48 protein-coding genes (2 of these 48 cut by a window edge) are annotated in these 57,465 nt (G+C 63.0%); 20 read left to right on the forward strand and 28 right to left on the reverse strand.

Features of this window, described 5'->3' with window-relative positions:
* On the forward strand, positions 1-1,220 hold the 3' portion of the coding sequence (locus tag K1X12_RS09800) for an efflux transporter outer membrane subunit (RefSeq protein ID WP_220987418.1). 184 nt of this gene lie to the left of the window's left edge; only the last 1,220 of its 1,404 coding nucleotides appear in the window; its start codon lies beyond the left edge, outside the window; the stop codon is at positions 1,218-1,220.
* Positions 1,221-1,674: 454 nt separating this feature from the next.
* Positions 1,675-2,040, forward strand: coding sequence for a hypothetical protein (locus tag K1X12_RS09805; RefSeq protein WP_220987419.1), 366 nt, complete (start codon positions 1,675-1,677; stop codon positions 2,038-2,040).
* A gap of 74 nt (positions 2,041-2,114) precedes the next feature.
* Here the strand turns inward: K1X12_RS09805 and ccoS are convergent, their stop codons facing one another.
* Genes ccoS through ccoN form a run of 8 tightly spaced genes read right to left on the reverse strand, consistent with a single transcriptional unit; the run spans position 2,115 to position 10,004 of the window.
* Positions 2,115-2,288, reverse strand: coding sequence for a cbb3-type cytochrome oxidase assembly protein CcoS (ccoS, locus tag K1X12_RS09810; RefSeq protein ID WP_220987420.1), 174 nt, complete (start codon positions 2,286-2,288; stop codon positions 2,115-2,117).
* Positions 2,285-4,504: a heavy metal translocating P-type ATPase gene (locus tag K1X12_RS09815; protein ID WP_220987421.1), complete on the reverse strand. Its 2,220-nt coding sequence runs from the start codon at positions 4,502-4,504 to the stop codon at positions 2,285-2,287. Before K1X12_RS09815 ends, ccoS begins: the two co-directional genes overlap by 4 nt.
* Positions 4,501-5,019: a FixH family protein gene (locus tag K1X12_RS09820; protein ID WP_220987422.1), complete on the reverse strand. Its 519-nt coding sequence runs from the start codon at positions 5,017-5,019 to the stop codon at positions 4,501-4,503. The genes K1X12_RS09815 and K1X12_RS09820 overlap by 4 nt, the downstream gene beginning before the upstream one ends.
* A complete protein-coding gene (gene ccoG / locus K1X12_RS09825; protein WP_439649724.1) occupies positions 5,019-6,491 on the reverse strand; it encodes a cytochrome c oxidase accessory protein CcoG in 1,473 nt (490 codons plus the stop codon). Before ccoG ends, K1X12_RS09820 begins: the two co-directional genes overlap by 1 nt.
* The gene (ccoP, locus tag K1X12_RS09830; RefSeq protein WP_220987423.1) at positions 6,488-7,378 is read right to left on the reverse strand and encodes a cytochrome-c oxidase, cbb3-type subunit III; all 891 of its coding nucleotides are present in this window, start codon (positions 7,376-7,378) and stop codon (positions 6,488-6,490) included. Before ccoP ends, ccoG begins: the two co-directional genes overlap by 4 nt.
* Positions 7,371-7,532: a cbb3-type cytochrome c oxidase subunit 3 gene (locus tag K1X12_RS09835; RefSeq protein WP_220987424.1), complete on the reverse strand. Its 162-nt coding sequence runs from the start codon at positions 7,530-7,532 to the stop codon at positions 7,371-7,373. The genes ccoP and K1X12_RS09835 overlap by 8 nt, the downstream gene beginning before the upstream one ends.
* A 12-nt stretch (positions 7,533-7,544) precedes the next feature.
* Positions 7,545-8,312 carry a cytochrome-c oxidase, cbb3-type subunit II gene (gene ccoO / locus K1X12_RS09840; protein ID WP_220987425.1) on the reverse strand — a complete coding sequence of 256 codons (768 nt, stop codon included), beginning with the start codon at positions 8,310-8,312 and terminating at the stop codon, positions 7,545-7,547.
* Between the two features lie 12 nt (positions 8,313-8,324).
* Positions 8,325-10,004: a cytochrome-c oxidase, cbb3-type subunit I gene (gene ccoN / locus K1X12_RS09845; RefSeq protein WP_220987426.1), complete on the reverse strand. Its 1,680-nt coding sequence runs from the start codon at positions 10,002-10,004 to the stop codon at positions 8,325-8,327.
* 148 nt (positions 10,005-10,152) lie between these two features.
* Here ccoN and K1X12_RS09850 point away from each other — a divergent pair, with 148 nt between their 5' ends.
* The 4 genes from K1X12_RS09850 (at position 10,153) to K1X12_RS09865 (ending at position 12,777) form a co-directional block, all read left to right on the forward strand.
* The gene (locus tag K1X12_RS09850; protein ID WP_220987427.1) at positions 10,153-10,440 is read left to right on the forward strand and encodes a hypothetical protein; all 288 of its coding nucleotides are present in this window, start codon (positions 10,153-10,155) and stop codon (positions 10,438-10,440) included.
* A gap of 65 nt (positions 10,441-10,505) precedes the next feature.
* Entirely contained in the window at positions 10,506-11,690 is a 1,185-nt protein-coding gene (locus K1X12_RS09855; protein ID WP_225907931.1) for a PAS domain-containing sensor histidine kinase, read from the forward strand.
* Positions 11,687-12,304, forward strand: coding sequence for a response regulator transcription factor (locus K1X12_RS09860; RefSeq protein WP_220987428.1), 618 nt, complete (start codon positions 11,687-11,689; stop codon positions 12,302-12,304). Before K1X12_RS09855 ends, K1X12_RS09860 begins: the two co-directional genes overlap by 4 nt.
* A gap of 83 nt (positions 12,305-12,387) precedes the next feature.
* Entirely contained in the window at positions 12,388-12,777 is a 390-nt protein-coding gene (locus K1X12_RS09865) for a response regulator (RefSeq protein WP_220987429.1), read from the forward strand.
* Here K1X12_RS09865 and K1X12_RS09870 read toward each other — a convergent pair.
* On the reverse strand, positions 12,774-14,213 hold the full coding sequence (locus K1X12_RS09870; protein ID WP_220987430.1) for a helix-turn-helix domain-containing protein: 1,440 nt from the start codon (positions 14,211-14,213) through the stop codon (positions 12,774-12,776). The genes K1X12_RS09865 and K1X12_RS09870 overlap by 4 nt on opposite strands.
* Before the next feature lie 157 nt (positions 14,214-14,370).
* Between K1X12_RS09870 and aceB the strand changes: the two genes are divergently transcribed.
* On the forward strand, positions 14,371-16,008 hold the full coding sequence (gene aceB / locus K1X12_RS09875) for a malate synthase A (RefSeq protein WP_220987431.1): 1,638 nt from the start codon (positions 14,371-14,373) through the stop codon (positions 16,006-16,008).
* A gap of 44 nt (positions 16,009-16,052) precedes the next feature.
* The gene (locus K1X12_RS09880) at positions 16,053-17,672 is read left to right on the forward strand and encodes an isocitrate lyase (RefSeq protein WP_220987432.1); all 1,620 of its coding nucleotides are present in this window, start codon (positions 16,053-16,055) and stop codon (positions 17,670-17,672) included.
* Between the two features lie 70 nt (positions 17,673-17,742).
* Here the strand turns inward: K1X12_RS09880 and K1X12_RS09885 are convergent, their stop codons facing one another.
* Positions 17,743-18,534, reverse strand: coding sequence for a DUF4198 domain-containing protein (locus K1X12_RS09885; RefSeq protein ID WP_220987433.1), 792 nt, complete (start codon positions 18,532-18,534; stop codon positions 17,743-17,745).
* Positions 18,531-19,601, reverse strand: coding sequence for a DUF6607 family protein (locus K1X12_RS09890; RefSeq protein ID WP_220987434.1), 1,071 nt, complete (start codon positions 19,599-19,601; stop codon positions 18,531-18,533). The genes K1X12_RS09885 and K1X12_RS09890 overlap by 4 nt, the downstream gene beginning before the upstream one ends.
* Before the next feature lie 138 nt (positions 19,602-19,739).
* Here K1X12_RS09890 and K1X12_RS09895 point away from each other — a divergent pair, with 138 nt between their 5' ends.
* Positions 19,740-21,908 carry a TonB-dependent hemoglobin/transferrin/lactoferrin family receptor gene (locus K1X12_RS09895; protein ID WP_220987435.1) on the forward strand — a complete coding sequence of 723 codons (2,169 nt, stop codon included), beginning with the start codon at positions 19,740-19,742 and terminating at the stop codon, positions 21,906-21,908.
* A 12-nt stretch (positions 21,909-21,920) separates the two neighbouring features.
* Entirely contained in the window at positions 21,921-22,118 is a 198-nt protein-coding gene (locus tag K1X12_RS09900; protein ID WP_220987436.1) for a hypothetical protein, read from the forward strand.
* Between the two features lie 26 nt (positions 22,119-22,144).
* Here the strand turns inward: K1X12_RS09900 and K1X12_RS09905 are convergent, their stop codons facing one another.
* Positions 22,145-22,708, reverse strand: coding sequence for an LOG family protein (locus tag K1X12_RS09905; RefSeq protein ID WP_220987437.1), 564 nt, complete (start codon positions 22,706-22,708; stop codon positions 22,145-22,147).
* A gap of 154 nt (positions 22,709-22,862) precedes the next feature.
* Here K1X12_RS09905 and K1X12_RS09910 point away from each other — a divergent pair, with 154 nt between their 5' ends.
* From K1X12_RS09910 to K1X12_RS09920, 3 genes are all read left to right on the forward strand, one after another.
* The gene (locus K1X12_RS09910) at positions 22,863-24,710 is read left to right on the forward strand and encodes an ABCB family ABC transporter ATP-binding protein/permease (protein WP_220987438.1); all 1,848 of its coding nucleotides are present in this window, start codon (positions 22,863-22,865) and stop codon (positions 24,708-24,710) included.
* A gap of 26 nt (positions 24,711-24,736) precedes the next feature.
* Positions 24,737-25,669 (forward strand): phosphatidylserine decarboxylase, encoded by a 933-nt coding sequence (locus K1X12_RS09915; protein WP_220987439.1) that lies wholly within the window; start codon positions 24,737-24,739, stop codon positions 25,667-25,669.
* A 292-nt stretch (positions 25,670-25,961) separates the two neighbouring features.
* Complete coding sequence (locus K1X12_RS09920) at positions 25,962-26,648, forward strand: hypothetical protein (protein WP_220987440.1); 687 nt, start codon at positions 25,962-25,964, stop codon at positions 26,646-26,648.
* A gap of 209 nt (positions 26,649-26,857) precedes the next feature.
* On the opposite strand, the gene K1X12_RS09925 is transcribed toward K1X12_RS09920, so the two are convergent.
* Genes K1X12_RS09925 through K1X12_RS09935 form a run of 3 tightly spaced genes read right to left on the reverse strand, consistent with a single transcriptional unit; the run spans position 26,858 to position 29,037 of the window.
* Complete coding sequence (locus K1X12_RS09925) at positions 26,858-27,262, reverse strand: hypothetical protein (protein ID WP_220987441.1); 405 nt, start codon at positions 27,260-27,262, stop codon at positions 26,858-26,860.
* A gap of 18 nt (positions 27,263-27,280) precedes the next feature.
* Positions 27,281-28,060, reverse strand: coding sequence for a hypothetical protein (locus K1X12_RS09930; protein WP_220987442.1), 780 nt, complete (start codon positions 28,058-28,060; stop codon positions 27,281-27,283).
* Positions 28,061-28,077: 17 nt separating this feature from the next.
* The gene (locus tag K1X12_RS09935) at positions 28,078-29,037 is read right to left on the reverse strand and encodes a hypothetical protein (RefSeq protein ID WP_220987443.1); all 960 of its coding nucleotides are present in this window, start codon (positions 29,035-29,037) and stop codon (positions 28,078-28,080) included.
* 187 nt (positions 29,038-29,224) lie between these two features.
* Here K1X12_RS09935 and K1X12_RS09940 point away from each other — a divergent pair, with 187 nt between their 5' ends.
* Entirely contained in the window at positions 29,225-31,957 is a 2,733-nt protein-coding gene (locus tag K1X12_RS09940) for a protein kinase domain-containing protein (RefSeq protein WP_220987444.1), read from the forward strand.
* A gap of 74 nt (positions 31,958-32,031) precedes the next feature.
* On the opposite strand, the gene K1X12_RS09945 is transcribed toward K1X12_RS09940, so the two are convergent.
* On the reverse strand, positions 32,032-33,309 hold the full coding sequence (locus K1X12_RS09945; protein WP_220987445.1) for an adenosylmethionine--8-amino-7-oxononanoate transaminase: 1,278 nt from the start codon (positions 33,307-33,309) through the stop codon (positions 32,032-32,034).
* 108 nt (positions 33,310-33,417) lie between these two features.
* On the opposite strand from K1X12_RS09945, the gene K1X12_RS09950 reads away from it, so the two are divergent.
* From K1X12_RS09950 to K1X12_RS09960, 3 genes are all read left to right on the forward strand, one after another.
* Positions 33,418-34,557, forward strand: a complete 1,140-nt coding sequence (locus tag K1X12_RS09950; protein ID WP_220987446.1) for an aminotransferase class I/II-fold pyridoxal phosphate-dependent enzyme — start codon at positions 33,418-33,420, stop codon at positions 34,555-34,557.
* Positions 34,539-35,219: a dethiobiotin synthase gene (bioD, locus tag K1X12_RS09955; protein ID WP_220987447.1), complete on the forward strand. Its 681-nt coding sequence runs from the start codon at positions 34,539-34,541 to the stop codon at positions 35,217-35,219. The genes K1X12_RS09950 and bioD overlap by 19 nt, the downstream gene beginning before the upstream one ends.
* Before the next feature lie 188 nt (positions 35,220-35,407).
* Entirely contained in the window at positions 35,408-35,968 is a 561-nt protein-coding gene (locus tag K1X12_RS09960; RefSeq protein ID WP_220987448.1) for a TetR/AcrR family transcriptional regulator, read from the forward strand.
* 41 nt (positions 35,969-36,009) lie between these two features.
* Here the strand turns inward: K1X12_RS09960 and K1X12_RS09965 are convergent, their stop codons facing one another.
* The 9 genes from K1X12_RS09965 to K1X12_RS10005 all read right to left on the reverse strand — a co-directional run bounded on the left by K1X12_RS09965 (position 36,010) and on the right by K1X12_RS10005 (position 47,457).
* Positions 36,010-37,374, reverse strand: a complete 1,365-nt coding sequence (locus K1X12_RS09965) for a M20 family metallopeptidase (protein WP_220987449.1) — start codon at positions 37,372-37,374, stop codon at positions 36,010-36,012.
* 41 nt (positions 37,375-37,415) lie between these two features.
* Positions 37,416-38,489: an LLM class flavin-dependent oxidoreductase gene (locus tag K1X12_RS09970; RefSeq protein ID WP_225907933.1), complete on the reverse strand. Its 1,074-nt coding sequence runs from the start codon at positions 38,487-38,489 to the stop codon at positions 37,416-37,418.
* A gap of 25 nt (positions 38,490-38,514) precedes the next feature.
* The gene (locus K1X12_RS09975) at positions 38,515-39,891 is read right to left on the reverse strand and encodes an MFS transporter (protein ID WP_220987450.1); all 1,377 of its coding nucleotides are present in this window, start codon (positions 39,889-39,891) and stop codon (positions 38,515-38,517) included.
* 166 nt (positions 39,892-40,057) lie between these two features.
* Positions 40,058-41,311: an MFS transporter gene (locus K1X12_RS09980; RefSeq protein WP_220987451.1), complete on the reverse strand. Its 1,254-nt coding sequence runs from the start codon at positions 41,309-41,311 to the stop codon at positions 40,058-40,060.
* On the reverse strand, positions 41,308-41,820 hold the full coding sequence (locus tag K1X12_RS09985) for a flavin reductase family protein (RefSeq protein ID WP_220987452.1): 513 nt from the start codon (positions 41,818-41,820) through the stop codon (positions 41,308-41,310). Before K1X12_RS09985 ends, K1X12_RS09980 begins: the two co-directional genes overlap by 4 nt.
* 17 nt (positions 41,821-41,837) lie before the next feature.
* Entirely contained in the window at positions 41,838-43,211 is a 1,374-nt protein-coding gene (locus K1X12_RS09990; protein WP_225907934.1) for a zinc-binding metallopeptidase family protein, read from the reverse strand.
* 18 nt (positions 43,212-43,229) lie between these two features.
* On the reverse strand, positions 43,230-43,874 hold the full coding sequence (locus tag K1X12_RS09995) for a cysteine hydrolase family protein (RefSeq protein WP_220987453.1): 645 nt from the start codon (positions 43,872-43,874) through the stop codon (positions 43,230-43,232).
* Positions 43,875-44,008: 134 nt separating this feature from the next.
* Positions 44,009-46,411: a TonB-dependent siderophore receptor gene (locus K1X12_RS10000; RefSeq protein ID WP_220987454.1), complete on the reverse strand. Its 2,403-nt coding sequence runs from the start codon at positions 46,409-46,411 to the stop codon at positions 44,009-44,011.
* Positions 46,412-46,779: 368 nt separating this feature from the next.
* Positions 46,780-47,457 carry a GntR family transcriptional regulator gene (locus K1X12_RS10005; protein WP_225907935.1) on the reverse strand — a complete coding sequence of 226 codons (678 nt, stop codon included), beginning with the start codon at positions 47,455-47,457 and terminating at the stop codon, positions 46,780-46,782.
* Positions 47,458-47,758: 301 nt separating this feature from the next.
* Between K1X12_RS10005 and K1X12_RS10010 the strand changes: the two genes are divergently transcribed.
* Positions 47,759-49,456, forward strand: a complete 1,698-nt coding sequence (locus tag K1X12_RS10010; protein WP_220987456.1) for an alkaline phosphatase D family protein — start codon at positions 47,759-47,761, stop codon at positions 49,454-49,456.
* A gap of 88 nt (positions 49,457-49,544) precedes the next feature.
* Here K1X12_RS10010 and K1X12_RS10015 read toward each other — a convergent pair whose 3' ends face one another.
* On the reverse strand, positions 49,545-52,076 hold the full coding sequence (locus K1X12_RS10015) for a TonB-dependent receptor (protein ID WP_220987457.1): 2,532 nt from the start codon (positions 52,074-52,076) through the stop codon (positions 49,545-49,547).
* Between the two features lie 253 nt (positions 52,077-52,329).
* On the reverse strand, positions 52,330-52,905 hold the full coding sequence (locus K1X12_RS10020) for a hypothetical protein (protein ID WP_220987458.1): 576 nt from the start codon (positions 52,903-52,905) through the stop codon (positions 52,330-52,332).
* A gap of 170 nt (positions 52,906-53,075) precedes the next feature.
* Here K1X12_RS10020 and K1X12_RS10025 point away from each other — a divergent pair, with 170 nt between their 5' ends.
* Complete coding sequence (locus K1X12_RS10025) at positions 53,076-54,950, forward strand: sensor histidine kinase (protein ID WP_225907936.1); 1,875 nt, start codon at positions 53,076-53,078, stop codon at positions 54,948-54,950.
* A gap of 5 nt (positions 54,951-54,955) precedes the next feature.
* Here the strand turns inward: K1X12_RS10025 and K1X12_RS10030 are convergent, their stop codons facing one another.
* Complete coding sequence (locus K1X12_RS10030; protein WP_220988854.1) at positions 54,956-55,597, reverse strand: LuxR C-terminal-related transcriptional regulator; 642 nt, start codon at positions 55,595-55,597, stop codon at positions 54,956-54,958.
* A 485-nt stretch (positions 55,598-56,082) separates the two neighbouring features.
* Between K1X12_RS10030 and K1X12_RS10035 the strand changes: the two genes are divergently transcribed.
* A protein-coding gene (locus K1X12_RS10035) for a flavin-containing monooxygenase (RefSeq protein ID WP_220987460.1) crosses the window boundary here: on the forward strand, positions 56,083-57,465 show its 5' portion. The gene runs 120 nt beyond the window's last position; the window shows 1,383 of its 1,503 coding nt (coding positions 1-1,383); the start codon lies at positions 56,083-56,085; the stop codon falls past the right edge of the window.

Here is a 57,465-nt window from a genome sequence, read left to right on the forward strand (position 1 = left end):
GCCCGGATCTCGACGCCCTTGTCGAGACGGCGCTGTCCAACAACCGCAGCCTCGCCGGGGCCGCGGCCAATCTGGAACAGGTCCGCGCCGGGCTGACGGAGGCGCGCGCCGCGCTCCTGCCGTCCACGACGGCGACGGCGGGCGGCCAATATGTCCGTGATCCGAGCTTTGCGCCGGGCGACGTGGAAACCGATGTCTATTCCCTCGGCTTTGAAACAGCCTATGAGGTGGACATCTTCGGCCGCGTCAGTTCCTCCGTCGAAGCGGCCCGCCAGGATGCCGCCGCCGCAGAAGCGGCCTACCAGTCGGCCTCGCTCATGGTTGCGGGTGAAACCGCCCGCGCCTGGATCGATTATTGCGCCGGCAATATCCAGCTCGAAACCGCCCAGTCGAACTACAAGCTTCAGGAAGATACCCTTGGCCTGACGCGCACCCTGTTCGATGCGGGCCGCGGCATCCGTCTGGATGTCGTGCAGGCCGAGGCCGCGCTCCGCCGCGCCGAAGCCGACATTCCGTCCGTGCGCGCCGCCCGTGACGCCGCCTTGTTCCGCCTGGCCCGCCTGACTGGCCAGACCCCGAAAGAGATGAGTCAAGCGGTCCCCGCATGTGAGAGCATGCCGCAGCTCGTCTCGCTCCTCCCAGCCGGGGAAAGCGCAAGTCTGATTGCGCGCCGTCCGGATGTGCGCCAGGCGGAACGTCAACTTGCCGGGGCGGCCGCCCGGGTCGGGATTGCCACCGCCAACCTTTATCCTTCGGTTCGCATCGGTGGCTCTGTCAGCACCGCCTCGCTGGGCGGTACGCAGGACATGTTCAGCAATGATGGCGTCAGCTTCGGCATCGGCCCGCTCATCAGCTGGAACTTCCCGAACATCACGGCTTCGCGCGCGCAGCTGAAAGCTGCCGAAGCCGGCGTTGACGTTGCCCTGGCGAACTTCGACGAAACCTTCCTCACGGCATTGGAAGAAGCTGAAGTCGCCCTCACCAACTATGCGGCAGAGAAAGAGCGTTACGCCGCGCTCGAAGCCTCCCTGCGCGCCGCCGAGGAAGCTGCCGAGCTTGCCAGAACGCGCTACCGTATCGGTACGGACAACTTCCTCTCCGTCCTCGATGCCGAGCGTACCCTGATCGAGACGCGCACCTCGCTCGCCCAGTCTGAGGCGGCCAAGGCCAGCGCCGAGATCAACCTCTTCATGGCGATGGGCGGCGGCTGGGCTGAATAGCTCTGGTTGCCCTCACCAGAGCCACCCACGGCGCGGAACAGTCACCCCCCTGTTCCGCGCCGTACTTTTTTGTCCCCAAAGTGATCCAATCCGTCCCCGAAAAGTCCCAAAAAGTCACTGTCTGACACGGTTTGTACCCACAACGACGCCCCCAGACACAACCCGCCCCTTCTCCCTCCGGGAGAGGGCCGGGGTGAGGGCCTCCCACCCTCTCAGCCCGTCATCCCGGTTTCGCTGCAAGCGAAGACCGGGACCCAGCCTTCCCCCCCTGGATCCCGGACATTCGCTCCGCAAATTCCGGGAAGACGCCCAAAAAGCGACGCCCCAACGAAGCTCATCCTGAGCGAAGTCGAAGGATAGAGCGGGCACCCCTATCCACCCCCCATCGCCCGTCCCCACACCACAACCCGCAATCGTATCCACCCCCTCCGCAGGCTGACTTATACTGCAAGGGATGACACCCCAGATCGCCCGCCTCTACGCCCACGTATTGCCAGTCTTCTGGCCATATCTCTGGCTGCAACTGCGCGCGATCTTCAAACGGCAGGATGTGGAGCTTCGCACGCTTCTCATCGCCGTCACCAAATGGGGCCGCATCCACATCGTCAGCGTCGGCGACCACTGGCGCGCTTATAAAAAGCCTGCGCTCGTCAAAGCCCATTGGAACGATCCTGTCTGGGAATCCGATCTCCCGACGAACCTCGCCCAAGCCCCGATGGCGTTTTCCTGTCGTTTTTGGGACGCCTCAAACACCCCACCTCCCGAAGCTCATCCTGAGCGAAGTCGAAGGATCAGCGGGTACGCCCCCGACACGTCCTGAAACTCCACCAAACCGAAGCGCGCACCCCGCCGGCCACGCCCCAAAGCGTGCGTTCCGGACGCTGCTGCTGCCCGCTACTCCTGCGCGGTCTTGCGGTCCGGCAGGGGCTGGTCCGGTGAGATCAGGATGCGCTGCGCCGCCCCATCGGGATCGTCGAACTGTCCGCTGCGGACGGCCCAGAGAAAGGCCACCAGCCCAAGGCCGCCCATGAACAAAGCGATAGGGATCAGGAAGAGAAGTCCGCTCATGCTTGTTTCTCCGTATTCAGATTGATCCGAAGGGCGTTGAGGCAAACGACCAGCGAAGAGCCGGACATCGCAATCGCCGCCACCAGCGGTGTTGCATGGCCAAGGATCGCGATCGGAACCGCCACTAGATTATACGCCGCTGCAAAGCCGAAATTCTGCAACATCACGGCCTTTGCCGTCCGCGCCGTTTTTACCAGCCGGGGCAGGGGCGCCAGGCCGCCGGAATAAACGGCATCGGAGGCTGACTGGCTCACATCCAGCGCGCCGCCCGGCGCGGCTGAGGCATGGGCCAGCGCCAGCGCGCCTGCATCATTGAGGCCATCGCCGATCATCAGCACCTTGCGGCCTGCGCCCTGCAATTCTTCCAGCCGGCGCACCTTGTCCTGCGGCTTTGCGCCGGCTGTCCACTGGGTAATGCCCAGCTTCTGCGCCACATCGCTGACGGCTTCTGCGCGGTCGCCGGAGACGATTTCCATCGTCATGCCCATCGCGCTGAGCTTCCCGATCACGCCGGAGGCGTCGCCCTGGATGTCGTCCTCGAAGCGCAGCTCCACTGGCGCTTCATCGCCGCGCGCAAAGAAGAGCGAGGCGCCCGAATGTCCGCCTGCGACGGCGCCCGTCCATTCTGCCGAGCCAAGTCGGCAGGGCGCGCCGTTTACTTCGCCCTCCAGGCCGAGGCCGGGATGTTCCTTCACGTCCTTGGCCAGCGGCCCGGCGCCAGCGGCTGCCGTCAGCGCGCGGGAAAGCGGATGCCGGCTGGCGCGGGCCAGCTGCGCGGCGTCATTCAGGAGGTCTGCCGGAATGCCCGTCGAAACAAAGCGCGGCGTGCCCAGTGTCAGCGTGCCGGTCTTGTCGAAGATGATATGATCGCAAGCTGCAATCCGCTCCAGCGCGTCGCCGGATTTGAGATACGCCCCGCCTTTGAACAGGCGCCCGGCCGCGACCACCTGAACCACCGGCGCCGCCAGTGCCAGCGCGCAGGGGCAGGTGATGATCAGCGTGGAGACGGCAATCAGGATGGATTCCCGCAGGCCCAGCCCGCCGATGAGCCACCAGCCAAGGAAGGTCAGCAGCGCCGTCGAATGCACCAGCGGCACATAGAGCGAAACGGCCTTGTCCGCGATCTGACGATAGGTCGAGCGTTTCTGCTCGCCCGCCGACAACATCTGGCTGATTTCCGAGAGCAGCGAGTCTGCCGCCGCCGCCGTGGCCCGGCCTGTCAGCGGTTGGGAAAGGTTGATCGCCCCCGCCATCAGCTTCATGCCCGCGCCGCTCCAGCGCGGCAGGCTTTCGCCGGTTACAAGGCTCTCGTCCACTTCCGACTCGCCTTGCTCGATCACCATGTCGACCACGGCCCGCTCGCCCGGTGCCAGCAGGATGCGGTCGCCGGGGCGGATCTCTTCGGAGCGCACCGATTGCGGCGTGCCGTCTGCGCTGAGCCGCGTCACCGTCCGGCTCGCCAGCGCTGCCAGGTCGCGCGCGGCAGACCAGGCCCGCCGACGCACACGCGCATCCAGGAACCGCCCGATCAGCAGGAAGAACAGCAGCATGCAGGCGGCATCGAAGTAAGCATGTTCGCCGCCCCGGATTGTCTCGGCAACGCTCACGGAGAAAGCAAGGATCAGCGCCAGCGAAATCGGCACATCCATATTGGTGCGCCGCTTCTTCAGCACATTCCACGCCGAGGCAAAGAAGGGCCGTCCTGCATAGAGCAGCGTCGGCAGCGCGATCACGCCAGACAGCGCATGCAGGCCTTGCCGTGTTGCCTCGCCCATCTCGCCATGCCCGCCCCAGACGGAGACCGACAGCAGCATGATGTTTGCCGTCGCAAATCCGGCGACGCCCATCGCCAGCAGCAGCGAGCGTTCTTCTTTCTTGTGGGCGTCGTCATCGCTTGCCGTGTCGAGCGGGGCGACGCCATAGCCAAGCGTGCTGACCGCTTCGGCAATGCGGCGCGGATCAAGATTGCCCGACCAGGCAACGTCCAGCCGTCCGCTCGACAGGTTCAGCCTTGCTGTCTCGATGCCGGGCAATTCCCCCACGGCGCCCTCGATCCGCGAGAGGCAGCCACCGCACTTTGCCCCGCGCACCGTCAGCGAAAGGCGGCTCTGCTTGCCTACCTTGCGGACGAAAGCGGACGGGTCGGAGGCGGCGTCTCCGCTCGGCGGCGCAAGGCCGCTCGGGCATCCATTGGCATCAAGGGAGAGGCCAGTCATGGCACCATGATCTCCCGGCGGGCCTCAAATTCAGTGCCCTCAGTTTGCGGATCCACATCGGCCGTGACTACCACGGTCCAGAGGCCCGGCGTCAGGTCGCCCATCTCAGCGCGGTATTCGCCGCCGCCTGCGGGAGACAGGTCCACCACCCGGTCCAGTGCGCGGTCTGTCGGGTGGCGCAGCAAGGCGGTCGTTGCAAACACTGGCAGCGCCGAGCCATCGGCCTTCAACAGCCGGGCGTGCACTTCCTTGCCGGCTGCGCCTTGCGTGATGCCGATCTCGCCGGTCCATCCGGCGTCTTGCTGCGCCGCGCGGCGTGCCAGCTCGTGATTGTAGTCCACACCCGCCAGATAGGACTTCTCAACGTCTTCGCCGGGGAAGCTCGAAATCGCCGCCCACAGGAAGATGCCGTTCACGACAAACATGAAGCCGAAGAAGCCGAGGAACCAGAGCAGGGCATGCCAGCCTTTCATCTGTCCTTTGGGGGGGCGGTCAAGGGTCATGGAAGCAGCCATTATCTGTCTCCTGAAGTGAAGGGCGCGTCGGCTTCGGCGATTTCACCGGTCTCTGCATCCTTGATCTGTACGGTCAGCGTTGTGCGGGCGGGGAGGCCTTCAGACGGCGCGGTCACCAGCAGGCGGTAGCGGTCAACACCGTGCGCGTCTGCGGTCAGCTCCATCGATCCGCCATCCGGCGCGCTGCCAAGGCCGATGATCTCGAACTCGGCTTCCGGCAGCCCCTCCACGGACACGGCAACCGTACGAATGTCTGTAGATTTGTTGACCAGTTTCAGTGTGTAACCATTGCGGATACGGCCATCTGACAGGCGGATAAAGGGCGGCGAGCGGTCTTTCAACACGTTGAATTCATACGTGGATTTTGCACTGTAGCCCCACATCATCAGGAGGCTGATCGCTGCAATCAGGATCGCGTAAAGCACTGTGCGCGTACGCAGCAGCTTGTAACGCGGTTTCTGCCCGCATGCCCGCGCCTGAACGGCAACATCCGTGTCATAGGCAATCAGTCCGGTCGGTCGGCCAACCTTCTTCATCATGTCGTCGCAGGCATCGATGCAGAGGGCGCAGTGGATACATTCCAGCTGCGCGCCGTCGCGGATGTCGATCCCCACCGGGCAGACCTGAACGCATTGCTTGCAGTCGATGCAGTCGCCGCGGCCTTCCCAGCTCTGGTCCTTGCGGTGCGGGCCACGCGGCTCGCCCCGGTCATAGCGGTAGGTGACGTTGAGTGCATGCTCGTCCGTCAACGCGCCCTGAATCCGCGGCCAGGGGCAGAGATAGGTGCACACCTGCTCGCGCATCGTTCCGGCGAGGGCGTATGTCGTGAAGGTCAGGATGCCGGCAAAGAAATAGGCCGTCAGCGGCGCTTCGCCCGTAAAGAAGGTGCGCGCAATCGTCGGGGCGTCGTGCCAGTAGAGAATGAAGGCGCCGCCTGTCAGGAAGGCAATCAGCAGCCAGACGATGTGCTTGCCAATCTTGCGCCAGGCCTTGTTGAAACTCATCGGGCTCTTGTCGAGCCGCATGCGGGCGGCCCGGTCGCCCTCAAAGGCGCGCTCCACCCAGATGTAAAGGTCGGTCCAGACCGTTTGCGGACAGGTATAACCGCACCATACCCGGCCAAAGAGCGAGGTAACAAGGAACAGCGCCAGCGCTCCCAGGATCAGCAATCCACCAAGATAGTAGATTTCCTGCGGCCAGATTTCGAAGAAGAAGAAATAGAATTTTTCACCGGCAAAATCGGCCAGAACGGCCTGGTCGGGAATGCCTTCGCCGCGCGGCCACCGAATCCAGGGGATCAGGTAATAGATGCCGAGTGTAACCGCCATCACCAGCCATTTGAACGAACGGAATTTTCCGTGTGCCAGCTTGGGATAGATCTGGTGGCGTTTCTCATAGAGGGAGGGGGGATGCTCCGGCTTCTTCGCCGGAGCATCCGTACCACCCGCTTTGATGAGCGTGACCTTTGTCACTTCTCACCCCCGCCGAGCGAGTGAACATAAACCGCCAGGGCCTTGATGGTCGGATCATCGAGGCGGCCCTGCCAGGCAGGCATGTGTGCGTTCCGTGCACTGTAGATGGTCTGCTGGATGTCGCGCGGCTCGCCGCCGAACAGCCATTCATGGTCGGTCAGGTTGGGGGCGCCAAGCTGGCGATTGCCCTTGCCGTCCGCGCCATGGCAGGTCACGCACTGGGTCGCATAGATCGGTGCAGCGCGGGAGACTGCGGCCTGGTCAGCCTCGCGGCCCGATAGGTCGAGCACATATTCCACCAGGTCGTCGATTTCCCTTGGCGTCAACATGCCATCCCGGCCAAAGGCAGGCATGGTGTTGCGGCGCGTATCTGGATCTTCCGTGTGGCGAATGCCGTGGCGAAGCGTCGTTTCGATGCCTTCCAGCGTTCCGTCCCACAGCCAGATATCGTCTGCGAGCATCGGATAGCCCTTGGCGCCTCGGCCGCCTGCGCCATGGCAGGTCGCACAGTTGTCGCCAAAAGCGCTCTCACCCATGGCGAGGGCGAACTGTTGCAGCGAGAGGTCATTCTCGATCTGCTCCAGCGATGCGCCGACAAGCTGGCTGGCGGCAGCGGCGCGCTCGGTGTGGAGTTTTTCCACTTCCTTGGCCACTTCCGCGCGGTCGGAATGTCCGGCAATGCCCCGCGTGTTGGTCATGCCCATGCCCGGCAGGGCGGGAATCGCGGGCATCACGATCATGTAGCCGATGGCCCATACGATAGAGCCATAGAATACATAGAGCCACCAGCGCGGCAGGGGATTGTTCAGCTCCTTGATGCCGTCCCAGCTGTGCCCCGTTGTCTCAACGCCGGAGACTTCATCAATATCCCGTTTGTGGTCAGTCATCTGACGGGTCCTTATCGACAAGAGGTTGGTGGGCCGCGGCGCGGAACTTCGCGCCATTGCTGGGCCATAAGGCATAGGCAACGGCGACGAGGAACATCGTCACGAAAAAGCCGAGGCCCCAGGTCTGCGCAAAGCTTGCAAGTGTTTCATACATCTCACTGTCTCCTTAGCGCCGGTTGCTGAGGTCGTTGGCTTCGTAGGTCGAGAAGTCGACGAGCGTGCCTGTCATCTGCAGGTAGGCGATGAGGGCATCCATCTCGGTGACTTCGGCCGGGTTGAGGTCGAAGTCGGAGATGCGCACTGTGCCGTCACGGCCAGAGGCTTCGGTGTAGCGGGCGACAAGGGCGTCTTCCGCATCAAAGTCTGCGTTTGGCGAGGCCTGAGCCACAAGATCGGCCTTTGCATTGGCGATCATGTCGTCCGTATAGGGAACGCCAGCCATGCGAAGGGCTTTCAGGTGGTCCTCGATGTCGTCAAACTTCAGCTTCTTCTCCGCCAGGAAGGCGTAGGGAGGCATGATGGAGTCCGGAACCACCGATTTGGGGTCCTTCAGGTGGTCCAGGTGCCATTCGTCCGAATACTTGCCGCCAACGCGTGCAAGATCCGGCCCGGTCCGCTTGGAGCCCCACTGGAAGGGGTGGTCATACATGCTCTCCGCAGCCAGCGAGTAGTGGCCGTAGCGCTCCACTTCGTCGCGCAGGGGGCGCACCATCTGCGAGTGGCAGACATAGCAGCCCTCGCGGATGTAGACGTTGCGCCCCTTCAGCTCCAGCGGCGTGTAGGGCCGCATCCCCTGAACCTTCTCGATGGTGTTTTCGAGATAGAACAGCGGGGCGATCTCCACGAGGCCGCCAATGGCGACGACCACGAGGATACCGATGGTGAGAAGCAGTGAGTGGCGCTCAAGTTTCTCGTGTTTGTCCATGATAGCCATGTTCAGTGCTCCTTATTCAGCAGGCTGAAGGGCGGGTTTGGGGGAGGCCGGTGCTTCGCTGGCAGCCACATCGCGGGCTCCGCCATGGCCAAGGGCCGTGCGAACCAGGTTGTAGGCCATCAGCAACGCGCCAGTCAGGTAGAGCGCCCCGCCGCCCGCACGGATGATGTACATGACGTGCTTGGCTTTGACGGTTTCGATGAACGAGTATTCGAGGAAGCCGAACTCGTTATAGGCGCGCCACATCAGGCCCTCGGTGATGCCGGCAACATACATCGCAACGATGTAGAAAAGGATGCCGAGCGTCGCGAGCCAGAAGTGCCACTCAACCAGGGCCTTCGAGTAAAGGGCCTTGCGTTTCCACAGCCAGGGCGTGACGCAGTAGAGCGCGCCGAAGCTGATGAACCCGACCCAGCCCATCGAGCCGGAGTGAACGTGGGCGATGCCCCATTCGGTGTAGTGCGACAGCGAGTTGACGGCGCGAACGCTCATCAGCGGGCCTTCGAAGGTCGACATGCCGTAGAAGGCAAGGGCGACGATCATCATGCGGACGATGGGGTCCGTGCGCAGCTTGTCCCAGGCGCCCGACAGGGTCATCACGCCGTTGATCATGCCGCCCCAACTTGGCATCCACAGCATGATCGAGAAGGTCATGCCCAGTGTCTGCGCCCATTGCGGAAGGGCGGTATAGTGCAGGTGGTGCGGACCGGCCCAGATGTAGATGAAGATCAGCGACCAGAAGTGAACGATCGACAGGCGGTAGGAAAAGACCGGCCGGTTCACCTGTTTCGGAATGAAGTAATACATGATGGCGAGGAAGCCGGTCGTGAGGAAGAAGCCCACGGCGTTGTGGCCGTACCACCATTGCGTCAGCGCATCCTGTACACCGCTGAACAGCTGGTAGCTCTTGGAGCTCGACAGCGAGACAGGGATAGCGAGGTTGTTGACGATGTGCAGCATCGCAATCGTCACGATGAAGGAGAGGTAGAACCAGTTGGCCACATAGATGTGGGGTTCTTTCCGCTTCCACAGCGTGCCGAGGAAGACGAGGAGATAGACGACCCAGACGATGGTCAGCCACAGGTCGGCATACCATTCAGGCTCGGCATATTCCTTCGATTGGGTCACGCCCAGCAGGTATCCCGTGCCGGCGATGACGATGAAGAGGTTGTAGCCCCAGAAGACGAACCAGGGCCACATGCCCCCGGCCAGCCGTGTGCGGCAGGTGCGCTGCACCACGTAGAAGCTCGTCGCGATCAGCACGTTGCCGCCGAAGGCGAAGATCACGGCGGAGGTGTGCAGCGGGCGCAGGCGGCCGAAGTTGGTCCATCCCAAATCGGGGAAGTAAAAGATGTTCGGGAAGGCCAGCTGCAGGGCGATGATGAGGCCCACAAGGAAGCCCGCGATGCCCCAGAACATGGCTGCCGCCACACCGAACTTCACGATCGTGTCTTCGTAGAAGTCCGGATTGAACGGATTGCGGCCATTCAGGCTGCCCGCCCACAGGCCGGTGATCATCAGCCCGGCTACAGTGAGGAAAAAGAAAATCCATGCATGGGCACCCATCATCGGGTCGGCTGCGTTGCCGGCAATGATCAGGACGCCGAGGGCCACAAGGCCCGTCAACGCACTGACGGCGCCAATGCTGAAGCCTGGCCCCGCCCCTCTGGATGTGTCAGCGCGCGTACTCATTGGGAATACCCCCTTCAGTGCTGAATCGTAATTGGCGATAGTAGGCCGTAACTGCCGGAATGGTGCAATGGCCTGTATAGGGGGAACTACGGATGGGCCTGCCTGTCGCACCTGTTTAGTCCGGGGGTGTAAGCAGAGGAGACCTCCCATGTGGAAACTGGCAGGACTGGGCAGCGCGCTGGCTGCAACCGGTGCCGTAAAGTTCACGAGCGAGCTGAACGAACTGGGCCGCCAGGCGACCCTTCAGGACTATCTGGCCATGCGGTGTGGTGGCGGTGCGCCGCTGCATACGGCAGGTTCTGAGGCCGGCGACATCATGGCCCTCGCTGCGATGCACTGCTGGGGCTGCTATGCGATGGCCGCCGGCGTTGCGATCCTCGGCTTCGCCCTCTGGCGTGCGGCTCAGCCGCGACTTCAGCCCTCGCGGAGAAGGTAAGGGCCGCTGACCCCGCGCCTTGCGTGGGGCCGCTGCAGCAGGCAGTGATAGGGAAAAGTTGCCGTATGAAGAAAAAAAGACCGATGAGCAAAACGGAGAAGCCGACTCTGCCCCCGGTCGACCTGCTGGACAGCCAGACGCTGCAGCTGCATCTGGCGTCCATTCTTGCGTCGGTGCCCGATGGCATGGTGGTGATCGACGAGTCCGGCAAGATCATGGCCTTCAGCCGCGCCGCTGAAAACCTGTTCGGCTTCACCGTCGAAGAGGTGATCGGCAAGCCGGTCAACCTCCTCATGGCGGGCCGCGACAAGGTCAACCACGACAATTACATCGGCAACTACCTGCGTACCGGCGAGCGGCAGATCATCGGCAAGGGCCGCGTCGTCATCGCCTCGCGCGCGGACGGCACGCAATTTCCCATCGATCTCAAGATCGGTGAAGCCCGCATCGGCGATCGTTACCTCTTCACTGCCTTCATACGTGACCTGACCGAGCAGCAGCGCGCCGAGCTGCGCATGCAGGAAATGCAGTCGGAGCTGGTCCATTTCTCCCGCCTCAGCGCTGTCGGCACTATGGCCTCGGCCCTTGCGCACGAGCTCAACCAGCCGCTCACGGCTGTCGCCAACTATCTCGAAGCCAGCCGCGACCTGCTCGATTCGCCCGATCCGGAAACGCGCGAAATTCTGCGCGAAGCGCTCACCGAAGCGGCCCGCCAGGCTGTGCGCGCCGGCGAGATCGTGCGCAAGCTGCGCTCCTATGTCTCCCGCGGCGAGGTCGATGCCCGCCCACTCACCCTCGGCCCGTTGCTCGCCGACGCCATTGCCCTGTCCAAACTCTCGCGCGACCTGGCGGATATCCCGATCAAGCTCGATCTGGACGAAGGCGCCGATAATGTGCTGGGCGACCCCATCCAGATCCAGCAGGTTGTCATCAACCTTATCCGTAACGCCATGGACGCCCTCACCAATACGCAGGACGCCCGAATCAACATCTCGGTCTATGCTGCGGAAGAGCCCGGCTATGTCGCCATCGAAGTCTGCGACAATGGCCCCGGCCTGACGGCGGAGCTGCGTGAAAACATCTTCAAGCCGTTTTCCACCACCAAATCGCAGGGCATGGGCCTCGGCCTGTCTATCTGCCAGACGATCGTGGAGGCCCATGGCGGGGTCATCCGTGCCAATTCGCCGCCCGAAGGCGGAACCTGTTTTCGGTTCACACTGAGAAAAGATGCAGGTAAATCAGGTTCATGACCGATACTCGCCTAATCCATCTGGTCGATGACGATGAAGCTATTCGCCACTCCGCGAGCTTCATGCTGCGTCATGCCGGCTTTCGCGTGAAAACCTATCCCGACGGCGTTGCTTTTCTGGAGCAGGCTGAAGAGGCAGAAAAAGGTTGCATCCTCCTGGATGTTCAGATGCCGAAGATGGATGGCCTCGAAGTCCAGCAGGAACTCAACCAACGCGGCGTGGCCATGCCGGTGATCGTTCTCACCGGCCATGGCGATGTTGCCGTTGCTGTCCGTGCCATGAAGGCGGGCGCTGTGGATTTTGTCGAAAAGCCCTACGCCAAGCAGACCCTGGTGGATGCGCTCACCCGCGCTTTCGAGCGGATGGAGACCCGCCGCAAGGAAGAAGTGCTTGCCGATGAAGCGCGCGGCCTGATCGAGCGGCTCACGGCGCGCGAGAAGGAAGTCCTGCTTGGCCTGGTCGATGGCCAGACCAACAAGGAGATCGCCATCTCGCTGGATATTTCCCCGCGGACGGTCGAAATCCACCGTGCCAACGTCATGGAAAAGATGGGCGCCGGAAATCTCTCCGCCGTGCTGCGCGTTGCCTTCGCTGCCGGCTTCGGGATTGAATAATACGCAGTTTTAGGGGCTTCTACTTACAGACGGCAGCCCCGTTCGCGTGCAGGAATTAAGCTCCCGGAATGCCGGAGAGTGAAGTGAGCGCGATAGCAAAACCCCTGCCAGTCCACCCTGCGAGACGTATCGCTGTTGTCGACGACAGCGTGGCCGTGCGCCAGTCGCTGCGCCTGCTTCTGGGCGCGCGCGGCTTCAGCGTACAGACATTTGCGGGGGCTGAGGACCTGCTCGCCCATGTTGCGCCCGGCGATTATGATTGCTTCGTGATCGACCTGAAGCTTGAAGGCGTTGACGGCTTCGGCGTGCTCGACGCCCTGCGAAAGAAAGGCGTTGAGGCGCCTGCGGTGATGATCTCCGGTTGGGAGGCGCATGCGCTGGAGGAGACCGCGCGGAGCGCTGGCTTTGCGGCGCTGGTCCGCAAGCCAATGATGGACACATCTCTGGTCCGGGTTCTCAGCGAAGTGCTCTAATCCGCCTGGAAGCGGTAGAGCGAGATGCCGCGTGCCCGCTCATCGAAGATCAGCTTCTTGCTCAGCGGTGCATGCGCGCGTGAGGCGCAGTGTTGACGTTCGCACATGTAGCAGTTCACGCCAATCGGCGTCGGCTCCACATGGTCGAGGTTGAGGTCCGCCGCGTAAACGAGCCGTTTGGCATAGGCAATATCGCAGCCGAGCCCGATGGCCAGCTTCGGGCCGGGCTTGTCATAGATGCCATCGGTGCGGCTGATCGTGCGCGCGATGGAAAAATACGTGGTGTCGTCCGGCATCTGGATAATCTGTGTGCGGATGCGTCCGGGTGCCTCAAAACATTCATGGATGTTCCACAGCGGGCAGGCACCGCCAAACTTCGAGAAGTGAAACCGCCCGGCGCTGAAGCGTTTGGAAACATTGCCCGCCGTGTCGATACGCACGAAGAAGAAGGGAATGCCCCGCGCGTCAGGCTTCTGCAGCGTGGTCAGCCGGTGTGCCGTCTGCTCGAAGCTCGTGCCGAAGCGGTGGCTCAGCAGCTGCACATCATATTTTGTCTTCTCCGCTTCCCGCAGGAAGGCGTGATACGGCATCAGAACGGCGGCGGCGAAATAGTTGGCAAGGCTCACGCGGGCAAGGCCGATGGCGTCCCGGTCGGTAAAGCCCGCTTTCAGCACATAGGAATCAATCAGATCACTGAATTCCAGCATGCCCAGCTGAAAGGCGAGCTGGAAACGGCGCCCGGAAGGCGGCAGCAGTTCTGAAAGGTCGATGCCGCGCTTGTGCCGGTCGTAATAGCGCAGGGTGTTGGGCATGATGTCATAAGGCACCACGCGCACGCGCAACCCATGCTGCCCCTTCAGGCGCTGGATCATCGCGGCGTAAAGGTCTTCATGCAGGGTGGACATTTCCGCCGCAAAGGCTTCGGCCGCCTCGTCCAGCTCCGGGAAATAATTGCGGTGATCCTGCAGCATCTGACGAACGGATTCGACGCTGCGGGCGGATTCTTCCAGAAGCTCCACCTTCTCCCGGTCCGTCAGCGGATTATTGTCCGAATAGGTCCGCAGGGCCAGTTCGCGGTATTTGTCGTAAAGCTGCACAAAGGCGCGCGCGATGTCAGGATTGGCATTTACCACATCCTCCACATCATTCTTGCCGACGGGGCCGGCCTCCAGCGCCGGGTCGCGCAGCACTTCCATAAGCTCCGAAATCAGCCGCGCATCGCCCGCGCCGCCCACATCGGAAATGTCAAAGTCGTAAACCCGCGCCAGCGTCAGCAGGAGGTTGGCGCTGATCGGGCGTTGGTTCCCCTCGATCAGGTTAATGTAACTGGCGGAGACTCCGAGGTCTTCGGCCATCTGCGCCTGGGTGATCCCAAGTGTCCGTCTCAGCCGCCGAACACGCGGGCCGATAAGGGTTTTTTCCTTGCGCTCGGCCATCTGGCACCCCGGTTAAGTTTACAAACCTTACATGTGACACAAGGTTCTTGTTACAACGTAAACACAAAAACCCAATGGAAACAGAAAGGTACTCGATCATCTCGCGCGCTGTAAATATGGTTGTGTCAAGAATTAAGACATCCAGGGAGTACCGGCCATGTCCATCGCAGCCACACTTGAACAGCCTTCCGCCGCCCGCGCGAAGATCGAAGTGACGGGCAAGGCCGCCGGTGTAGACCGCGTGCTCACCCCGCAGGCGCTGGCTTTTGTCGAGGCGCTGGAGCGCCGCTTCGGTGCCCGCCGCCGTGAGCTGCTGGCTGCCCGCAAGGCGCGTCAGGCCCGTTTCGACGCTGGCGAGCTGCCCGATTTCCTTCCCGAGACGAAGGTCATCCGGAATGGTCACTGGGAAGTCGATCCGGTTCCGTCCATCCTGCTGGACCGCTCTGTCGAGATCACTGGCCCGGTGGACCGCAAGATGATGATCAACGCGCTGAACTCCGGCGCGAAAATGTTCATGGCCGATTTCGAGGATGCCTCCTCGCCGACTTTCGCCAACATGATCGATGGCCAGGTCAACATGCAGGACTTCGCCCGCGGCAAGCTGGCTTACACCGATGCCGCCTCGGGCAAGTCCTATGCGCTGAATGACAAAATCGCTGTGATGATCGTCCGTCCGCGCGGCTGGCATATGGAAGAGGCCCACGTCCTTGTCGATGGCCGCCCGGTCTCGGCCAGCCTCTTCGATTTCGGCCTGCACTTCTATCACAATGGCAAGATGCTGTTCGAAGCCGGCATCGGCCCGTTCTACTACCTGCCCAAGATGGAGAGCCATCTGGAAGCCCGCCTCTGGGATGAAGTGTTCGAGTACGCACAAGGCGAAATCGGCATCCCCACCGGCTCCATCAAGGCCACCGTGCTGATCGAGACGCTGCCTGCCGCCTTCGAGATGGACGAGATCCTCTACGAGCTGCGCCGCCACATTGCGGGTCTGAACTGTGGCCGTTGGGACTACATCTTCTCCTACATCAAGACGCTGCGGAAAAATCCCGATTTCGTCCTGCCCGATCGCGCGCAGGTCGGTATGGACCGGGCCTTCCTCAACGCCTATTCGCTGCTGCTCATCAAGACCTGCCACCGTCGCCGCGCCCACGCCATGGGCGGTATGGCAGCGCAGATCCCGGTCAAGAATGACGAGGCTGCCAACGACGCGGCCTTCGCCAAGGTCCGCGCCGACAAGCTCCGTGAAGTGAAGAATGGCCATGACGGCACCTGGGTGGCCCACCCGGCGCTCGTTCCCGTCGCCATGGAAGTCTTCAACGAGCATATGCCGCTCGGCAACCAGGTTCTCGGCCAGCGCTGCTTCCCGCCGATCAGCCAGAAATCGCTGCTGACGCCGCACACCGGCGACATCACCGAGGCAGGCGTGCGCACGAATGTATCTGTCGGCATCGAATACACCGCCGCCTGGCTGAGTGGCCGCGGCGCCGTGCCGATCCACAACCTGATGGAAGACGCGGCCACCGCTGAAATCTCCCGCAGCCAGATCTGGCAGTGGATCTACCATGGCGCACAGGTGAAAGCGGCAGACGGCAACGCCCGCACCTTCACCAAGGCCTGGTTCGACGAAATCCTCGCCGACGAGCTCGGCAAGGTGCAGGCCGCCCTGGGCGAAAATGGCTTCAAGGCTGGCCGTTACGATATTGCCGCCCGCATCTTCGCCGAGACGGCAACCTCCGAAGACCTCGCCGACTTCCTGACGCTGCCCGCCTATGAAGCGCTGCGCAACCTTGCATGATACGTCAACAGACTAACACGATTTTCCCGTAAGGAGATACTCCCATGACCAAGCGTCCCACCTATGCTGAGCTTCGCGCCCAGGTCCAGAAACGTTACCCCACCGGCCAGGCACCCGGCGGCGTCACCGTGGACGATATCGTCCAGCTCAAGATCCAGAACACCTACAACACCCACCTCGACATTGCCCGCGAGATGGCCGGTGTGATGCGCGCCGACATGGCCGCCTATGACCAGGATCACTCCAAGTTCACCCAGTCGCTCGGCTGCTGGTCGGGCTTCCATGCCCAGCAGATGATCAAGGCCGTCAAGCGCATGAAGGGCACCGCCAAAGGCACCTATGTGTACCTCTCCGGCTGGATGGTCGCTGGCCTGCGCAACCGTTTCGGCCACCTGCCGGACCAGTCGATGCACGAGAAAACCTCGGTCGCAGACCTGATCGAGGAGATCTACGTTTCCCTCCGCCAGGCTGATGAAGTCGCCCTGAACGATCTCTTCCGTGAGCTGAAAGCGGCCCGCGAAAAAGGCGCGCCTGCGGATGTCATCGAAACCATCGTCGCCCGCATCGACAATTTCGAATCCCATGTCGTGCCGATCATCGCCGACATCGACGCCGGCTTCGGCAACGAGCACGCGACTTACCTGCTCGCCAAGGAACTGATCAAGGCTGGCGCCTGCTGCATCCAGATCGAGAACCAGGTGTCGGACGCAAAACAGTGCGGCCACCAGGATGGCAAGGTCACTGTTCCGCGTGAAGACTTCATCGAGAAGCTGCGCGCCTGCCGCCTGGCCTTCGAAGAACTCGGCGTGGACGATGGCGTCATCGTGGCGCGTACCGACAGCCTCGGCGCTGGCCTGACGCAGAAAGTCCCGGTCTCCACCGGCCCCGGCGACCTTGCCTCGCAATACACCAAATGGCTCGAAGTCGAAGAGATCACGCCCGCCAGCCCGCTGCAGGAAGGCGACATGGCCCTCCAGCAGAATGGCCGCCTCGTGAAGCCGGTCCGCCTTCCCAACGGCCTGTTCAAGTTCCGTGAAGGCACCGGCGCAGACCGCGTGGTCGAGGATTGCATCGCCAACCTCACCCTCGGCGGCGCAGACCTTCTCTGGATCGAGACCGACACGCCGGATGTGGACATCATCGCCGGCCTCGTGAACCGCGTGAAGGAAGCTGTCCCGAACGCCAAGCTCACCTACAACAACTCGCCCTCCTTCAACTGGACGCTCAACCTGCGCAAACAGGTCCGCAAGGCCTGGGCCGCAGAGGGCAAGATTGCAGAGGGCGAATATCCGGAAGCGGAGCTTATGTCGGCCAAGTATGACGACACCCCGCTTGGCCAGGAGGCAGACCGCCGCCTGCAACGCTTCCAGTACGACATTTCCGAGCGCGCCGGCGTGTTCCACAACCTGATCACGCTGCCGACCTTCCACATGACGGCCTTCGCCACCGACCAGCTCTCGCGCGGTTACTTCGGCGAAGACAAGATGGCCGCCTATGTGAAGACGATCCAGCGTCAGGAAATCCGCAACAATGTCTCGGCTGTGAAACACCAGCACGAAGTCGGCTCCGACCTCGGCGACACGTTCAAGGAAATGGTTGCCGGTGAGCGCGCCCTGAAAGCCAGCGGCGAGCACAACACCATGAACCAGTTCGAGAACGTCTGACCCATTCCTGCTGCGTAGGGAAAACTCCGCCCCATCTGCCTTCGGGCAGGTGGGGTTTTTTTATCCGGCCTCAATGCTCGGCGTGCGATCCGCCCACGGCAAATGTCACGGTCGTCGAGTGGGAGCGCACATCCGTCTCCGCCCCGTTCGGCGCGGGCGCAATGTGGCGGGCGAGTAGCACATACACCCCCGGCACCAGTCCTTCGAGCCGCAGGACGCCGTCTTCGGCCACGGTCACGCGCTGTCCGTCATGCGCCCCGGCAAAGGAGGCATAGGCCGGAATGAGATAGGCTTCGTCGGGCGCGAAACCCGCCCCGTCAAACGTCACGCGAAACGCCCGCATGTCATCTGGCGCATCATCTTCCGTTAGCGGAATGACGCCCAGCTGCCCCGGCGGGGCAGTGTCAATCGCTGTCTCTGCGCCGCCACAGCTGAAATATGTGTCCGAAACCGTCGCCGTCTGCGAGCTCAGAATGCGCGTCCCGCCGGGCAGGCTCTCGCTGCCCTCAAGGCGCACATATGCCCCGTCCAGCAGCGCCACCTTGCCCTTGCGACCGAGGCGCGCGCCCGTGGTGATCCGGTAAGTGCCCGGCACATCCAGCGAGGCTTCCAGCCGCGACATCGCATGGTCGGCGCGCACACTGTCAAACGCCACCGGTCCTGTCGGTCCGGTCAGGTGAAACTCCGGCACGCTCAGCACGATCTCCGGCGCCGGAAAATAATCGCTGAACGTCGCAATCGCGCCCAGTCCGCTGCAGCTTTTATAGTCAAAGGAATCGGGCAGGATGTATCCGGTATGCGCGGCGGCGGGCAGGGCCGCCATCATGGCGAGCCCCGCAAGGGCAGTTGCTGCCCGCCTCACGATTTATCCCCCGCTTTCGGCGTCGCGGCCACGCGCTCCGCCAGCGGATCAAGATCGAACGTCACATGCGCCCGCACGAGCGCCCGGCCTTCCGCCGCCGCTTCTGCCAGCGCCACATCTCCGGCGGCATATTTCTCCGCCAGCTCAAGCAGAGGCATGTAAAGCGCTTCGGTCTCGCCCTGAATGGTCAGGCCAAAGGCGGGTGCTTCGCTGGCCACTTTCGCCCATTCGTCGCGGATCTCGGTCCAGAAATCTGCCGTGCCCGTCCAATAGTCCAGCGCCACATCCACCGGGAAATCGCTGTCGCGCTCATAGGTGTTCACGCCCACTTCGCGCGCCAGCAGCACAGGCACGCCGGATGAGAGCACCACCTTGTCATTGTCCTGCTCATGCACCCAGCCGAGCGGCGTGATCACATGCCGGTTCACGGCATTGATGGTGTGGTAATCGTTGCGCGTGGTCATGTCGCGCCGGGGCAGGGGGCGCCACTCATGGCCGGGCGCCCAGGTTGCCGGGCCTAGCTCATAGCTCCACGCGGCCAGCGCGCTGTAACGTGGCGCATCGTCCACCTGATAGACGGTCTGGGACCATTTGCCCTTGCGCTCGGCTTGCGGAATGTCCCGCCATTCCCAGGCATTGCCGCCAATGAAGCTCAGGATGCGCGCGGGTTCATATTGCCAGTCCTGCCGCCAGTGCTTGATGGGGAAGGCCGCGTCGCCATGCGAGGCCACCAGGATATGCTGCAGGCTGATGAAGTCGCCCCGGTCCTCGATCACGCGAACCACTTCCTGCGCGCCGGAAATCTTCGGCGGCATCACGATGTAATCCTCATTGAAGGAAACCGTTTCGATGAAGTCGAACGACACCTTGTAGTCGCCTGCCATTGCGAGGATCGACTGCCGGTCCTGCTCGAAGCGGGCTGCGTCCGCGCGCTCAGCGGCGGGCGGGGGCGTGGCCAGCGCGGTCTGCGCGTTGGTGGCGGCGCAGGCGGCCAGGCTCAGGGCCATCACGGCGCAGCCGAGTTTCAGCAGGCCGGGTTTCATCGGGGCGGGCGGGTTCAGCGGCATGGGGCGGCGCCTCCTTGGGGGCAGGATTCGGTCATGGGTGTATCTCAGCTACTAATGCGAATGAGAATGACTTGCAATCGCTTTTGAGTTTTGCAACAAGGGCAACTGAGAATCATTCGCAATACTAAAGGTGCATCCATGAAATCCCCAAACGCTTTCCCGCCGCCAGGCTTGCCGCGTCAGCGCCTCTTGCTGTCTGCGGCGGCCCTGGCGCTGGTCGCCGGTCCCGCCCTCGCTGAGGAGGCGCCTGAAGCCGACCAGAGAGAGGAAACCATCACCGTCTACGGAACGTCTAACCCCTTGCCGGTATTCGATTATCCGGGACAGGTCACGGTCATCTCCCGCGATACTCTGGAGCTGATCCAGCCCTCGGCCATGTCCGATCTGCTGCGCGATGTTCCGGGCGTGGAGTTTTCCGGCGGCCCGCGCCGGACGGGGGAATCGCCCAGCATTCGCGGCTTCGGGCGGGAGAATGTCCTCGTCCTGGTCGATGGCGCCCGCCAGTCTTTCAGCTCCGCCCATGACGGCAGTTTCTTCCTCGATCCGGAGTTGCTCCGCGCTGCCGAAGTCGTGCGCGGGCCTGCTTCTGCGCTTTACGGGTCTGGCGCCGTCGGCGGCGTGCTCGCCTTCGAAACGGCCAGCGCGGCAGACCTGCTGCGCGAAGGGGAAACCTTCGGCGCGCGCCTGCGCGCCGGCTATCAGAGCGCAAATGAGGAATGGCTCGGCTCGGCCACTGTCTTCGGCACGGCGGGTAACCTTGATGCCCTCGCCAGCTTCGGCCTGCGCCAGTCGGGCGATATCGCGCTCGGCTCGGGCGTCGATCTTCCGTCTGATGATGAAATCCAGACCGGCCTGATCAAGCTCGGCTACCAGTTTACCGACGCCTTCTCCGGTGAAATTGCCTGGCAGAAGTTCACCAACTCCGCCGTCGAGCCGAATAACGGGCAGGGCACTGCCGGCACGGGCGATGCGACGCTGGACCGCGATGTCGATAAGGACATCACCAGCGAGCTGTGGCGCGGCGCGCTGGCCTTCAATCCGGCGTCTGACCTGATCGACGCCAAACTCACCGTCTACCAGCAGAAAACCGGCGTGGACGAGTTCGACGTGACCGTCCCGCGCACCACCCTGCGCGAGATTGAAACCACCGGTATCAGCCTGCGCAACGCCTCGCGCTTCCAGCTCGGCCCGGTCGAAACGACGCTGACGGTCGGCGGCGACTGGTATGAAGACAGCCAGGTCGGCACCGATTCCACCGCCACTGGCGGTATCCGCGGCGGCGTGCCCAATGGCAGCGCCGAATTTACCGGCGTGTTCGTTCAGGCCGAAGCTGAAGTCGCCCGGCCCTTCGGTCTTCCGGGCCGCCTCGTTGTCATTCCCGGCATCCGCCACGACAGCTTCGAAAGCTCGTCGGAGCTCAGCACGGAGAAGGCCTCAGACGACCAGATCTCACCGCGCCTGGGCGCCACCTATGCGCCGGTCGAATGGCTCCGTCTGTATGCGTCCTATGCTGAAGGCTTCCGCGCGCCGTCCGTGAACGAGCTGTATCTCGATGGCGTGCACTTCTCCGTGCCCCACCCGACGCTGTTCAATCCCGGCCTTGGCCAGTTCGTTTTCGTCAGCAACAATTTCGTGCCGAATGCAGACCTGAAGCCGGAATCGAGCGAGACCGTCGAGCTTGGCTTTGGCCTTGATTTTGCCGATGTCCTCACCAGCAACGATCGCTTCCAAAGCAAGGTTTCCTACTTCGAAAGCGATGTGACCGACCTGATCAACCTCTCGGTCGATTTCAGCTACGATCCCACCTGCTTCACCGGCCCCAGCTTCTTCCCCTGCACGGCGGGCACCACCAACTCCGCCAATATCGCCGGGGCAAGCCTTGAAGGCTGGGAAGCCGAAGCGAGCTATGACGCGCCGCTCTGGTATGCCCGCGCGGCCTTCTCCACCATCGCCGGCACCGACACCGCCACCGGTGAAGATCTCGGCACTCTCACGCCGGACCGTCTGTCGCTGGACGCCGGCCTGAAGCTCGACCCGTGGAACACCCGCCTCGGCACACGCCTTCAGATTGCGGACGAATTCGAACGCCGCGCGCTCTCGGGCGGCGTGCTCACCGTTGCCGAGCGCCGCGCCGGCTATGTCGTGGTCGATCTCTACGCCTCCTGGCGTCCGGAGTTTGCGCCAAACCTGCGCATCGATGCCGGTGTCGATAACGTGCTCGACCATGACTACGACCGCGTCTTCGCGGGCGTGTCCGAGCCCGGCCGCAATTTCAAGATCGCTTTGTCCTGGCAGTTTGGTCAGTAGAAGGATGAGACCATGATGTGCATGCCCCTTGATGATGCCCAGATGCTGTGCTGGCTCCGCGCCCAGCTGAAGGTACTTTCCGCCTGGCGCGAAGAACTCGTCTGCCGGAACGAGACCGACCTTGAGGCGGTCTCCCGGCTGGAAGCGCATCATCAATGGCTGAACGCCGAGCTTCACAGGCTCGACCCCGGCCTGCGCCATCATGGCTGAGGTGTGGTGGGGCGCCCGCGCGCGGCCTAGAGGTCCAGCACGACCACGCGGTCGAGCAGGGCATCGACGGCTTCGCCGGGCTCCCGGCTATGCACCATCGCCTGGCGGAAGTCCTCCGGGATAAACCCGCCCTGGATGATCTTCTCCAGAAGGTCGAAGAAGGGCGTCCAGAAGCCGTCCTCATCCAGGAACGCCATCGGCTTGGCGTGCAGCCCCAGCCGCGCCCAGGAGAGGATTTCGACCGCCTCTTCCAGCGTGCCAATCCCGCCCGGCAGCACGATGAACGCGTCCGCCTCGTCAAACATCATCTGCTTGCGGGTGTGCATGTCGTCCACGATGCGGTGTTCCACATCCTTGTAGATGCGTTCCTTCTGCAGCAGGAATTTCGGCATGATGCCCAGCACTTCGCCGGCCGATTCATGTGCCGCGCGCGCGCAGGCGCCCATCAGGCCCACGCCGCCGCCGCCATAAACCAGGCGAATGTCGCGCTTGGCCAGTTCCCGTCCCAGCTGCTCCGCAAGCCGGATATACTGCGGGTCCACAGTGTCCGAAGCGCCGCAATAGACGCAGATGGAGCGTATTTTTGTCATTCTTTTCAATCTTTCAGCTCGTTCTTTCCCTAAAGTGATAGGGCGCCTCCGGCGACTTCGCCAGACGCATTTTCAGGCCCCTATATGGGGACGATTTCCGCCTCTGCCGGGCGCCGGGTTTCACTTGGGCTCAAACAGCGCCATATGAGCCCTCATGAGCCCGCCCCATGCCGCCGTTCAGGCGCCCGAAAATCCCGACCGTATCGACAGCGCCGATGGCGGCCTGTGGAAATCCATCCTGCGCATCCTGCATCTGCTGGCCCGGCCGGAGCTGGCCAAATGGCGCCCGGTCATGGCGATCGCGGTCATCATCACGCTGGCCGCCTCCGTGTTGGAAGTCGTCTCCCCGCTGGTCATGGGCAACGCCATCAACCAGGCCGCCGGCGCGGATGGCACCGTCGCCAACTTCGCCACCGCCGCCCTGTGGCTGCTCTATGGCCTCGGCCTGCGCTTTGCCGCCGCGGCCCTGCCACAGCTGCGCGACTGGCTGTTCTCGCCCGTCAGCCAGGATGCCCAGCGCGTCGCCAGTGTGGACGCTTTCGGCCACGCCCTCGCGCTCTCCCTCGGCTTCCACCAGACGCGGCGCACCGGCGCCCTCAACCGCATCATCGAGCGCGGCGCAGGCGCCATCGATTACCTCATCCGCTTTCTCGCCTTCAATATCGGGCCGACGCTCGTGCGCCTCGTCCTCGCCTCCATTGCGCTGGGGCTGGCATACGATATCCGCCTCTCGCTCATCGCGGTCGCCACGATTGTCGTCTATGTCATCTGCACCGTGATCATCACCGAATGGCGCGTGCGCCAGCGCCGGCGGATGAACGAGGCCGACACCCATTTCCGCGCCACCTCGGTAGACATCCTCACAAACTTCGAAACCGTGAAGTCCTTCGCCGCCGAAACGCGCGAAACCCGCCGCTTCGATGGCGCCATGGGCGAATATAACCGCCACTATGTCGAAACCACGCGCAGCATGTACCTGCTCAACGCCGTTCAGGCGCTGGTGATGAATGCTGGCCTGCTCGCCGTCATGCTGCTCTCGGCCTGGAACGTCATCCAGGGCACGATGAAGATCGGCGACCTTACCGGCGTCATGCTGATGCTGCTCTCGCTCTATGCCCCGCTGAACATCCTCGGCTGGGCCTGGCGGGAGATCAAGCAGGGCGCGGTCGATCTGGAAAAGCTCCACGGCCTTATGGCCATGGTGCCCGAAGTGCGCGACGCGCCCGGCGCCACGGTGCTGGAGCGCCCGCAGGGCCGCGTCACCTTCGAAGAGGTCGCCTTCAGCCATGAGGGCCGCGCCGTCGGCGTTTCCGGCATCAGCTTCGATGTCGCCCCCGGCCGCAAGGTCGCCTTCGTCGGCACGTCCGGCGCGGGCAAGTCCACGCTGCTGAAACTGCTTTTCCGCTTCTATGATGTGGATACCGGCACAGTCCGCGTCGATGGGCATGATGTGCGCGGTCTCACGCAGGAATCCCTGCGCGCCTCGCTCGGCCTTGTCCCGCAGGATGTGGTTCTCTTCAACGATACGCTGCGCGCCAATATCGCCTATGCCCGGCCCGGGGCGAACGAGGCGGAGCTGCGCGACGCCGCCCGCCGGGCCCAGCTTCTGCCCTTTATCGAGGCGCTACCCGAGGGCTGGAACACGCGCGTGGGCGAGCGGGGCCTGAAACTGTCCGGTGGCGAGAAACAGCGCGTCGGCATCGCCCGCGTCATCCTCGCCAATCCCGCCATCCTGGTGCTGGACGAGGCCACCAGCGCCCTCGACAGTGCCACCGAGGCCGCCGTTCAGGGCGCCCTGGATGAAGCCTCCGCCGGGCGCACCACGCTGATGGTCGCCCACCGGCTTTCTACGGTGATTTCGGCAGATGAGATCATCGTTCTGGAGGCTGGCCGCGTTGTGGAAAGGGGAACGCATGAGGCCCTGCTGGCAAAAGGCGGCAAATATGCTGATATGTGGGATCGACAGGCGCATCGCGCCGAACCGGCTGAAGTTCTCAGCTGAAACAGAATGTTAGAGGAGGCGAGCCGATGAGCGAAGAAGCCGAACGCCAGTCGCTGCCCTGGATGAAGACCGTATTCGACTGGGAGGCCGTCGCCGCTGCGGCTGGTGCCTTCCTGGCCGCCCTCCTGCTGGGCTGGATCTGGGACCCGCTGTTCTGGGTCGGCTTTGCCGCCATGGTCATCGCGCTCGCTGCCGGGCGCTGGGCCAAACGCACCCCGCCAGACCTCGCCTATGGCGTCGTGGCCCCGTGCGATGGCGTCGTCGTCTCGGTCGGCTATGGGGATGCCCCCGCCGCCCTCCGCCTGAAGGGCGAAAGCCTCGTGCGCGTGCGCATCGCGTCCTCGCCGGTCTCCTCGAACAAACTTTACGCGCCGATGGCCGGCGGAGTCGAAATCGTCTCGCTCCAGCAGGGCGAACCCGGTCAGCCCATCGCCAACCGCCCGGATGAAGAGGGCCTCACCCGCGCTTACGTCACCTTCGAAAGCCAGGGCGAACAGGCCGGAATCGTCCTCACCACGGGCGGCCTCGGGCCCCGCATCGAACTCGCGGTCGATCACGGCGATGTCGTCCGCCTCGGGCGCAGCTTCGGCACGCGCCGCCTCGGCGGCTGGTGCGACGTTTACCTGCCCGCAGACATCCGCACCCATGTCTGGGCCGGCCAGACGCTGACAGGCGGCGAAACCGTCATCGCCCATTTCCGCTCCTCCGTGGCGGAAGACTTTGAAGACGCCGACGCCGTCTATTCCGGCGCCGCTGCGCCCCAGCCCACCCGTCCGGAGCCTGCCGTCGCCGACACCGTCAGCGCGGAAGAGGGGGCCGAAGAGGTCGCCGAAGACGCCGTCGATGAATTCTTCGACGACGACTATCCCGAGCCCGACGAAGTCTCCGCCCCCGAAGACCCCGCCGCCATCTTCGCCCGCCTCCGCGAAGCCGCCCGCAAACACGGCGAAGGCGACTGACCTTTCAACCCCTCGGCTCCGTCATCCCGGTTTCGCTGCAAGCGAAGACCGGGACCCAGCCTTCCTCACCGCCCTTGGATCCCGGACATTTGCTCCGCAAATTCCGGGATGACGCTCCAAAGCCATACCCCCACGAAGCTCATCCTGAGCGAAGTCGAAGGATAGAGCGGGCTCCCCCAACCAAGCCCCCTATCCCCCACCCACCCGCAAAAAACCCGAAATCCCTCAACCCCTTACGCGGGCCCGCCCCAAACTTATCCCCGCCCCAAAGACCCATGCTAACCTCCAAGGCATGGACACGCCCCCTCAGCCTACGGAAGACGACGCCATCGACGCCCTGCTGGAGCAGGCCCGCCAGTTCGTCCTTGGTCTGATCCTCTACATCGACGGCATCTTCGCGCGTCTGAATGGCGCGCCCCTCAGCGAGCGCCTTGCGCGCCACCTGATGCGCCACGCGCTGATCCCGGCTGAGATCGCCCTGCGCCGCGCCATCTTCATCCTTGCCGCAGACCTGCCGCCACAGCCCATGCCCACGCGCAAGCCGCCCGCCAAAGCCCCGTCGCGCCCATCCCAGTCCCGCGAAGCGCCCGCCGCCAAACCGCCCGGCTTCCGCATGGCCGAGCCCGCCAAACGCAAAGCCAGCGGCTATGCTTCTGCCTCCCAGCTCCCCCGCATCAGCTTTCCGGGTGACGCCTCAGACCTGCGCGCGCCAACCTCCTGGCCGCGCCCTGTCGCCGAAACCTTCGCCCGCCGCCTCAGCGCGCTCCACGTCGCGTTCGACAACGCGCTCCCATTGGCAAAGCGCTGGGCCAGACGCATGGCCAGTCGCTTGGCCAGGCGCCTCGCCCGCAAGGGGGCCGCAAAACTCCTGCCGGCCACCGCGCCGCGCCTGCCCAAATCCGTGCCCGAAGAAGCCCGCGACCTCATCCGGGAACTGACGGACTTCGCCCATCAAGGCTTCGCCCTTAACTCGTCCTGACGCGATCCCAAAAACGCCGAAACGCCCGCCTCCCAGCCCTGCTGGCGAGGATGCGGGCGCTTGTCGTCATGCAAAAGGCGCAGAAAGTGCCCGCGAGTCCTCAGGAAGCCTCAAAATGACACTCCCCGTTCCCGAAAAGGCTCAAACAGGCACGCTTCGATGCCCCGTGAACAGAAAGGCATTTGTCCACGGGGCCCGATGCAGGACCGTCAGGGGACCGCGGTCCGCATGATGGCCATGTATTCCTGAAACACCGCGTCATCGGTTCGGGCCATGAACCGCATCATCGCGTCCTGTTCCTTTTCCGCCGCCGCCGCAAACCGTTTGGCGAGCTTTGGCTGCTTCGACATGATCTTCCCGAAATCGCCGGATCTCTGGTGCTTCTGCACCTCCTTCGACAGTTTCGAGATCACCTTTGCCTGTTCCCGCAATTTGCCTTTCTTGCGCTTCAGGTCTTTCTCGGTGGTGATCGAGTCGAGCAGATCGGCCTGGCGTTCAGATGCCTGTATCAGGCGCTCCACCGTGCCTTTTGCCCCGCCGCCGGAACACGCCGTCAGCAGGAATGACGCCATCAGGACAAGGATGAATGTTGCCGAAATACGTGCCAGCGTCATGCCGGGCCTCCTTTCTGCCTAGTCTTCGAGGCTGATGAATTCGAACTGGCGTTCGTCACTATAGCGACCGCTATAGATGCCGTAGTCGAGGATCTTCCCCTGGATCACCAGCCCATCGCTGCGCCGCTGAATGCCGGTCAGCTGCACCCGTGTGTCGATGTCCACCTGCCGGCTTGAATGCTCCAGAATCTCCTGCGCCCGGCTCACATCCACCGGCCAGAAGAACGCCTTCGCCATATTGTCGAGCTGCAGGCTCACGCGTTCCTTGCCGTTGAAACTGACCTGATTTCCGGGCGAAAACGCCGTCAGATAATAGCCGCCCCGGCTGGAATCATACTGGCTGATCTGCGAGTTGAGCCGCACCTGCAGGAAGCCGACACCCTCCGTGGACGCATAGATATCCGCCAGCCGCGCCGTCTCCGCTTCCAGCTTCTGTGCCTTGCTGAACTCGTCGGCATACCGCACCTCGTAGACCTCGCCGGCCCACTCGCCCAGCGGCGGCTGCCGGTCGGTCAGCCGGTAGGCCAGCAGCGTCATCTGGAAGTCGTCCGGATAGGCCAGTGTTGCGGTCCCGAAGGGGCTCGGCGCTGCGGCCTCGGCCTTGGCGGCTTTCTTGTCCGCCTTGCCGCTGTCCCTGGCAGGCGCGGGGGCGGAGGAGGGGGAGGCGCCCCCCTCCGTGACGGCTACTGGCGTTGCCGCCCCGCCGCCATCTCCGCCTTCCGCGCCCGGTCCCCCACACCCAGCCAGAAGCAACACGCCCGCCAGCGCCACCATCGCCGGACCGCGAAATCTGGTCATCATCCCACTGCCCATGATCAGAGCTCCACCTGCGCGCCCTGAGCCTTCTCCAGCTCATCGGCGCGGCGCTTGTTCTCGATCTCCAGCAGGTCGTTCTGGAAGGCCTCGCCATACTCAAACAGGCCGGTCTGATCCATCATCCCGATACTGAGTTCCTCCACCACATCCGGATTGGACCGGAACGTGCGCACCATCGCGGTGATCGAGACGCCACAGCCATTGGTCCAGCTCTGGGACTCGTCGCCCCGACCGCTCACGCCATTGCCGCATTGGTGCAGCATCGGATGGGCCTCGCTCAGCACATTGCCTTCAGAATCCGTCACCCAATGGTATTCGTTGACATAGCCGTAATAGTTCGCGTCGCGGCCTTCATAGCTTTGATGCGGGCCATATTTCTCGGTCAACGCGGCGAGCACGGCGGCCTTGGCCGGCATCTCGCCTTCCTTCCAGTTCTGGGTGCGCCACACGCCCTGAACCGTCTGCTTGCCCGGCACGCCCGGCGTCGCCAGCGTGATCTTCTCGGAGATGAAGTCCCATTGCCGGTTGCCCGCGCCGCATTTCTGCATCGCGTCATAGCTGCCATAGCTGCACTCCGTGTTGTCGCCCGCCTGCGAGATCACCCTCTGCCGTTCGAGGCGCAGCGTGCCGGTGTTCAGATTGCGCGTGTTGAAGAACTCATTCTCATAGGTCACCAGCCCGTCCGGCATCTGGCAGGCCAGCGCATTCTCTGCTTCGGCCAGCGTCATGCCCAGCTTGAAGCCGGCGATGTCCGGGCCGGTCAGCGTCTTGTTGATCTTGGCCGGGCATTTCACCTTTTTCGCCTTGCCGCCTTCATCGTTTGAGGTTGCCGCCGGGGAGGCGGCCTCCGGGCCGGCATAGCCATTTTCATCATACGCATCATTGTCGCCGCCCCCGCACGCGCTGAGCGCGAGCACAGAGGAAAGGGCAACGGCGAAACCGAAGCTTTGGAGTTTCATGTGGGGTGCCTTTCAATCTGCCGTCCGGCCCTTCAGGGCCTGTCCGGGAATCGATGAGATTCATTTGCAGAGTGAGACGCAGCCGGGCATTAATCTTCACGGAGACATCACGGAATTCTAACGCCGCATCTGATCCTTGATATTTCAAGGGTTTCAGCGGCCCGGCGGACGGGGTCCAGGGCGAGATATGGACGGCACAAGAAGTGAAGAGGCAATCCTCTACCGCTACCGCTTCGGCGCGGCGGAGTTCGATGAGGCAAGCTTTGAGCTGAAAGTCGGCGGCCTCGCGGTCGAGCTGGAGCGTCGCCCGCTCGAAGTCCTCGCCCTGCTGCTGCGCCATGCGGGGGAAGTCGTCACCAAGGAAGAGCTGCTGGAAACCGTCTGGCAGGGCCGTATCACGGTGGAGAATGTGCTGGCCAATGCGGTGGCAAAGCTGCGCAAGGGCCTTGGCGAAACGCTGGCAGACCAGATCCGCACGCAGGCCCGCATCGGCTACCGGCTGACGGCCCCGGTCGAGCGCGTCGCCTCAGGCCGCCGTCTGGTGAACACGCTGGAACTGAAGGCCGGCCAGCCCGTGCCCGAGCGCAGCCACTTCATCCTGCGTGAGCAGCTTTCCGGAACGCGCGGCAGCGAGGTCTGGCTCGCCCGCCATGAGAAGACCGGCGAAGCCCGCGTCTACAAGTTCAGCCCGGATGGCGCCCGCCTCGCCTCGCTAAAGCGGGAGGCAACGCTCGCCCGCGTCCTGCGCGAAAGCCTCGGCGAGCGGGACGATATCGCCCGCGTTATCGACTGGAATTTTGAAACCGCGCCCTTCTTCCTCGAATGCGAATATGGCGGGGAAAACCTGTTCGTCTGGGCCGGGCAGGAAGACCGCCTTGCCGCCATGCTCCCGGAAGACCGGCTCCAGCTTGCCCTTCAGGCGGTCGATGTGGTTGCCGCCGCGCATGAGGCCGGCGTCCTCCACAAGGACCTGAAACCGGCAAACTTCCTCGTCGCCCCCCGCAAAGGCGGGGAAGGCTGGCAGGTGCGGATTGCAGACTTCGGCGCCGGCGGCCTGCTGGATCAGGGCCGCCTCGATGATCTCGGCATCACGCCCATGGGTATGACGGTGGAAGAGGGCGGCGGCTCCAGCTCCAGCCTCGGCACGCCGCTCTATATCGCGCCGGAGATCATCTCCGGCCAGTCGCCCTCGGCGCGCAGCGATGTCTATGCCCTTGGCGTGATGCTCTACCAGATCCTCGCGGGCAGCATGAAGAAGCCGCTCGCCACCGGCTGGGAAACGGACATTCCAGACCCGCTGCTTCAGGCCGATATCGCCGAGGCAACCCATGGCGACCCGGCCCGGCGCATCGCGTCGGCAGGCGCCCTCGCCAGCCGCCTGCGCGCGCTTGACGTTCGCCGCGCCGAGCGGGAACAGGCACAGCGCCTTGCCGCCGAAGCGGAGATTGCGCGGGCAGAGCTGGAAAAGGTGAAAACCCGCCGCCCCTGGGTCGCGGCCACCTTCGCTGCGCTGGTCATCGGCTTCGGCGCCAGCCTCTGGCTTTACACGCAGGCCGCCAGTGCGCGCGCGGCGGCAGAAACCGAAGCGGCCCGCGCCGAGGCGACCGGCGGCTTCCTCCGGGACCTGCTGGTCAATGCCGATCCTTATCGGCCCGGCGGGGCAGGCGATGTCACCGTCCGCGCCGCTTTGGACAAGGCGTCGGAAGGCATCGCCGAGCGCTTTGCAGGCGATCCGGCCACCGAAGCCTCCATTCAGGAAACGGCGGGTGAGATTTATTCCAGCCTTGCCGCCTATGACGCCGCCTCAGCCCATAAGAGCCGCGCGGCGGATCTCTTCACCGCGCTCTACGGCGCCAATGATGTACGTACCCTGATTGCCCGCTACCGGCAGGCCGAAGCCCTGTCGAATGCGTCAAAGCTGGAAGAGGCGGCAGCAATCCTCGATGAAGCCGACCGGCGCGCCGCGCCCTTGCTGCCGGGTAGTTCCCTGCTGGCCTTTGCGGCGACGCAAACGCGTGGGCGCTATTTTCTCGTGCAGGCGGATATGGAAAACGCCACGCCGCTGCTCGAAGGGGCGGTTCGCCTGCTGCCCGAAGCGATGCCGGATAATCCGGAGGCGAGTTACCGCCTGAAGATGGATCTCGCGCAGGTCTACAGCCGCGTCAGCCGCCATGAAGAGGCGATCGCCCTGCTGGCAGACCTTCAGTCGCCCGCCTATGCCGAGGCAGGCGTCAGCCAGGCCGTGCGCGCACGGGCGCTTATGTTCTATGGCGCTTCGCTGTTCTATGATGCCCGCTATGAAGAGGCAGAACCCGTCCTGAAGGATGCCATCACGGCGCTGACCGAAGTGTTCGGCGCGGAGTCTTCTCAGGTGGTTGAGGCGCAGAACACACTGGCAAACCTCTACGCTACCTCCGGCAATTGGGAACCGGCCCTGCCGCTGGTGACCGAAGTGCGCCAGAAGATGTGCGCCCTGCATGGCGAAGGCCATCTCACCTGCCTGATGACGATGGGCAATGAAGCCGTGTTCCAGTGGTTTCTGGGCGACGCGCCGGGCGCGGTCGCCAATCTGGAGCCGGTGGTCGAAACCTTCCGTACCCAGCTTGGCCCGGATTCGCCCGCCGTGCATGTGCTTGCCTACTATCTGGCGATGGCGAAGCTGGAGGTTGGCGGCGCCGATGAAGCCATGGCGCTCGCCCAGCCGCTGGACGCGGGCAAGCTCGCCGCCGGCAGCCCGGGCGATGACTGGCAGCTGCGCATCGACGGCCTCAAGGGCATGGCCCTGATCGGTCAGGGGCAGTGCGCCGAGGGCCTCGCCCTCCTTCAGCCTGCGGTCAAATCCATGCAGGCGGGCGGCATGCAGCCCTGGATCTTGGAAGACTACGAAAACGCATTGAAAGCCGCGCCCTGCGGCGGGTGAAATTTGCGAAATTCCCGAACCGCTCATCCTGAGCGAAGTCGAAGGACGAGCCGGGGCGCGCGCCGGACCGCTGGTTATCCGATCTCGGAAATGCCGGCGCTGGCGAATTTCAGGATCGCGCCGGTCAGGCGGGCCAGGTCGTCCTCTCCGATCCCGTAGGCGGGGGAGAGGTAGACCGTCCGGCCAAGCGGGCGGATGAAGGTGCCCTGGTCGATGAACCATTTGCGGGCCGCCTCCAGCGGGAAGCTCTCGGCCATCTCCACAGCGGTGACCGCGCCCAGTACGCGGACATCGGCCACGCTCTCCAGATCCTTCGCCGGGGCGAGGGCGGCGGTCAGGCTCGCTTCGAGTTTCTTGACGCGCTTGAGCAGGCTGCCATCGGCAAAAAGGTCGAGCCCAGCATTGGCAACGGCGCAGGCGATGGCGTGGCCGGTGTAAGTTGGTCCGTGCATCAGGGCGTGGTCCGGATTGTCCGAATGGAACGCCGAATAGACACGGGCTGACGCGATTGTGCCTGCAAGTGGCGTTATTCCGCCCGTAATTGCCTTGCCAAGACACATAATGTCCGGCGTGACGCCGGCGCGATTGGCGGCAAACATCTCGCCCGTGCGCCCGAAGCCGGTGAAAATCTCGTCGAAGATCAGCAGCACGCCTGCCTGATCGCACAGGCGCCGCAACGTTTTCAGCACCTGCGGAGAATGCATTCGCATCCCCCCGGCGCCCTGGATCATCGGCTCGATCAGCACGCCGGCGATCTTCTTGTCGCTGGCCAGCAGGGTCTCCAGCGCCCGGATCTGGTCGCGTGCTTCGGGCAGGGCCACCACATATTGTTCCTGCAGCGCGCCGCGGAACATGTGGTGCATTCCTTCGTCCGGATCACAGACCGACATCGTCGCCAGCGTGTCGCCATGATAGCCGCCGAGGAAGGAGACGAACTTGGTCCGGCGTTCCCCGCTTGTGTTGCGGAAATACTGGATGGCGATCTTCATCGCCACTTCCACAGCCACAGACCCCGACTCGGTAAAGAAGGTCCGCGTCAGGTCGCCCGGTGTCACCTGCGCCAGCCGGCTCGCCAGCCGGTAGACCGGCTCATGCGCCAGGCCGCCGAGCATGATGTGGGGTATCCTGGCCATCTGGTCCCGGGCGGCATCGAGCAGCTCGGCCCGGTTGTAGCCATGGACGCTGGTCCACCAGCTGCCGACACCATCGACGAGTTCGCGCCCATCCGCCAAGTAAAGGCGGGAGCCATCGGTGCGGGTGATGGCAACCGGGGCGGGCACAGTCCGCATCTGGGCGTAGGGCAGCCAGATATGGGCCAGGCCTTCGGTGAACCAGTCTTTCGGGTCTGCCATGATCAGCCATCCTAAAAGGTTCATTGCTGCGGGCAATCGCCGCTTGGCATGGCCCGCGTGCATCCCCTAGGACAGGCGCGGCAGAACGGCCAGAGGATTGTAAGACTGATGACGTCTTTGGAACGACTGAAGGCCTTTGCGGCGGACAAGTTGGAGCGGCTGGAAACAACCGGGCAGCGCCGATCGCTCGTGGAAACCGCGCGGGAAGCGGGCGGGCGGGCCGATCGGGCGGGGCGGCGGGTGATTTCCTTCTGCGACAATGACTACCTGTCGCTGTCCCATGACGCCCGCGTCACGGAAGCGGCGGCGGAGGCGGCGCGGGACTTTGGGGCGGGCAGTGGCGGATCGCGGCTGATTACGGGGAATCATCCGCTGAACAGCGTGCTGGAGGCGCGGCTGGCGGCCCTGAAGGGCACCGAGGGCGCGCGGGTGTTCGGCTCCGGCTTCCTGGCAAATCTTGGGACGATTCCGGCGCTGGTGGGCAAGGGCGACACGATCGTAATGGACGAGCTGGCGCATGCCTGCATGCATGCCGGGGCGCGTCTTTCGGGTGCCGAAGTGCGCCTTTTTGCGCACAATCAGGTACAAGATGCGGCAAATCAGGTACGATCTGCATCAGGTCAGGTCCTTTTGCTCACCGAGACCGTTTTTTCGATGGATGGGGACGTTGCCCCGCTCGCCGAACTTGGCGCGCTGGCTGAGGAGGCCGGCGCCTGGCTGATGACGGACGATGCCCACGGCTTCGGTGTGGTCCACCCGGAAAACCCTGCCCAGATCCAGATGGGCACCCTTTCCAAGGCGGTCGGCGGATATGGCGGATATGTCTGCGGCCCGGCCGAGCTGATGGACCTGCTCAACAGCCGGGCGCGCAGCCTTGTGTACACGACCGGCCTGCCGCCGGCGGTGCTGGCCGCCGCGATTGCCGCGCTGGACGTGATCGCCGCGGAACCGGAACGCAGGGAACGGGCGCTGGCGAATGCGGCGCTGTTCTGCGAGCTGATGGAATTGCCGGCGCCGACAAGCGTGATCGTGCCGATCATCATCGGGCCGGAAGCCGAGGCGATGCGGATTTCCGCTGAGCTGCTGGCGCGCGGATACCTCGTCACGGCGATCCGGCCACCGACGGTGCCTGCGGGCACAGCGCGCCTGCGCGTGACCTTTGCCACCGGGCATGAGGAAGGCGACATCCACGCCTTTGCCGGCGCGCTCAGGGAAATCATGGAGCCTGCATGCGCGGCTATTTCGTAACCGCCACCGGAACCGATATCGGCAAGACCTATGTGAGCGCGGGCCTGCTGGCGGCCTGGCGGGCGCAGGGACTTTCGGTGGACGCAACCAAGCCGCTGATGAGCGGGTTTGCTGAAGACGCTTTGGAACAGTCCGACGCCGGACGATTGCTGACAGCGATGGGGCGGAAGGTGACGCCTGCGTCAGTTTCGGAAATCTGCCTTCACCGGCTGGCCCCGCCGATTGCGCCGAATGTGGCGATGCGACGGGCCGGGATTGTGCAGGATTATGCGGAGATCAAAGGCTTCGTCGAGCGGCGCCTTTCTGCGCCGAAAGACTTTCATCTGGTAGAGGGCGCAGGCGGCGTGATGTCGCCGCTGACAGATGATTCGCTGCAGATCGATCTGATGGCAGACCTGCAATTGCCCATTATTCTTGTCTCTGCACCGTATCTCGGCTCCATAAGTCACACGCTGACTGCAATCGATGCGTTACGCATAAGAGGGTTGCAGATCGTTGCGCTGGTGATTTCTGAGGTTGTTTCAGATTCTGAAAATAACTCGGACAGGTTGCTGGAATTCATTCAAGAGATCAATCGATTCAGGGATGTACCCCTATTTCCGGTAGGGCATGGAGAAGGGGTAAATTCTCTGGTCCTGTCTATCTTGCAACAGAGCGCCTGATTTGGCTTCGCGTTAGGGTTTGAGAAACCACTTAATTCGCTTATAGTCTACGTAGTTTCCCTTAATGACCGGGTACGTTGGGGAAGCCACTTACGCCGTGATTAACCAAATCATCTGGAGAAGATCCGATGGCGGATGACGACCCATATAGACATGAAAGGCGATCCCAGAAGGATCGCAGCGAGAGCATGCAGAAGCGCGTTCTGGATGCTACGCTCAAATGCATCGGCGAGCGCGGATACCATGGCGTATCCCTGCAGGACATTGCCGATGAGGCCGGCGTTTCGCGCGGCGCGATCACGCACCACTATATCAGCAAGATGGAACTGGTCTCTTCGGCGATCAGCCATTTCGTCCAGTGGCGCTATGTGAAGCTGCAGGAAGCGTTTGAAGGACGAGCCGGACTAAGCCTGCAGGAGCGGCTCGATGTGCTCTGGGACGAGTTCCAGAAAATCTTCCCGATCGCGTTCGAGCTGATCGTGGCGCTCCGCTCTGACAAGGACCTGCTGGCGCTTTACAAACGGCAATCGAAAGGCGGCGTGGACGACATCACGCTTGGCTATGACGGCTTTTTTCCTGAGCTCGTGAATGCCGGCATTCCCCGCGTCGTCATCTCGGTGATGATGGCATTCTATCGCGGCGCCTATCTGGAGAGCGTGGCGCGTGACCCTGCATATGTTGCCGAAATGAAGCGCACGTTCGACGACATGCTGATGAGCTATATGCAGGTGCATCGAAAGGCAGCCTGATCCCTCAGGGTCCTCAACTGGCCGGGCCAGTCCTGGCCAGGCTAATCAAACGGATTGTCGCCATAGACAGTCTTCCCGGCCAGGGCTTTCACGTCCCCCTCAGCCCGGCCACAGACCGCAAGTGCCGTCAGCGCGTACATCAGCGTGCACTTGAAGAAGTCTTCCGGCGTGGGACGCCAGCGAACAGGACCGAAGGTCACCGCCGGCACCCGGTGCATGTTGAAGACATTGTGATCGCGCCACATGCTTGAATAGACCGGCTTTGCAATCTCCACCGGCGTGTCCAGAACGGACTGGACGGCGATGTCGATGCCGGTGACGAGCGGGGCAACCTCTTCATCATCGGCTTCATAGCCGTGGCTGACATTCACCGGCTCTACCTCGAACTCAAGGCCCGGCAGGGAGCGCATGACCGCCTCCAGCTCATGCAGCACCTGGGCGGCTTTCTGCTTCGGGCTGAGATCGCAGCTGACATAGATGGCGGCGACTTCCGTGCCGCCGCTATAGGGGAAGCCGGCCTGGACACTGCTGATCGTGGCCTTGGGAAGGGAGGAGCCGCCCTTGGCGTGATAGGCATTCAGTTTTTCATAATCGAGCGACCAGGCGTGGAGCGCCTCGATGACCGGGCCGAGCTTGTAGATGGGGCTGGGATGGTCTGCCGTTGCCCTGGGCGCCTTCAGGAGCGGGCGGAAGATCGATTCTCCATAGATGCGTATGCGGAACATGGCGCCGCCGCAGCCGAGCCAGGTGACGCCGAAATCCGTGCCTTCTGCCGCGATGGCAAAATCGGGCGCGACGCCGCCATGATGGAACATGTAATGGGCACCGATTTCCTTGCCCATATAGTCGATGCCGCCGCGTTCCTCGATTGGCTCTGGCCCGCATTCGCCGGGGCAGGCGGTGAGATACATGCGGCCAGAGAGCTCGTATCCGGCTTTTTTCAGCGCCTTGGCGGCCATGAGCATGCAGCTCATCGGGCCGCGATCATTGGCGACGGCATAGCCATAGAACTTGCCATCTTCGAGCCAGCACTCTTTCCATTCGCGGTTTACGGTTCCGGATGGACGTTTCGTCTTCTCACGGACCACCGGGTCGGCTGGTTCACTTTCCGTATCAAGGTGCGCCGTGAAGAGAAGGTTCTTGCCGGGGCCATGACCGCCGAAAGAGCCGATGACATTCTGGCGATGAGGCACAGCGCCCACGGAGAGCGGGCGGAAGCCTTCGCGCGACATCCATTCATGGACGAAAGCGGACGCCTCCGCCTCTCCGGTTGACGGGCTGTAGATATTCGACAGGTCGAGGACAAGTTTTGTCAGCTCCTCGATGTCGATAGCATCGGAGATGGCTTTGACATCCTCCGGGGAGATGCCCGCACCGATCGCTGTTTCCAGCAGCCCGTCAGCCATGGGGTTTCCCTCTCCCTTATCCGTTATCTGATTATGTGATGTCAGGCAGGTTCATGGCTGTCTGCCGGGAACTGCTTGCGCAGGCCAGGCAGGATGTCTCCGAACATTTCCAGGCCGGTCTTGTAGTCCGGGAAGATCAACATCACGCCGTCTAGCTCCGCAGACTCGACATATGCTTCGATCTTTTCGCGGCAGGTTTCCGGCGAGCCCATGACCGTATGGTTCTGGCTGGCGCCCATCTTGCGGGCCGCGGCGGCGAGATTTTCCGGCGCGATGCCCCAGCTTCTCATCTGAGCCATGATGGCGCCGAGGTCTGCGCCATCTTCGAAGCGCTGGACCATGGCTTCGGCCTTGGTGTCGGTATCGGCATGAACGACGGTGCACATGGAGCAGACCTTGATCGTCTTGCCTTTCTCGGCAGCGATCTGGCGCGCGCGGCGGCTGAAATTGCGGCGCTCTTCCAAACTGCGCCCGCCGATGAAGCAGGCATCGGCATGGGTGGTGGAGAAGTCAAACCCGCGATCGGATTGGCCGGCGGCGATCAGATCGGGACGCGGCTTCGACAGCGGCTTGGGATCGGACTGGCAGTCGTCCATATCGAAGAAGCGGCCCTTGAAGGTGACGCTCGGCTCCGCCCAGAGGCGCTTGATGATCGTGATCCATTCTTCCGTAAGCTGATAACGGTCGGCATGGGTGAGGGTGTCGTCCCAGGCGCCCATCTGGGAGAATTCCTCGCGGTAGGCACCGGCAACGATGTTGAGGCCCGCGCGGCCCTTGGAGATATGGTCCAGCGTGGTGACCATCTTGGCGACGACGGCGGGATTGGAGAGCAGGGCGTGCATGGTGGCCCAGACTTTCACATTCCTGGTGACCTCGGCGAGACCGGCCATCATCGTCATGGATTCCATCGAGGTGGACCAGTGATTGGTCTCGCCGCCGAAGCCGCGGAACTTCGACATCGACATGATGAAATCGAGGCCGATCCTGTCCGCGATGATCGCGGCTTCGCGGTTGGTTTCGTAGAGCCCGTCCAGCGTGGGCGTGTTCCTGGAGATGATCCAGCCACCATTGGCGATGGGCAGGAAAACACCGAACATTTTATGATTGGGCATCATGGCTGGAAGACTCCACAGGGTTTGATCAGGCGGTGGTTTTGGCGATGGCGGGGGCCGGCTCGAGGCGCGGGGCCTCCTCTTCGGGGGGCGCGTCCGCGGCGTCTTTGCGGGGCGCGCGCATCGAGACAACGCCGACCCAGACGATGGCGGTGATCGCCGAGAGGATGAGGAACATCAGGACGAAGTTGCCGGTAAGATCGCGGATGACGCCGCCGATTGTCGGGCCGAGCGCAGAGGCGGCGCCGACGAGGCACATGGTGGAGAAAAGCTCCAGATTATGGCGCTGGCCGAAATAGTTGATCAGGAGGACCGTGCAGGCCAGGCCCGTGATGCCGAAGCCGATGCCTGTGCCGACGGCGTAGATGAGCAGGATGCCGTGGGAGTTGGACGTGGCGAGGACGAGGCAGCCGACCGACAGCATGGCGAGGGAGACGATCATCAGCTTGCGCGGATCGATCCGCTCACCGAGGAAACCGCCGCCGACCCGGGCGAGCACGGCGATTAAGGCTTCGAGGCTGAGCATGGCGGCGGCCACTTCGCTGGAGACGCCGCGCTCGACAAGGTGGCCGACCGAGAGGCTGGTGACGGTGACGAGCGCCATGAGCTGGGCGAAATAGGCCGAGACGATGATGTAGAATTGCGGGGTGCGGGTGGCTTCCTTCACCGTCCAGTCGACCGTGGTGACGAACACATTGCTGCGCCTGGCGGGCTGGGGGGCGGGTGTGGCGGGGGCCTCGCCGGGCTCGATCTTCTTCTCGATGGCGTTTTCGACCAGCTCACGCTCGGCAGGCTGGGAGAAGCGGCGGTCGAGGCCGATGATCAGGCCAGCGGCGATGCTCATCGTCAGCAGGAGGATCGACTGGTAGACCCAGTAATCGCGCCAGGTGTTGCCATCCACCGAGAGGGCGGCGAGCACCATCCAGGGGCCGACGACATTGCCGAAGCCGCCAAGGGTGAAATAGAGGCCGAGGGCGGTGGACTTGTTCTTGAAGTGGCGGCTGACCACGAAGGTGGCGGGGATGGCGCCGAGCATCTGGTAGGCGACGCCGCAGATGGCGGCAGCGATGAAATACTGGAGCAGGCCGTTGACGGCGCTCATCGTGTAGAGGCCGATGGCCATCGCGACGCCGCCGATGAACAGCGCCTGGCGCACGCCGAGCTTGCGGATGACCAGCGTGGGAAAGAGGGACGAGCCGCCACAGGCCGCGCCGAGAATGGTGAAGCCGAGGCCGGCCTGCGACCAGCTCCACTCCAGATCACCCAGCATATGCGGCAGGGCAACGCCGAGGGAGGAGAAGGTGGCCGCGCCGATCAGAAGGTCGAGCGCGCTCAGCGTCAGCAGGTGGCCGCCTGCCATGGGAGGGACCGTGCGAACCGATTTGAAGATTCCGGAATTCAGCATCTGACTCTCTGTTTGCTCTCAGGCGACGTTATGGGGATTGGAGACGGAGATCGCGGGGGTGGGGCTCAAAATCTGACATTTCAGACAAAATGTCAGAAACTGGGTCAGCTTTGACGAAGGGTGCCTGCTAATTGACCAGAGGTTGAGCATCGGGGCCGGTTGCCTTTCAGGCGGCAGTCATGGGGCGACGGGTGAAAAGGAAGATGGCGAGGGCAGTGAAGCCCGCCGCCAGGGCACCGGAGAGCGCCAGCGGCAGGCGATAGCCCATCATGTCGAGGACGGTGCCGGTGGCAAGGGCCCCAAGCGCGGGCGCGCCGCGCATCAGGGCGCCCCAGAGGCTGAGCACGCGGCCCGATACCGATTCTTCCGTATCCAGAACCATGACGAGCTGGGATGTGGCGGCGCTGATGCACATGAAGAAGCCAAGCACGGTGGCCGCGAGCGTGGCCCAGATGATGTCCGGCGTGGCGGCAAAGCCGATCAGCGAGAGGCAGGCGGCGAGCGAAGACCAGAAGAACATCATGGCTGGGCGCGAAGGCGCGTTCAGCGTGACGATGACAGCGCCGACAACAGCGCCTGCGCCGACGCCCATGATGAGATAGGAATAATCCTGCACATTGCCGCCGAAGAGACGGTCTGCGAAGGCGGGCATCAGCTCGTAAACCGGGCGGATGAGGAAGGCGGTGGCGGCGAAGATGACCAGGACTGGCGTGACGACCGGATGGTTGGACGCGGCCTGGAAGCCCGACCAGAGCTGGCGCAGGAAAGGCTGGCGACTGCCCGCGCCGGAGGTGGTGTTGAGGCCGGTGAGGCTGAGCACGGCGGCGATCATCACGAGCGCGACGACGGCGTTGATCCAGAAGATGGAGGCAGGGCCGGGCCAGATGACCAGCGGGCCGGCGAGCGCGGGACCGAGGAAGCGGGTGACGTTGACCGAGATGGCGGTCATCGACATGCCGGTGGGCAGGCAGTCGCGGGGCGTTGCGTCGCGCTGCAGCAGCGTGCGCGCCGATTCCTGCAGGGCAGCGAGAATGCCGCCTGCCGCCGTGAGGCCGACGAGGAGCAGCGGGCTGGAGAGGCCGAGAAAGACGACAGCCCCGGTGACGACGGAGACGACAAGGGCGGCGGACTGGCAGATGAGCACGATCCGCTTACGGTCTATCCTGTCTGACAGGACGCCGCCGAGCGGGCCGAAGAACAGGCCGGGCAACAGCTCGGCACTCGCAAGCAGGCCGAGCCAGGCCGTGGAGCCGGTCAGTTCCCACATGATCCAGCCGAGCGCGATGCGCTGCATCCACTGGCTGGCCATGACAGCGGCAGAGGCCAGGAAGAGGTTCCGGTAGGCAATATCCGACATGACGCGGACCAGCGCGGCTGTTCCAGTCTGGTGGGGGGCATTTGCCTTTTCAGGAGGGCTCATGAGCGCCCTGCGGGTTCAGTCTCACGCCCTGTCAGGCACCAGATGTTGCCGCGATGATAGGCGAGCGGGGCCGCCTCCCTGTCCGAGCCGAGCTGGAGCACGCGCCCGACGACGATTTCATGGTCGCCGCCATCATGGATGGCGTAGACTTCGCAATCGAACCAGGCGACGGAGCCGGAGAGGACCGGCGCGCCGGTGGACTCGGTTGTATACTGAACATCGCGGAAGCGGTCGTCCGAGCTTTTCGAGGCGAAGCGGCGCACGACATCCATATGCGCTTCAGACAGCACGTTGACGGCGAAGAAGCCCGCCTCGCGGATGGCTTCGAGCGAGCGGCTGGCCCGGTCGAGGCAGACGAGCAGCAGCGGCGGCGCCTGCGAGACGGCGGAGAAGGCGTTGACGGCCGTGCCGGCGATCTTGCCGCCGGATGTGGTGGTGACCACGGTGACGCCCGTGAGGAAGCCACCCATGGCTTCGCGCCAGAGCGTAGCGTCGATGGGAGTGGACATGGACCTGTCTCCTTTCCTCAACCGAAGGGATTATCGCCGTAGACCGGCTTCTTGCGGGCGGCTTCTTCTTCACTGTCTGCCTTGCCGCAAAGGGCGAGGGCGGTCAGGGCATATATAAGCGCGCTTTTGGCAAGATCATCGGGCGTTGGGCGCCAGCGTTTGAAGCCTGTGGTGATGGCGGGCACGCGGTTCATGTTGAACACGTTATGATCGCGCCACATGGACGAATAGACCGGGGCGGCACGCTCGACCGGCTTACCCAGCGTGAGGCGGGTGGCGACATCCACCGCGCTGACCAGCGGGGAGACGCGGGCGGCATCCGCCTCGAAGCCATGGCGGACGACGACAGGCTCGATATCGAACTCGCCGATATTGGCCGCGCGCAGGTATTTCTCGAGGTCGCGGTGGACCGGGCCAATCTCCTGGTTGGGCGCAAGGCCGACTTCCAGATAGATGGCGCAGACTTCCGTGCCCGCGCCGAAGACATGAGGCACGCCGCCGCGTACCGCCGATAGCTGGACCTTCGGGAAGGCGGAGCCGCCTTCGGATTCGTAACGGCTTTCGGCTTCGTATTTCAGGCTCCAGTCGAGGATCGGCTGGATGGCCGAGCCCATCCGGTAAATCGGGTTGGGATGCTGGGAAGCGAGCCTGGGCGAATTCAGCAGGGGCGTGAAGATCGCCTCACCATAGAGCCGTATACGGAAGACGATGTAGCCACAGCCAATCCATGTGAGGCCATAATCGCAGCCTTCTGCGGCGATGGCGTAATCCGGCGAGACGCCGCCATGATTGAAGACGTAATGCGTGCCGATTTCCTTGCCCATGAAATCCACGCCGCGCGCCTCTTCAATCGGCTCCGGGCCGATTTCGCCGGGAGAGGCCGTGAGATAGAGGCGGCCGGAGAGATCGAACCCGCATTTCTTCAGGGCCTTGGCCGCGAAGAGAAAGCAGGTCATCGGGCCGCGATCATTGGCGATGGGATAGCCGTGGAAGGCGCCGTCTTCCAGCCAGCATTCATTCCATTCGCGCACTTCGAGCGTTTCCGGGCGGAACTTGTAAGCGTCCTCGTCCGGGTTCCAGGTGGGGCTCTCGGTATCGAGGTGGGCGGTGTAAAGCAGGCTTTTGCCATCGCCCTTGCCGCCATAGGTGGCGATCACATTGGGGCGTTCGGGCGTGGCGCCGACCTTGCGGGGGCGGAAGCCTTCCTTTGCCAGCCATTGATAGACATATTCCGCCGCCTGAGCTTCGCCCCGTGCAGGGCTCGGGATGTTGCCCAGCTCAAGGGCGACTTTCGTCATCTCCTCCTTGTCGATGGCGGCGGCAAGCGCAGCGGCGTCTTCTTCCGAGACGGCGTAGTTCGCCTCGGGCAGATTCTTGAAGATGTTACTCATCGGGACACTTTCTTGTTTTTATTCGGCCCAGGCAGCGCAGATCTCATCTGTGGAGACCAGGGTGGCGCAGTTCAGCGCGAGGGATTGAAGCGCGCCTTCGTGCACGCTTTCGTCATAGGCGGCGCAGGCATCTGTGGGCAGGTAGACGAAGTAATCGAGGTGGAAGGCATCGCGCACGGTGCAATCCACGCAGCACTCTGTCGTCAGGCCACAGACGACCAGCGTGTCGATGCCGCGGGCACGCAGGACCGCGTCGAGGCTGGTGCCGAAGAAGCCGGAATAGCGCAGCTTCCAGATGACGGTTTCATCGCCCTGGGGCGTGGGGCCGACAAAGGCGGAGCCGGGCTCGCCCGCGCGGCAGATGGCGCCGCCATTGTCCACGCCGTCGCGGCGGCGGTGCCATTCGCCCCAGACGGGGGAATCGGTGGCCGCCGTGGTGGCGAGGCCGACGAAGATGACCGGTGTGCCGGCGGCGCGGGCAGCGTCGACCAGACGCTCCGCAGCGGCGACGGCGGGCGCGGCGATGGACATGTCGAGACCGGCCTTGCCGAGGACTCCCTCGGGGGAGGCGAAGTCCACCTGCATGTCGATGACGACGACGGCGGACCTTTGCGGGGCAACCCAGCCGGAAAGATTATCGGGATAAGCGGGCATCGGCTTCATGGCGCTGTTCTCATCCTCATTGTCTACGCTCCCTTTGTATCGCGTCCTGCCGTCCGGAGCCGGGCCCGCAGCCTTGCGGGAGGTGTGGGGGCGGCTGTGAGGCCGGCCCCGGCGGCAGGATATTGTTTCTGTGATCAGAACTTCTTCTTGAAGGTGACCCGGTATTCTGTGCCCTTGCCGGGCAGGACTGCCATATCCGAATAGGTGTCGGTGACCGGCTGGAAGTAGAGTTCGTCGAACAGGTTGTCGACATTGAAGGCAACCTCATAATCCTGGAAAGCGTAGAAGGCCGAGAGGTTCACCGTCTCATAAGCGGGCAGGACGATGGGGCTCGCGAGTTTGCCGGCGGTTTCCGAGACCGAGGTGATGCCGGCGGTGACGCCGAACTGGCCCCAGTCATACGGGTCGGAAACATAGGAGCCGAAGAGGCTGACCACGGTTTTCGGGATCTGCTTGCTCTCATAGTCACCAGACTGGCCGACCGGGGACTGGGCGAAGTTGTAGATTGCGTAGGCGGCGCCGTAGCCGTCCACAGGATCGAGGCCCGTTGCCCAGACCGGGATGTAGAGGAAGCTCGCATCCGGGCCTTTGACGGTGGTTTTCTGGCTGTTGCCGGCGAAGGTGAAGGAGAGATTGTCGGTGGCGAGCCAGCGGGCTTCGAGTTCGATACCCTTGGCGACGGTGGCCGCGACGTTGTTGAACATCGAGAGGCGGGTGCGAGATTGTTCGTAGCCGGAGAGGCTGCCGACGAGTGTGCCGCCGAGGAGCTCGAACTTGACGCCGCCTTCCTTCAGCTCGGAGTCCGAGATCCACTGATTGCCGCTGACGAGGCTGGGGGCGATGTCGCCGGCCTGTCCGATCTCGAGCGCGGCGGTTTCGGCATAGGTGACATAGGGGAAGAAGCCGTAGGGCAGGTTGAGGCTGAGGCTGGCGCTGTAGCTCAGCTCTTCCTGTCCGGCATCGAACGCGATGTTGCCGGGGCAGTAGCAGAGGGCGCCGGTGTCGATGGTGTTGACATCGTACCAGTCATACCGGCCACCGAGCAGCAGGTTGACGTATTGGCCGACGCTGATGTCGGAGAGGGCGAAGAGGCCCTTGTCGGTCCAGCTGGAGTCGACCGTCATGTCCCAACCTACGCCGATATTGCCCGGTTCGACCGAGAACGGATCGTCCATGATGTCGTTGGGCGTGGCGCCGTGGATGATGTCACGGCGGTCCAGCGCGATGTAGCCGGAGTTGTAGGTTTCCTTCTTGATCGCGTCCTGGCGGCGATAGCCGAAGCCGACCTTGTTGGTGGACTTGATGAAGGAGTCTTCGGTGCCGGTCTTGAAATTGTAGCTGACACGGCTTTCGGCGGCCCAGGCGTCGTAATCGGCGGGGAAGCCATAGCTGACGAAGCGCTGGTTTTCCATCGAGTCGTAGAACATCTCGAAGTCGAGCGAGCTCTCGCCGATGGCCTGCTCGGCCTTGAAATAGAGCGTGTTGGTGGTGGTTTTCGAGAAGTCCGCATCCGAGATGAAGATCGTGCGAGGGCTGAGCTTTGCCGTGCCGACGCCTTCGGTGAGCTGGAAGCGGGGATCGACCGCCGGCGTGAAGCCGAAATAGCCGACAACGAAGCCACCGCCGGCCTCATCTGGCGTGATGCGGCCATTGCCATCGGTGTCGACGACGACGGTGTTGCGGCCAGTGATGTAGTTCTGGTTGTCGATCAGGTCCTGCGTGACGCGGTTCCAGCCGGGAGACTGAACGTAGCCGTCGGAGTCGAAATACTGGCCGCTCATGGTGAGGGTCAGCGTGTCGGTGACATCATACTCGCCGGAGAGCTGTATCATCAGGTGTTCGGGCGATATGCCACGATAGAAGGAGTCGGAGTTTTCATACTCGACATAGGCATAGACCGCGCCGCGATCGGTGACGGGGATGCCGACCTGGCCGTTGGCGTTGAACTTGCCATATGAGCCGACGGTGACTTCGGCTGCGCCTTCGACTTCCTCGATGAAGGCATCGCCCGAGGCGCGACCGGTTTTCGGGATGATGTTGATGGCGCCGCCGACCTTGCCGGGACCAAAGGCGGGTGTGGGCGGCCCACGGACGATATCGACCTGGGACGCTGCGCCCAGCAGCGTCGGGTAGGTGCCGCGGTTTTCAACGCGCTTGAAGCCGTTGAAATAGGTTTCCGCGAGCGTGCCGCGCGCGTTGACCGAGCCTTTGACGCCATAATAGCTGCCCGTGAAGGTGCCCGGCGCGATGGCGATCAGGTCGTCGACTTCCTCGATGCCGTAGCGTTCCAGCGTCAGGTCGCTCACCAGCGTCGCGGAACGCGGGGTTTCCAGCAGGGACTTGCCCATGCCGAAGACGCTTTCACTGTTTGACTTCTCAAGCAGGCCGATCTTGTCGCCGACGATGACGACGGTATCGAGTACGGCGGTCTCGTCAGCGACTTCTTCCGTGGCCGGAGCAGGACCGTCTTCGGCCCATGCACCGTTGGCGATTGCGATAGCAGTCAGAACGCTCGTCAGGTGGTACAGTGCTCGCATGTCTCAGGACCCCTCATTGGCTGCGGCGGTTGCGTATGGGGTCAGTTCAGGGAGCTGGTGACGGAAAAACAGCGTCATCTGATATTTGTTCTAACATTTCAGTTAACATGTTCAAATTCGAAGCAGGTCTGGAAGTCAGGCGCCTATCAATCGTGCGGCGCAGCATCGCAGGCGCAGCAAAAGGCGATCGACTGTCAGGTCGGCGCCGCAAGTTGCTGGGTTTGAAGCAGGCTCGAAGGGGCGCCTTGCCAGAAGGGCACTGATCTGCACGCGGCAGAAGACGGGCACGGAGATTGGATTGCCATCCAGTAAACGATTGCCTCAATCCTGAGCTGAGAACCGTATGCGTGCCTGATTTTTGAAGGGGATCAGTCTGCCGACTTGTCGCCCATGACGACCAGCATGGCCTTCATCGCGGCCTTGCCGTCCCCACGCGCGATTGCCTTGGCGGCAATCCGGTGGTTGGCAATATCTTCCAGCCTGTCTTCGTCCGGCCGCGTGGTCATGGAGTAATACCAATAGCGCGCGGCCTTGTTGTGCAGGTTGATAACGATGCGGGCGAGGCTCAGATTGTGGCTGGCGATTGCCACGGCGCGGTGAAACTTCTGATCCATGGCGATGATGGCGCGGAAGTCGCGCCGCTTGGCGGCCGCCTCGGCCCCATCGAACGCGGTCATGATCTCTTCGACTTCAGCGCGGGTGGCGTGTTCGGCGGCCAGGAAGGCGGCGTGTGGCTCCAGCAGGCAGCGCACTTCATAGGCCTGTTGCACTTCCTGCACATCGATGGAGGCGACAATGGTGCCCGAGCGGGGACGCCGCAGGACCATGCCCTCAAGGGACAGGCGCGCCAGCGCATCGCGGACCCCGGCGACGCCGAGGCCATATTGCTTGGCGAGGCCAAGCTCATCGAGCCGTGCGCTTGGCGGGAGAATGCCGAGGATGATGTCGAGCAGGATCTGCTCGTATGCCTTCGATTTCTGCAGGTCGGGTGCCCAGTCTTCCGTGTGGCGAACGTCGCTGAATCCCTGCTGATAAAATGGTGCCATGTCTTCCCTGGGCTTTATCTTTGTTTGTGTGCCCATGATGTCTGCTCCCTTGGCCTGCGCATTTTTTATACCGGCAGGCTCTGTTATCGTGTTGGTTGTGACAAGCCCATCCTCAAATTGCGCGAGGCTGCGCTGGGTTTTGCCTCATGTTTTGCTCGCCTAATACGCACGCAGGCCGCCGAGTGGCCAACTGGCGCTCGTAGAACAAGTGTCAAACATATCAGCTAACATATCAGCGTTGCGGCGGCATCCATAGATTTGCAGGGTGCGCGTTGTCCTGAAACTGACCGGAGAATGATTGATGGCGGAAAAGCGCCCAAAAAGCCCACTGAACTCAGGTATCAGCCGCCGTGAGGCGTTGTTGGGACTGGGCAGTGGTTTCACCCTGCTGGGCGGATGCAGGACAACCCGGCAGGCGCCGACGGTCGATGCGGAGTTCACTTCGGGTGTGGCGAGTGGCGACCCGACGAGCAATTCTGTAGTGATCTGGACGCGGGCCTATGCGCCTGAAGTTGGATCAGTTCCCGTTGCCTTCGAGGTGGCCGAAGATGCCGGTTTCGAGAAGATCGTCCGCAGGGGCACTGCGCTGACGAGCGCGGCGCGGGACTATACCGTGAAGGTGGATGTCGAATCGCTGAAACCGGGGCAGCAGTATCATTACCGCTTCAAGGCGGGCGCGAATGTTTCCCCCAGTGGCAAGACGCGGACGCTGAAGGACGTTTCGGGACATCAGGTGCGCCTGGCGGTTGCCTCCTGCGCCAACTTCGCCTCAGGATTTTACAACGCCTATCGGACCATAGCCGAGACGCCCGACCTCGATGCGGTGGTCCATCTTGGGGACTATATCTACGAGTATGGCCCGGACGGATATGACGGAGCGACGGGCCGGCGCATCGGGCGGATACCAGAGCCGGCGCATGACACGGTGACGCTGGAGGATTACCGCGCACGTTTTGCCTGCTATCGCCGTGACCCGGACCTGCAGGCAGCCCATGCGGCGGCGCCTTTCATCACTATCTGGGACGATCACGAGACGGCCAATAACAGCTGGTCTGGCGGCGCGGGCAACCACAAGGAAGACACTCAGGGGAGCTGGGAGGCGCGTTGTGACGCGGCGCTGCAGGCTTATTTCGAGTGGCTGCCGATGCGCGACCCCAAGCCGGGGCAGGCGGCCAAGACGCTGACGCGGACGTACGAGTTCGGCGACATTGCCTCACTGATCCTGATCGAATCCCGCCTGACCGGGCGCGGCGAGCCGCTGAGCTATTCCGGGATGACCGATCCGGAAGCCTTCGAGAAAGGGCCGCTGGCCGACCCGGCGCGCACGCTGTTGGGCGCGCCGCAGGAGGCCTGGCTGGACGGAGAGCTGAAACGCTCCACCGCCGCGGGAATCGCCTGGCAGGTGCTGGGCAACCAGACCGTGATGGCGCCGATGCGCACACCCGACTACATGGCCATCCTGCCGGAGGACATCCTTGGGCCAGTGCGAGAGAAGGGCGGATATGGCCTGCGCTGGATCGAACGGTCCAGCCTCGGCCTGCCGGTGAACCTAGATTCCTGGGATGGGTATCCGGCAGCGCGCGAGCGCCTGCTTAACTCGGCTGTTGAGGCCGAGGCCAATCTGGTGGTGCTGTCGGGCGACAGCCACATGTTCTGGGCAAGCGACCTTTACCGCGAGAGCGACCGGCGGCTGGCAGGCATGGAGTTTGCCACGGGCAGTATCACCTCGCCCGGCGGCTATGAGAATCTCACCAGTGATCCGCGCATCTTCGACATCGCCGCCGAAGCGATCCCGCAAAAGAACGAAGGCGTTCGGTTTGCCAATGTGAAGGACAAGGGCTTCATCCTGCTGACCCTGACACGCCAGACCGTGGAGGCTGACTATGTGGGTATGAGCACCGTGCATTCGAAAGACTTCGAAGCGCGCACCTTCATGACGGCAAGGGCCGAGCGCGATGAGCATGGGCACGCGGGCGGCATCAGCATCTCGCCCCGGTAAGGCGTCGTTTACGCGCCACGGAGGGCAGACAAAAAAGAACTGGCCGCGAACCGGTTTCGGTCGCGGCCAGTTTCCAGGAGGAAGGCTATCAGAAGCGGTAGGTGAGGGCAGCGCCGTAGGTGCGCGGCTTGTTGCTGTAGCGCACGACGACGTTGGCATTCGTCGTGACCTGCTGAGTGTAATACTCGTCCGTCAGGTTCTGACCCCAGATCGAGAACTCCCACGTATCGTTCAGCGTGTAGAGGCCGATCGAGCCATTGAGGGTGCCGTAGGAGTCGATGTCGTAGAGCGGATCATCCGGATTGCCGGCGGTCGAGTCGCTCTGCCAGCGGCCGCTAAGCGAACCGCGCACGCCGAGGGTCTCCGTGACCGGACGGTCGTAGAGAAGGGCGCCGCTGAGGCTCGTTTCCGGGCTGTAGAGGAAGGGATCGCCAGCGCGGCTGGTCGGCAGACCGAAGCTGTCGGAGGTGTCGAATTCCTTGATCTCCGTCTTGAGCAGCGTGAGGCCGCCCATCGCAGTGAGGTTTTCGTTGATCAGCCAGGTAATCTCCGTCTCGAAACCATAGGCTTCCGACTTCGGAACGTTCTGCAGGCGCGAGAGGGCGCGATAGATCGGATCCGGGAAGAAGGATGCCACTTGCTTGTCTTCATAGTCATAGAAGAACAGCGAGCTGTTGGTCTGGAGGCGCTGGTTGAAGAACTGAGCCTTCAGGCCGGCTTCATAGGCGAGCAGGCCTTCCTGCGTAGCGGGTGCGTTCTGCTCGGATTTGGAGGCCGCGTTCACCGGTGTGGAGGCCGACTTGTAGCCCTGGGTCACCGACGCGAAGAGCAGCATGTTGTCCTGCGGGGTCCAGTTACCGACGATCCGCCAGCTGACGTTGTCTTCCTTGGTGCTCGAGGTGACCGGACCGAAGGTGTTGGTGGTCACGTCGTATGTGTTGCAGCCGTTTTCCAGCAAAGCGGCCGGGGGCGCCGAGAGGCCGTAGATGCCGGTGAAGAACACGCGGTTGAACACGTTGATGTTGGGCTGCATGGAGCCGTTCACGTCCGCCGAGCAGCCCACATAGTTCTGCTTATCTTCGGTGTAGCGGATACCGGTGGTCACCGAGAATTCCGGCGTGATTTCCCAGTCTGCATTAGCAAAGATGCTCTGCGTGGTCGTTTCGAAGTCACCGCTGTCGCGGTAGGTCTGGAACGAGTTCAGCAGTTCGGCAGCGGTGTACGGCAGGCCGGTTTCCGGGTCGCGGTTAACGAGGGCAACCAGTGGGCCGACGACGGCAGGGTCGAAGCCCAGAGCCGCTGGGTTGACGGTGAGCAGATACGCAGCGGTCGAAATGAAGTTCGAGTTGGCGTTATCGCGCAGCATCGTGCGGTTCGTGTCGAGGGTTTCGTCCTTGCCGTAATAGGCGCCGACGAGCCAGTTGACGCGATCGGTCTGGCCTTCGAGGCGCAGTTCCTGGCTGAACGACTTGATCTCGCCGTCAATGTCCTGGTTCAGGATCTGGTAGGGCGCGCCGGAGAAGTCGAGGACCGCCTTGCGCTCCAGCTTGTTATAGCCGGTGAGCGAGACGAGCGTCAGGTCGTTGTCGAAGGTGTAGTTAATACCGGCACGGAAGGCGTGGAAGGAAGAGTCTTCCTTGTTGTCGTCCGTCATGCCTGGAACGCCGCCGATCGTCTGAGCGCGGACGTGGTAAGGCACCCAGTCGGCATCTTCAGCGCTGGTGGGGCGGTTGTTCTGGAGGAAGGCCACGAGGCCCGGCGCGTTGAAGCCGGATGTTGCCGATGGGCCAGACGTACCCGGAACGATGAAGGTCGGGTCCGTGCTGGGCGTCAGGCCGATGCCCTGGGCGGCGATGGTGTCGGACTTGTTGATCCAGCCGTTGTAGCTGAGGTTCACGTCCAGCTTGTCCGTTGGCTGAAGGGCCACAGCAGCGCGGAATCCGAGCTTGTCGACCGTGCCGCGATCTTCGTCCGGGCGGGACATCGAGCGTTGCCAGCCTTCATCGCTGTTTTCACTGCGGATGGCGAAGCGTGCCTGGACCGTTTCGGAGATCGGCAGGTTGATCATGCCTTCGAGGTTCCAGGTGTCGTAATTGCCGACTTCGGCTTTCGCCATGGCCTGGAATTCGTCGACCGGTTTGTTGGTGACAACGTTGATCAGGCCGGCGGTGGTGTTGCGGCCGAACAGGGTGCCCTGCGGACCTTTCAGAACCTCAACGCGGGAAACGTCAAAGACCGGGCCGGAGTTCATGAACGGGTAGGGGTAGGCAACCTCGTCGACATAGGTACCGACGGTGGAGGTGGCCGAGAGGTTGATCGTGTTGAAGCCGATGCCGCGCAGCGTGTAGGTCGGCACGCCCTGATAGGACTGGGAGACCGAGAAGCCTGGGACGACGGTGGTGAGGTCTTCGACCGAATTGATGTTCAGCTGGTTCAGCGTGTCTTCACCAAAGGCCTGAATCGCCATCGGAACGTCCTGAGCGGACTCTTCGCGGCGGTTGGCTGTAACGGTGATCGAGCCGAGCTTGAGATCGGAATCGCTGGTCGTGGATTCGGTGGCAGCGGGGGCTGCTTCCGGGGCCGTCGTTTCCTGCGCGATGGCCGGCATGGACAGCGTCATGGCGAGCGCCGAAGCACCGCCGAATACAAATACGACTAAAGGGTTTATGACGTTTCATGGATTTCCTCCGCAACGTCTGCTCTGGGAGGGCGGCAGACTTTTTCAGTGAGGAACGGTTTCCGTATGTTCAGGCCAGAAACAAGCTATCGAAAATGATAGTGTTGCGCGTACCTCACACCCGCTCTGGTCGCAAAGGCGGAAATTTACGCTCCAGAGGCGTAATATTGGCCCGACATCAACTATTTGATGCCCATCAAGGGATTGGAAGCTTGTCGGAAGTTACATCTTCCAGACAAGCCCTGACATCGCCGAGATCGGCCAGGAGGATGTTTCCGCGATGGAACATGCCATCCTGAAGGGCCTGTCCATCGGTGGCAAGCGAATCAAGGGCAAGGGGCGAGATGCTCCGGGCGCCTGAGAGGTAGAGAATGCGTCCGCCAGCGTCGTTCACCTCCGGGCGCCGGGCGAGCGCTTCCCGCAGGTCATCGAGGCTGTTTGTGGCGGTTGCTGCAGAGTCGCGCATGGTCACCGCATTCTGGAAGAGCAGGTTATAGAAGCCGGCCGCTTCCTCGTCCCCCCGCCGGCGCGCGGCGGTGGTCTCGTTCAGGGCGCGGGCGGCAAAGACAGCGGCATTCGACCGGAGCTGGGCTGCGGCGCCCGAGCAGGTGCTCGCGTCATTATATGTCTTCTGGAAGGCATTCAGCTTCGGGCCGAAGAGCTGGTCCGGCGGCGTGAGGACGACGCCGGTGTCTGCTCCCTGCGCGGCGCTGGGCGCCGCAAGCAGAAAGCAGGCGAGGCCAGCAGCGAAGAGGGGCTTTCGTCTTGTCATACGGGGCTCCCGGAATTGCGAGCATTATCGCCGGTCCCCCAGATTTGGGATAACCCCCGTTCCGGGGGTGGACGGCAAGGAGGCGCTGGGCTGCACGCTGCCGGCGCCAGCGGTTTACTTTCGCCGCCATGCGCCCTCTATGAAGGACTGTGCAAAGGGGAATGCCGGGGATGAGACTGCAGGACATCAATACGCCGCTGACCAGGTTCACTGTGCCTGCGCTGATTGTCGTGGCCGTGACGGTTGCTATCGCGGTGGCAGGCCTTCAGCCCGCGACGGGCTGGACGGGCACGGTCAGCGCCTGGCGTTCTCCGTTTGAAGCAGGGGCAGGCTTCTGGATGTCGCTGCTTGTCGGGTTTGGGGCCAGTATGGTGTCGGCCTGGGTCTGGGCCCTCAAGCCGGCAGATCCGGCGGCAATCCTGTTTGCGGTGAGCGGCCTGACGACGTTGATGTTCTCCGCAGCTTCCGCCGTGTGGCTGTTCGCCCTGCCGATTTCCGAAGCGACGAGCTTTGTGGCGAGGGTCGTCAATTGCGTTGGCGCGTCCGGCTTCGGCATCGTGATGATGTGCCTGTTCATGATCTACCCGGCGCGGCTGCCCGGCTGGAAGGCAATGATGGCGGCGACGGTGATCGGCTTTGGCGGCATTACAATCTGGGTAATGTTCGGGCCTAACCCGAACTTCCTTCTGGTTCACCCGATCACCTTCTGGGAAATGGTGGGCATCGTTGCGCTGGTCGGCTGGCAGATCTTCGCTACGCGCGCCGAGCCGGCACAAAGATCGATCGCATTATGGCTGGGCGCGGCGGTCGTGCTGGGCGCGGGCGGGTTTATCTCGACCGTCGCGTTCCCTCATACATTCGGGTTCCCCCCTTTGCTGAACGAGAATATCGCGTTCGGCTTCTTCCTGCTGATCTATGCGGCCTTGACCGTGGGCCTGATGCGGTTCCGGGTGTTCGGGCTGGGCGGATGGGCATTCCAGCTGATGTTCCACTTCCTGGCAGCAATGGGCGTGCTGCTGCTGGATGTGCTGCTGATCGGATTGTTGTCGTTCGAGCCGGGCGCGGCATTCTCGATTGCGCTGCTGCTGGCGGCGGCGATTTACCTGCCGGTGCGTAGCTTTGCCTGGCGCAAGCTGTCTGGCCAGTCGCGCCCGGATGAAGCGGAAATGTTCCGCGCGGTGATCGACATTGCGCTGACGCCGGGCGGGGAGCAGCGGGCCGAACGCTGGCGCCGCCTGATGAAGGATATGTTCGGGCCGCTGGAGATCCGCCGGGTTGAGACGGAGGAGGCTGCGGTTCGCATTGAAGACGAAGGTACGCTGATGGTGCTGCCGGGGGTTGCGGATTCGCCCGCGCTCAGTTTGCGCTACAAGGATGGCGGGCGCGGGCTTTATTCGCCGAAAGATATGGCGCTGGCGCGGCAGATCGTGAAGCTGATGCGGTATGCGGAGCAAAACCGGAATGCTTATGATCGCGGCGTTTCAGAGGAACGCGCGCGCATTGCGCGGGACATTCACGACAATATCGGCGCGCAGCTGCTGAGGGCGCTGCATTCGCGGGAGACTGGCCGCAAGGACGCGATGATCCGCGAGACGCTGACCGACATTCGCGACGTGATCAACAATGCGCAGGGCGCCGAGGCGCCGATGGAAGACGTGCTGGCCGACCTGCGCGCGGAGACGGCTGACCGGCTGGACCCGCATGGTATCTCGCTGAGCTGGAACCTTTATGCGGCGCCGGGCGCGCTGCTGTCCCGGCAGAAGGTGCATGCCCTGCGTGCGTTGATCCGCGAGGCGGTAAGCAACACGATCAAGCATGCGGGTGCACGGGCAGTGGAAGTGACCATTCGCCTCGACAAGGACTGGCTGTCCCTGCGCGTGAAAGATGATGGCAAGGGATTGCCGGCGCAGACAGCCTCACTGGGCAATGGTCTGGGCAATATGAAGATCCGTGTAGAAAGTTTCGGCGGCGATATTGCGCTTGAAGGCGGAGAGGGCACCAGCCTCGCCGCACGTATTCCTGTGTTCGAGATGGCTGCGGAGTAGGCGCCTCAGCCGCGATCCGTGGTGAGGCCCATGCGGGTGGCGTGCCAGGAGGCTTCGGCGCGGGAGGAGATACCGAGCTTGCGATAGATGCCCTTGATGTAGCTGGCGACAGTGTTTTCGCTTAGCTCCAGGGCGCGGGCGACCTCGCCATTGCGCATGCCGCGACCAATAAGAGCGAGCACATCGCGCTCGCGCGCGGTTAGATCCTCATCCGGAGCGGCTGGGCCGGTCAGGCGGAAATGATCCATGATGCGGCGAGCAATGGAGGGCGAGAGGGCAGGCACACCATCTGCAATCTGACGAAGCTGGCGAATGAGGATGTCCTGCGGCTGGTCTTTCAGGAGGTATCCGTTTGCACCGGCAGACAGCGCGCCGACGATCCAGGCGTCGTCGCCCATTACGGTGGTGATGACGCAGATTGTCTCCGGGTTTTCCTGTTTGATCTTGCGCAGCACATCGAGGCCGGAGCCATCGGGTAAACCAAGGTCAAGCATTGCAATGTCGAACCGGCTGGCCGCCGCAGCGGCGAGGCCGCCGCGGACGCTACCCTCTTCGTGGATCGTGCAGCCGGCGAAGGCTTCGCGGGCGATCTCGCAAAGCCAGCTGCGGGTCTCCGCAATGTCTTCAAGGATCAGGAGGCCCTTCACCGTGTACCCTTCCACCGCTGGGGGCGGCTCTTCAGTCAGGAACCGCAACTGCGCTTTTATTATGAGGACATCATATAACGAAGCGGTTCATTTGCCGACCCACCGGAACAGGGGGGCTGGCGCGCCGAGGCGGACGCCCCCCGGATCAGGGGGGATGACGGGCGACGAGACGGTGATTAATCCGGTCTGCAAGCCATTCTTCCTTCGGGGGGACGCACGTGGCCCTGTTGTTATTCTTGCATCGATGACACCAAAGACTATGCGGAGTTGCCGGCCTTCAGCGAGGTGGTAACTCCGCTTTTTTCTTTTGGGTTCCGGGGATCGGATCGGCGCGGCGGATCAAGCGCTGCGAGGTGCCGATTTCGCTTGCTTGCCTCTGGGGCAGCTAGGGCCGATTACGTATTCACGCGCCTTCCTCCCAGCGCAAAGCTTGCAGATGAATTTGATGGCTCTGCGCCAAGCAGACAGAGCCCAGGGAGGACTGCATGGCAGATACGGCGACGCTCAAGGCGAGCAAACCCAAGGCAAAGACGGAACACTTCGATGTGCTGATCGTAGGCGCAGGGATTTCCGGCGTCGGCGCAGCGTATCACCTCAAAACGCAGATGCCGAAGAAGAAATTCGTCGTGCTGGAGGCTTATGAGAGCTTTGGCGGCACCTGGCACATGCACCGCTATCCCGGCATTCGTTCGGACTCGGACCTTTACACATTCGGCTATCGCTTCAAGCCGTGGGTCGGCCCGCCGATCGCCAGCCGAGAAGAGATCTTGAAATACATGAAGGAGGTCATCGAGGAAAACGACCTTGCCCAGCACATTCGCTATCGCCACAAGATAAAGTCGGCCAAATGGTCGAGCGCGAAGAAAAAGTGGACGGTGAAGGCGGAGAACCTTGAGACCGGCGACGTACTGACCTTCACGGCGAATTTCCTGTGGATGTGCCAGGGCTATTACAATCACGCTGAGGGCTACACGCCGGAATGGCCGGGAATGAAGGATTTCAAAGGCCAGATCGTTCACCCGCAGACCTGGCCGGAAGATCTGGACCTGACCGGCAAGAAGGTGATCTGCATCGGCTCTGGCGCGACGGCGGCGACTGTGGTGCCGGCGATTGCGGGCAAGTGTGAGCATGTCACGTTGCTGCAACGGTCACCTACTTATTTCATCCCGGCAAGGAATGAAAACCTGCTGGCAGACGAGCTTCGCATGCTGCAGGTGGACGAGGCCTGGATCCACGAGATCGTGCGGCGGAAGTATAATCACGATCAGGCCGAGTTTACGCGCCGGTCTTTCGAGGATGCCGAGGCATTGCGGCAGGAATTGCTGGACGGGGTGAAGGCGTGCCTGCCGGAAGACTTCGACATGAGCCATTTCACGCCGGCTTACCGGCCGTGGCAGCAGCGGATTGCCTTCGTGCCGGAAGCTGACCTGTTTGAGGGCATCAAGGCAGGCAAAGCGAGCGTGGTGACCGATCATATCGACCGGTTCACGGAGAAGGGCATCCTGCTGAAATCCGGCAAGGAACTGGAAGCCGATGTGATCGTCACGGCGACGGGATTTAACCTGTCTGTGTTGGGCGATATTCCGTTCGAAGTGGACGGCAAGCCGGTGAACTGGGCCGACACGATCACCTATCGCGGGATGATGTTTACCGGCGTGCCCAATCTGGTCTGGGTGTTCGGCTATTTCCGGGCGAGCTGGACGCTGCGGGTGGACATGATGGGCGATCTCGTCTGCCGCCTGCTGAAGCATATGGACGAGAAGAAGGTGAAACAGGTGGAGGTCGCCCTGCGGCCACAGGACCACAATATGGAAATCCTGCCCTGGATCGACGAGGACAACTTTAACCCCGGATACCTTGCCCGCTCG

The organism is Hyphomonas sediminis (genome assembly GCF_019679475.1).
Taxonomy (GTDB): Bacteria; Pseudomonadota; Alphaproteobacteria; order Caulobacterales; family Hyphomonadaceae; genus Hyphomonas; species Hyphomonas sediminis.

Bases quoted from the DNA above. Each gene is read 5' to 3' on its own strand.
- K1X12_RS09805 (WP_220987419.1), top strand. From the start codon at position 1,675: ATGACACCCCAGATCGCCCGCCTCTACGCCCACGTATTGCCAGTCTTC.
- K1X12_RS09965 (WP_220987449.1), bottom strand. From the start codon at position 37,374: ATGGCTGACGGGCTGCTGGAAACAGCGATCGGTGCGGGCATCTCCCCG.
- K1X12_RS09895 (WP_220987435.1), top strand. From the start codon at position 19,740: ATGAAATCCCCAAACGCTTTCCCGCCGCCAGGCTTGCCGCGTCAGCGC.
- K1X12_RS09855 (WP_225907931.1), top strand. From the start codon at position 10,506: ATGAAGAAAAAAAGACCGATGAGCAAAACGGAGAAGCCGACTCTGCCC.
- K1X12_RS09815 (WP_220987421.1), bottom strand. From the start codon at position 4,504: ATGACTGGCCTCTCCCTTGATGCCAATGGATGCCCGAGCGGCCTTGCG.
- K1X12_RS09960 (WP_220987448.1), top strand. From the start codon at position 35,408: ATGCAGAAGCGCGTTCTGGATGCTACGCTCAAATGCATCGGCGAGCGC.
- K1X12_RS09900 (WP_220987436.1), top strand. From the start codon at position 21,921: ATGATGTGCATGCCCCTTGATGATGCCCAGATGCTGTGCTGGCTCCGC.
- K1X12_RS10005 (WP_225907935.1), bottom strand. From the start codon at position 47,457: ATGGCACCATTTTATCAGCAGGGATTCAGCGACGTTCGCCACACGGAA.
- K1X12_RS09995 (WP_220987453.1), bottom strand. From the start codon at position 43,874: ATGAAGCCGATGCCCGCTTATCCCGATAATCTTTCCGGCTGGGTTGCC.
- K1X12_RS09950 (WP_220987446.1), top strand. From the start codon at position 33,418: ATGACGTCTTTGGAACGACTGAAGGCCTTTGCGGCGGACAAGTTGGAG.
- aceB (WP_220987431.1), top strand. From the start codon at position 14,371: ATGTCCATCGCAGCCACACTTGAACAGCCTTCCGCCGCCCGCGCGAAG.
- K1X12_RS09945 (WP_220987445.1), bottom strand. From the start codon at position 33,309: ATGGCAGACCCGAAAGACTGGTTCACCGAAGGCCTGGCCCATATCTGG.
- K1X12_RS09935 (WP_220987443.1), bottom strand. From the start codon at position 29,037: ATGAAACTCCAAAGCTTCGGTTTCGCCGTTGCCCTTTCCTCTGTGCTC.
- K1X12_RS09850 (WP_220987427.1), top strand. From the start codon at position 10,153: ATGTGGAAACTGGCAGGACTGGGCAGCGCGCTGGCTGCAACCGGTGCC.
- K1X12_RS09925 (WP_220987441.1), bottom strand. From the start codon at position 27,262: ATGACGCTGGCACGTATTTCGGCAACATTCATCCTTGTCCTGATGGCG.
- K1X12_RS09870 (WP_220987430.1), bottom strand. From the start codon at position 14,213: ATGGCCGAGCGCAAGGAAAAAACCCTTATCGGCCCGCGTGTTCGGCGG.
- K1X12_RS09915 (WP_220987439.1), top strand. From the start codon at position 24,737: ATGAGCGAAGAAGCCGAACGCCAGTCGCTGCCCTGGATGAAGACCGTA.
- K1X12_RS09990 (WP_225907934.1), bottom strand. From the start codon at position 43,211: ATGAGTAACATCTTCAAGAATCTGCCCGAGGCGAACTACGCCGTCTCG.
- ccoN (WP_220987426.1), bottom strand. From the start codon at position 10,004: ATGAGTACGCGCGCTGACACATCCAGAGGGGCGGGGCCAGGCTTCAGC.
- K1X12_RS09970 (WP_225907933.1), bottom strand. From the start codon at position 38,489: ATGATGCCCAATCATAAAATGTTCGGTGTTTTCCTGCCCATCGCCAAT.
- K1X12_RS09890 (WP_220987434.1), bottom strand. From the start codon at position 19,601: ATGCCGCTGAACCCGCCCGCCCCGATGAAACCCGGCCTGCTGAAACTC.
- K1X12_RS09905 (WP_220987437.1), bottom strand. From the start codon at position 22,708: ATGACAAAAATACGCTCCATCTGCGTCTATTGCGGCGCTTCGGACACT.
- K1X12_RS09910 (WP_220987438.1), top strand. From the start codon at position 22,863: ATGAGCCCGCCCCATGCCGCCGTTCAGGCGCCCGAAAATCCCGACCGT.
- K1X12_RS09975 (WP_220987450.1), bottom strand. From the start codon at position 39,891: ATGCTGAATTCCGGAATCTTCAAATCGGTTCGCACGGTCCCTCCCATG.
- K1X12_RS10015 (WP_220987457.1), bottom strand. From the start codon at position 52,076: ATGACGCTGTCCATGCCGGCCATCGCGCAGGAAACGACGGCCCCGGAA.
- ccoS (WP_220987420.1), bottom strand. From the start codon at position 2,288: ATGAGCGGACTTCTCTTCCTGATCCCTATCGCTTTGTTCATGGGCGGC.
- K1X12_RS09835 (WP_220987424.1), bottom strand. From the start codon at position 7,532: ATGTATGAAACACTTGCAAGCTTTGCGCAGACCTGGGGCCTCGGCTTT.
- K1X12_RS09985 (WP_220987452.1), bottom strand. From the start codon at position 41,820: ATGTCCACTCCCATCGACGCTACGCTCTGGCGCGAAGCCATGGGTGGC.
- K1X12_RS09880 (WP_220987432.1), top strand. From the start codon at position 16,053: ATGACCAAGCGTCCCACCTATGCTGAGCTTCGCGCCCAGGTCCAGAAA.
- ccoO (WP_220987425.1), bottom strand. From the start codon at position 8,312: ATGGCTATCATGGACAAACACGAGAAACTTGAGCGCCACTCACTGCTT.
- K1X12_RS09940 (WP_220987444.1), top strand. From the start codon at position 29,225: ATGGACGGCACAAGAAGTGAAGAGGCAATCCTCTACCGCTACCGCTTC.
- K1X12_RS09920 (WP_220987440.1), top strand. From the start codon at position 25,962: ATGGACACGCCCCCTCAGCCTACGGAAGACGACGCCATCGACGCCCTG.
- K1X12_RS10010 (WP_220987456.1), top strand. From the start codon at position 47,759: ATGGCGGAAAAGCGCCCAAAAAGCCCACTGAACTCAGGTATCAGCCGC.
- K1X12_RS09930 (WP_220987442.1), bottom strand. From the start codon at position 28,060: ATGACCAGATTTCGCGGTCCGGCGATGGTGGCGCTGGCGGGCGTGTTG.
- K1X12_RS09820 (WP_220987422.1), bottom strand. From the start codon at position 5,019: ATGGCTGCTTCCATGACCCTTGACCGCCCCCCCAAAGGACAGATGAAA.
- bioD (WP_220987447.1), top strand. From the start codon at position 34,539: ATGCGCGGCTATTTCGTAACCGCCACCGGAACCGATATCGGCAAGACC.
- K1X12_RS09980 (WP_220987451.1), bottom strand. From the start codon at position 41,311: ATGAGCCCTCCTGAAAAGGCAAATGCCCCCCACCAGACTGGAACAGCC.
- ccoP (WP_220987423.1), bottom strand. From the start codon at position 7,378: ATGACTGACCACAAACGGGATATTGATGAAGTCTCCGGCGTTGAGACA.
- K1X12_RS10025 (WP_225907936.1), top strand. From the start codon at position 53,076: ATGAGACTGCAGGACATCAATACGCCGCTGACCAGGTTCACTGTGCCT.
- K1X12_RS09860 (WP_220987428.1), top strand. From the start codon at position 11,687: ATGACCGATACTCGCCTAATCCATCTGGTCGATGACGATGAAGCTATT.
- K1X12_RS10020 (WP_220987458.1), bottom strand. From the start codon at position 52,905: ATGACAAGACGAAAGCCCCTCTTCGCTGCTGGCCTCGCCTGCTTTCTG.
- K1X12_RS10000 (WP_220987454.1), bottom strand. From the start codon at position 46,411: ATGCGAGCACTGTACCACCTGACGAGCGTTCTGACTGCTATCGCAATC.